The sequence below is a fragment of the Pedococcus sp. P2_F6 genome, assembly GCF_056403675.1.
This window is the reverse complement of sequence record NZ_JBFUEZ010000003.1, coordinates 110080-165550: the sequence shown is the minus strand read 5'-3', so window position 1 is coordinate 165550 and position 55471 is coordinate 110080. Positions and strand designations below refer to the sequence as shown.

Below are 55471 nucleotides of genomic sequence, written 5' to 3'. Positions count from 1 at the left end.
TCACCTCGGTCGTGACGCTGGCCCGCGCGACCGAGCTGGCGCTGGACCGCGGCGACCTCGCCGCCGTCCGCGAGCGACTGCGGCTGATCGAGCAGACCGCCGCCGACAACCTCTCCGAGGCCCGGCTGATCGTCGCTGAGATGACGCCCGGCCACCTCCAGTCGCGGACGCTTTCCGAGGCCTTGCAGCGGCTCGTCGACGCTGTCTCGGCGGAGAGCGGCATGGCCGGGTCGCTCCGCGTGGACGGGGAGCCGGTCGTCCTCTCGGCCAACTCCGAGGTGGTGCTGCTGCGCACCGCCCAGGAGGGGCTGGCCAACGTGCGGCGTCACTCGGGTGCCTCCACCTTCGAGGTGTTCCTGTCGTATGCCGCGGACGGCCCCATCGCGCTCGTGGTCACCGACGACGGCGTCGGGTTCGACCCGGTCGCCGGGGCCCGGGGCTACGGGCTCGACGGGGCGACTGCCCGTGCCAGTGAGGTCGGTGGCCGGTTCGACGTCGACAGCACGCCGGGCGCGGGCTCGCGACTGAGGGTGGAGGTGCCCCGATGACCGAGGGTGGAGGTGCCCCGATGGCGTTGCGGCTCCTGGTGGTCGACGACCATCCGGTCGTCCGCATGGGCCTGGTGGCGATGCTGTCCGAGCACCCGGACTTCGAGGTGGTCGGTGAGGCCGCCGACGGAGCCGAGGCGGTGGTGCTGGCGGCGCGGCTGAGGCCCGACGTGGTGCTCATGGACCTGCGCATGCCGGTCATGGACGGTGCCGACGCCACGGCCAGGATGCGGGCCGGCGAGCCGGCGCCTGCGGTCCTGGTGCTCACCACCTATGACACGGATGCCGACATCGTCCGGGCGGTGGAGGCGGGTGCCAACGGCTACCTGCTCAAGGACGCACCCCGCGAGACCCTGGCCGACGCCATCCGCCGGGCGGCGCGGGGCGAGACCGTGCTGGCCCCTCCCGTCGTCGCACGACTGGCCAGTCGGATGCGCGCGCCCGCGCCGCCGACGCTGACCGATCGCGAGACCGAGGTGTTGCGGTGCGTCGCCAAGGGCCTGTCCAACGCCGAGGTCGGTCGCGAGCTGCACATCGGGGAGGCCACCGTGAAGACGCACCTCCTGCGGGCCTTCGAGAAGCTCGGGGTGACGGACCGCACGGCAGCCGTCACCGCGGCATACCGGGCCGGGCTGATCGAGCTCTGACGACCGAGCCCGAAGGATTGAGCGCTGAGGATCCAGCCCTGAGGCACGCCGCGGGTGTCTGGCGGGCCTCTTGATCCGGTAAGACCCGGTTCGTCCGATGCACCTGGGGTAGTACCAGTGTCCCTGTCGGCGTGCGCTCGGGCCCGCGACCATGGGTGATAGACCGCGGCGCATCCGCACGCGCCCCGCGGCGAATGGAGAGGGGTCAACAATGCGCAATGTCTACCGGGTACTGGCGTTCCTCGTGGCGATCGAGGTGGCCATCCAGGCGATGTTCGTCGTCTATGGCGACGCAGGGTTGGGGCTGTGGATCGAGAACGATGGTGGTGTGGTGGACAAGGCGACCTTTGATGCGGCGATCGAAGGGGGCGAGGCGCCCTTCCCGGAGTTCCAGGCCCTCCTTCTGCACGGGATGAACGGGATGATGGTCATCCCCGCGTTGGCGCTGTTGCTGGTCATCTCGTCGTTCTTCGCGAAGGTGCCGCGCGGCATCCTGTTCGCGTTCGCGGTGCTGGTGCTCGTCCTGCTGCAGGTCACCCTGGGCCTGATGGGTCACAGCATCGCGGCACTGGGTGCCCTGCACGGTCTCAACGCGCTGGCGCTGTTCTCGACGGCGGCCTGGACGGGAATCAGGGTGAAGCGGGCTGCTCCGGCGAGGACTGGAGCGCGCGAGTCCGCTGATCGCGTTGCCGTCTGAAGGGCAGGCTCGCCGGCATGGCCGGGTCCGACTGGTGGTCGCGCTTGCGGCGACCCTCGCGGTCCTGGTCCCGCTGGCCTGGATGTGGGCCGCCAGCCTGGTTCCGTCGTCCTACTCGGTGATGCGGATGGGGCCGGTCGACCTCGGTGGCGTGGCCGAGCTGCATGCGCACCTGCCGGGCGCCACCGGAGGCCGCGACGTCACCACCCTCGCCGAACCCGACGACGGGACTCCCGACGTCGAGGTCACCCTGACCGCGCGCCGGCAGAAGGTGACCATCGCCGGCGGACCCACGCTCACGGCATACACCCTCAACGGCACGACGCCGGGGCCGACGATCCGTGCGCAGGCGGGTGACCTCGTGCAGGTGACCCTCGTCAACGAGTCGGTTCCGGGCGGCACGACCCTGCACTGGCACGGGATCGATGTGCCCAACGCCGAGGACGGTGTCGCCGGGGTCACCCAGGACGCCGTGCCGATCGGCGGTCGGCACGTCTACCGGTTCCGCGCCGACCAGGTGGGCACCTTCTGGTACCACTCGCACCAGGTCTCGCACGCGCAGGTGGTCAAGGGCCTGCTGGGAGCTGTCGTCGTCACCCCTCGCGGTGGCATCGGCGGCGACGTCGACGTCGTGGGGCTGTCGCACCTGTACGCCGGCAAGCGGGCGGTGCAGGGCAGGGCCGGAGATGTGCCGGTCGAGGTCGCGCCCGGGGCGAGTGCCAGGGTGCGGATCATCAACACCGACAACGGAATCATGCCGGTGTGGGTGAGTGGGGCGGCGTTCGAGCTGGTAGCCGTCGACGGCACGGACGTGAACCAGCCGACGGCCGTCGAGGGCCGGAAGGTGCTGGTGCCGGCGGGAGGTCGGGCCGACCTGCGGGTGAGGGTGCCGACCTCGGGTGAGGCCGTACGGGTGGAGATGGGCGGAGCCGCGCTCGTGCTGGGTCCGGCCGGTCGCTCGGGGACCGCCACCCGCGCGCCCAGGCCCGTCGTCGACCTGCTGACCTACGGCTCGCCTGCCGCACTGCCCTTCGACCCGGCGAGTCCCGACCGGCGGTTCGACTACGAGATGGGTCGGCGCCCGGGCTTCCTCAACGGACGCCCCGGGGTGCAGTGGACGATCAACGGCCAGATGTTCCCGGCAGTCCCGATGTTCATGGTCTCCGAGGGCGACGTCGTCGTGATGCACATCGACAACCACTCGGGCGAGACGCACCCGATGCACCTGCACGGGCACCACGTCGTCGTGCTGGCGCGCGACGGGGTAAAGGCCACGGGCAGTCCGTGGTGGACCGACTCCCTGGAGGTCAACAGCGGTCAGACGATGGATGTGGCTTTCGTCGCCGACAACCCCGGCATCTGGCTGGACCACTGCCACAACCTGCCGCACGCCCAGGAGGGTCTGGTCGCCCACCTGATGTACGAGGGGGTGACCACCCGGTTCCGACTGGGGCGGGACACCCCCAACAGCCCTGAGTAAGTGGGGTGCCTTGGGGTGGCGTCACCCAAGTCCCTGAACCCGAGAAAGGTAGGACTGGTGGGTCAGACGCGGTCGTCGCGCAGGTCCTCGATGGCCTCGCCGGTCTCATCGACGATCTCCTCCGCGTCGGTCCGGCCGCGGCGAGCCCGGATCACCTCGACGACCATGGGGACCAACGACACGGCCACGATCGCCAGGATGGCCAGCTCGAGGTGGTCCTTGAGCGCGGGGAACGAGTTGCCCAGGAAGTAGCCGAGCAGCGTCACGACCCAGACCCACAGGACTGCGCCGACCCCGCTCCACAGGAAGAAGTGCCGGCGCTCCATCCGGCTCACCCCGGCGACGACGGTGATGAAGGTGCGCACGATGGGCACGAACCGGCCGATGACCAGTGCCTTGGCGCCGTGCTTCTCGAAGAAGGCGTGGCTGTCGTCGAAGTACTTCTTCTTCAGGATGCGGCCGTCGCGCTCATAGAGCGGTCGGCCCACGGCGCGGCCGATCTCGTACCCGACGACGTTGCCCGCGAACGCCGCGACGCTCAGCACCACGAGGGCGACGACCAGGTTCATCGAGAAGTCACCGGTGCTGATGAACAGCCCGATGGCGAAGAGCAGCGAGTCACCGGGCAGGATCGGGAAGAGCAGCCCGCACTCGATGAAGACGATCGCCACGCTCACCCAGAAGAACTGGGATCCGAAGTGGTCCAGGAGCCACTGGGGGTCCATCCAGTTGGTGCTGAGTGAGTGCATGGACTACAGGGTATGCCGCGTGCCCGCGACCGCCCGAATCCTCACCTGAGAGCAGCCTGAGCCCGACAGCAACCCCTCGGGCGCGAGTTTGAAGGATCTGCCGGACCAGGGTCCGGCAGATCCTGCAAAGACTCCAAGGTCAGTCGGGGTGGGCAACCGGCTTTCGGTCCGGCAGGGGCACGATGCCCAGCCCGAGGACCGCGGCGACGGGCAGCAGCGGCCACACCCAGTGGACACCTTCACGCGAGACGATCCCGGACGCCGCCATCACCCCGAGTCCACCGCACACTGCCGCGGTCGCGACCGCCGGGCGCCACACGGAGGGCGCGGGGCGACGGTCGCGGATGGGCTTCTCGAACCGGCCGAAGAGCAGGACCAGCCCGGAGGTCACAGCGCCGAGGACGGCGAACCACACCGGCCTGGTGGTCCACCAGTACCCGGTGAGTGGAGTCGCCCGGAGCCCGAAACCCCCTGCCAGCAAGGACATCCCGATGACCAGCACCATGGCCGTGAGGTGCCAGAGGTAGAGCGACATGATGCGCAGGTTGACCACGACGGCAACGGCCCACACCCTCGGGCGTTCCAGCAGGACAGCCAGCCGCCGCTCGGCCAGCAGCACCACGCCGGCCTGGACCATCCCCAGGAAGGCCAGCGTGACGCGGGTCGGGTAGGAGTTGTTGAGGACGGCACCCTCGACCCCGATCATCGAGACGGGGTAGGGGCCGGCCCAGACGAGGGCCACGAGCCCGACGAGGCCGACGGCGGCGAGCGAGGCCCGCCGCCCCGTGGTGGCCAACGAGCCGTCGAGCCAGGCGAAGCCCAGCTGGTGCACCGTGGCCCAGACGACGAGGTAGTTGGCGAACCCCACCCAGTGGTTGTCGCCGGCGATGCTCCACCAGTCGACCAGGCCCCCGAGGGTGAGCCCGGCCCCCACGCTCCACCAGCCCAGGCGCTCCCAGGCTGCGAGCAGGAGGGGCGCCACCGCGACCACGACGATGTAGGCCGCGAGGAACCAGGTGGGCACGAGGGCGACCTGCGACGCAGTGCGCAGCGTTGCCCCGGGGACGCCCGCGGCATACGCGATGGAGGCGATCGCCAGCCACACGAGGAGGAGGGGGACCACCGGAGCGGCGAGCCGTTGGAGCCGCGCCCGCAACCACGTGGCGTAGGTCTCGCCGCGGCGACGGGCAGAGCGCCAGGACAGGCCGTTCGCGTAGCCGCCGACGATGAAGAACAGCGGCATCACCTGGAAGACCCAGGTGAGCGGGTGGCTCCACGGTGCGATGTTGAGCACGGCGTTCGGCACGAGCTTTCCGTCCCGCACCATGACCGCGGCCATCAGCCAGTGGCCGAGGACGACGGTCAGGATCGCGGCGGCGCGCAGGAAGTCGACGACGCGGTTTCGGTCAGCGGGGGTGGCGGCAGCGAGGGCGCGGGGGTCCATGGGTCGAGCGTGGCGGGTCGGGGGGCGCGGCGCCTGAGTAGCAGCGCCCATCCGCCGGCAGCGGCGTGGCACACTCCGCCCCCTAGGGTGGCGGGCGTGAAGGACGAGGCGAGCCCGAGCGACGAGGTCGGCGTGGGCCCGTGGTCGGGCGACTGGCCGGCCGGCGACCACTGGGACGCCGAGCTACTACGCGACGGTGACCGCCGCAACGTCGTGGACGGCTACCGCTACTGGCGGCACGACGCCATCGTCGCTGACCTCGACACCCACCGCCACGACTTCCACGTGGCCGTCGAGAACTGGGGCCACGACTTCAACATCGGGTCGGTCATCAGGACGGCGAACGCCTTCAACGCCAAGGCTTTCCACATCGTCGGCAAACGACGGTGGAACCGCCGGGGAGCGATGGTCACCGACCGCTACCAGCACGAGCACCACCACCCGACCGTGGAGGACCTCGTCACCTGGGCCGCGACGGCGGGCACCGGCGCCGGCGGCCCGCCACGCGGCATACCCCTCATCGGGATCGACAACCTGCCGGGCTCGCTGCCCCTGGAGACCTATGACCTGCCGCGCGAGTGCGTGCTCGTCTTCGGACAGGAGGGGCCAGGGCTGTCGGCGCCGATGCGTGCGGCCTGTGAGGTGGTGCTGCACATCGAGCAGTTCGGGTCGACGCGCTCGATCAACGCCGGCGCTGCGGCAGCGATCGCCATGCATGCCTGGGTGCGGCGGAACATTTTCGGGCAGGCTGTCGATTAGCACTCCGCTCGCCCGTCATCAGGATGGAAGCACCCACCGATGAGAGGAACAGCCATGACCCAGTACATCGTCCTGCTGCCGGCCGACGAGACCCGCTACGCCTCGGCCTCCGCCGAGGAGCGCACCGACCTCACGGCCGCCCACGGGGAGTTCGTCCAGCTGCTCGCCGAGCGCGGGCACAAGATGACCGGCGGTGCGCAGCTGACCCCGGCCGGGGCGGCGCGGGTGGTCCGCGGGTCCGCCACCGACGAGGTCTCCGTGACCGACGGCCCCTACGCCGAGAGCGCCGAACAGGTCGGCGGCTACTACGTCGTCGAGACCTCGGACGTCGACGACCTGGCCAAGGTCTGCGGCCGGCTGCTCGCGACGCCGTTCCACGACGCGATCGAGATCCGGCAGCTCGTCGAGGGCATGTGAGGTCGTCATGACCGAGTACGTCGTCCTCATCGTCGGTGATGCCGACCGCTGGTGGACCACCATGAGCCCGGAGCGACGCCAGGCCGGGTATGCCGAGTACACCCGGTTCGGGGAAGAGCTGGGCCGGCGTGGTCACAAGATCGTTGGTGGAGCGGAGCTGCACGCGACCTCCGAGGGGCGTCGCATCCCGCGTGGCGGCGGCCCGGTCACCGACGGCCCCTTTGCCGAGGTGACGGAGCAGGTCGGCGGCTTCTACCAGATCGAGACCGACGACCTCGACGACCTGTTGGAGTGCTGTCAGATCATCGCCGCCGTCGGGGACGGCATCGAGGTGCGGCGGGTGGTCAAGCCCGAGGACCGCGGGTCGTGAGGTACGTCGTCCTCATCGCCTACGAGCCCGGCCGCTGGGCCGAGGCCGGCGAGGAGGTGCGGCAGGAGTACTTCGATGCCCACCACGCCTTCGAGCGGTTCGTCGACGAGCACGGACGGCGACTCGGCAGCGCGGCGTTGAGCGATGCCGACCTGGCGACGACGATCCGGCGTGACGGCGACGGCTCGGACGTCGTCACCGACGGACCCTTCGTCGAGCTCGCCGAGCAGATCGGCGGCTACTACGACGTCGAGCTGCCCGACCTCGACGCCGCCATCGCGGCCGCTCGGCTGCTGCCGCGGGACTACACCCTCGAGATCCGTTCCGTGGTCGGCGTGGAGGGCTACGAGAGCCGGTGAGCTCCGACGAGGTCGGCGGGTCGGCCGAGTACCCGGCCGAGGTGCTGGCCACCGTGGTGCGGGAGGAGTGGGGACGGCTCACGTCCCTGCTCCTCGCCCGCTTCCGCCGACTCGACCTCGTCGAGGACGCGCTCGCCGACGCTGTCGAGACCGCGACGCGGCGCTGGACCCGCGACGGCGCACCCGACAACCCGGCGGCCTGGCTCCACACGGCGGCCCGGCGCCGCGTGCTGGACCGGCTGCGCGCCGAGTCGATGGCGCACCGCAAGGTGCCACTGCTGATCATCGAGGCCGAACGCGAGGAGGGATCGCCCGTGCGCGCAGACCCCGGCGACCTCGTCGAGGACGACCTCCTGCGGCTGGTCCTCATGTGCACCCACCCCGCGCTCGACCCCGCCACGGCGAGCGCCCTCGCGCTGCGCCTGGTGCTCGGCGTGAGCACCGCCGACATCGCCCGCCTGTTCCTCGTGCCGGAGCCGACCATGGCGGCCCGCATCACCCGCGCCAAGCGCAAGATCGTCACGGCAGGTATCCCCTTCGCCTTCCCTTCCGCGGAGGCGCTGCCCGACCGGCTCGACACCGTGGCCCAGACTGCCTACCTGGCGTTCACGGCCGGCTACGCCCCCGGCTCCGGACCGGACGCCGTGCGCACCGGCCTCGCCGGTGAGGCGATTCGGCTGGTCCGCGTCGTGCTCGCCCTGCGCCCCGAGACGCCAGTACTGGTGGCCCTCCTCGCCCTGATGCTGCTGCAGCACTCGCGTCGCGACGCGCGCGTCGACGAGACGGGGAGGATCGTGCTGCTGCCCGACCAGGACCGGTCGCGCTGGCACCGTGACGAGGTCGACGAAGCCGTGCGGCTGCTCGGGTCGCCGAGCCTCACCGGCCCGATCACCCTCCAGGCGGCGGGGTATGCCGTGCAGGCCCGGATCGCGGTCGAGCACGCCACCGCACCCACTGCCTCCGCGACGCCGTGGGATCGGGTCGTCGCCCTCTACGACGAACTCCTGGCGCTGACGCCCACTCCCAGCGCGCGGCTGGCGCGCGCCGTCGCCGTCGCCGAGGCCCGCGGACCGCAGGAGGGACTGGCGGCCCTCGAGGGACTGGACGACCTGCTCGCGCACACCCACCGGCTGCCTGCCGTCCGCGCCGAGCTGCTCACCCGCGCCGGCGACCGCGAAGGTGCGGCCGCGGCATACGCCGTCGCCTTCGAGCGCTGCGGCAACGAGGCGGAACGCGCCCTGCTCAGTGAGCGGCAGACGGCCCTGGGCATCAGCGGGGACTGAGCCAGGGGCGGGGCACTGGACCGACCCACCAGCCTGAGACACGGGTGTCCGCCTTCGCGCGGGTCGTGCAAAGATCGGCGACGACGCAAGGCCGCCCCACGCACGAGTCGAAGGAGACTTCCATGCCCATCGCCACCCCCGAGGTGTATGCCGACATGCTGGACCGCGCGAAGGCCGGCTCCTTCGCGTACCCCGCGATCAACATCTCGTCCTCGCAGACGCTGAACGCGGCGATCCGCGGCTTTGCGGAGGCCGGCAGCGACGGCATCGTCCAGGTGTCGACAGGTGGCGCCGAGTACCTCTCCGGCCCGACCGTCAAGGACATGGTGACCGGATCCATCGCGCTCGCGGCCTACGCCCACGAGGTCGCCAAGAAGTACGACGTCAACATCGCGCTGCACACGGACCACTGCCCCAAGGACAAGCTCGACGGCTTCGTCCGCCCGCTGCTGGCGGCCTCCGCCGAGCGCGTGAATGCCGGTGGCACGCCGTGGTTCCAGTCGCACATGTGGGACGGCTCCGCCGTGCCGCTCGACGAGAACCTCGAGATCGCCCGCGAGCTGCTGGGCCTCGCCAAGGCGGCCCACATCATCCTCGAGATCGAGGTGGGCGTCGTCGGCGGCGAGGAGGACGGCGTCGAGGGCAAGATCGACGACAAGCTCTACTCGACCCCCGAGGACGCGCTCGCGACCGTCGAGGCGCTGGGCCTGGGCGAGCAGGGTCGCTACCTCACCGCGCTGACCTTCGGCAACGTCCACGGCGTCTACAAGCCGGGCAACGTCAAGCTCCGCCCCGAGATCCTCAAGGCAGCCCAGGACGCCGTCGTCTCGGCCAAGGGACTGGCTGCGGATGCCAAGCCGTTCGACCTCGTCTTCCACGGTGGGTCCGGCTCGACGCCTGAGGAGATCGCGGCTGCGGTGGACTACGGCGTCGTCAAGATGAACGTCGACACCGACACCCAGTACGCCTTCACGCGTCCCGTCGCCGGTTACATGCTCAGCAACTACTCGGGCGTCTTCAAGATCGACGGCGAGGTCGGCAACAAGAAGCAGTACGACCCGCGCGCCTGGGGCAAGGAGGCCGAGGCCGGCATGGCAGCCCGCGTCGTCGAGGCCTGCGAGAACCTGCGCTCGGCCGGCACCCACGCATGAGCGACAACCTCCTCGGCATCCCCGAGACCCGGCTGCCCGTCGACCCCGCTGCGGCCAAGCTCGAGGAGGGCGTCGCCGCGGACCAGGTGGCCGCGGCATACCCGACCTCGTCGCTGGCCTGGGCCACGCTGGCCGAGCACGCGCTGGCGGACGGTCGCACCGTCGAGGGCTACGCCTACGCACGCACCGGCTACCACCGCGCCCTGGACTCGCTGCGCAAGAACGGCTGGCGCGGTCAGGGTCCTGTGCCGTGGGAGCACGAGCCCAACCGCGGTTTCCTTCGCGCGCTGGCCGCCCTGTCCAGGGCCGCCGGAGCGATCGGCGAGACCGAGGAGGAGCTGCGGTGTGCGCAGTTCCTGCGCGACTCCTCCATGACGGGGGCGCGCGAGCTCGGTCTCTGAGGGGGTCGGGCCGTCCTCTCGCCGGCGCGAGGACGGCGGGCTCGCGCACCCACGAGAAGCAGTGACGCCGGGGGACCGGACCCGATTTCCCAGATCCCGTCCCCCGGCGTCGCCCCCTGCCGCGGACCGGGGCCCGCGGGTGGCAACTCGTCAATGTCGTCCCCTGCCGCCTGACGAGCAGCGCTCGGTCATTGTGCACATACGAGGGGCACCCGAGGTGGCACTATGCTGCCAAAGGACAGAGGATGTCACTACCGTGTGGGAGGCGTCTTGACCAGCGGCGATGCCTTGTCTCGCGACGTGGAACGGATGCTCACCGAACCCATGGAGCGCCTGTTCGGCGTCCTCGAACGTGGCGAGCGAGAGCTGGAGGCACGCCGGGCCGAGCTCGCCGAGGTCCGCTACGCCCTCTTCCAGCTCTCGGCGGGCGGCGCGGCCGCCCAGCACGCGCGGCACAGCGTCGTCGAACCGCTCGCCGCCGACATGGCGGCTCCGATGCTGCGCTACCTGCTGCAGAACACCACCGGCTTGTCCCGGGTCAGCACGATGAGCGTCGACGTGGGGGCCGGGGTCGTGCAGGAGAACTACCGGCTCAACCAGGACCTGCTGACGCAAGGCCGGTTCCGCCAGCGGACGATCTACCCGATGGACATCGTGGCCGGCGAGGACGGCCGCGCCTGGGTGCAGTCCTTCGCAGCGGCAGGCGAGGAGCAGCGGCTGTCACTGTCACCGCCGAGCGAGTTCTCCATCTTCGACCAGCACTCGCTCGTGGCCGTGTCCGAGTGGGGCAACCCCGACAGCGACTACGTCATGGTCCGTGACCCGATGCTCATCGCGGCCTTCACACAGCTGTTCGACCGCGCGTTCGACCTGGCCCTGCCGGTCGTGCCCCACGATGACCAGGACGACGAGGACCTGCGCCTCGTGAAGCTGCTGGGACTCGGTCTGAAGGACGAGTCGATCGCCCGCTACCTCGGGTGCAGCCTGCGGACCGTTCGCCGACGGGTGGCCTCGCTGATGGCTCGACACGGCGTGCAGACCAGGTTCCAGCTCGGGCAGGCGGCGGCCAGCGGTGAACTCGGCTCCCCTCGCGAGACCGTGGAACGGTAGCCTTTCCCGGTACGGGCCCCGTGCGAACACCACGGGGCCTGCTGCATGACCACGGTGACCGACTCCGTCACCGACGCAGACATGGAGAGGTGCGGTATGCCGGCAATCGTGCTCGTGGGCGCTCAGTGGGGCGACGAGGGCAAGGGCAAGGCCACCGACCTGATGGGCAGCGACGTCGACTACGTCGTGAAGTTCAACGGTGGCAACAACGCAGGCCACACCATCGTGATCGAGAAGGACGGCAAGCGAGAGAAGTACGCCCTCCACCTGCTCCCGTCGGGCATCCTCACCCCGACCTGCACCCCGATCATCGGCAACGGCGTCGTCGTGGACCTCGCGGTGCTCTTCGAGGAGATCGACGGCCTCGAAGCGCGAGGAGTCGACACCTCACGACTGCTGGTCAGCGCGAACGCGCACATCATCGCCCCCTACAACCGGGTGCTCGACAAGGTCACCGAGCGCTTCCTCGGGTCGCGCAAGATCGGCACGACCGGCCGCGGCATCGGCCCGACCTATGCCGACAAGATGGCGCGCAACGGCATCCGTGTGCAGGACCTGTTCGACGAGAAGATCCTGCGCCAGAAGGTCGAGGCGGCGCTGGCCCTCAAGAACCAGATCCTCGCCAAGATCTACAACCGCCGTGCGGTCGAGGTCGACGAGGTGATGGAGGAGCTCCTCGGGTATGCCGAGCGGTTGCGTCCCATGGTCGCCGACACCTCCCTGGTGCTCGAGCAGGCACTCAACGAGGGCAAGACCGTGCTGCTGGAGGCCGGGCAGGCGACCCTGCTCGACGTCGACCACGGGACCTACCCCTTCGTCACGTCGTCCAGCGCGACGGCTGGTGGCGCCTGCACCGGCTCCGGCATCCCGCCGACTCGGGTCAACACCGTGATCGCGATCCTCAAGGCCTACTCGACGCGAGTGGGTGAGGGCCCCTTCCCGACCGAGCTGTTCGACGCCAACGGCGAGTTCCTGCGCAAGACCGGCGCCGAGTTCGGCACGACCACCGGCCGCCCGCGCCGCTGCGGATGGGTGGACACCGTGGTCGGTCGCTACGCCACGCGGATCAACGGGGTCACCGACTTCGTCATCACCAAGCTGGACGTGCTGACGGGTCTGGACACCATCCCGGTGTGCGTGGCCTACGACGTCGACGGGGTCAGGCACGACGACATGCCGGTCAACCAGACCGACTTCCACCACGCCAAGCCGATCTACGAGGACCTCCCCGGCTGGTGGGAGGACCTGACAAAGTGCCGGACGTTCGAGGACCTGCCGGCGAACGCCCAGGCCTACGTCCTGCGGCTCGAGGAGCTCATCGGCGCTCGGGTCTCCGCCATCGGCGTGGGCCCGGGTCGCGACGAGATCATCAGTCGCCACTCCCTGCTCGGCGCCTGAGCTCACTGGTTCGTCCCGCCAAACCCTCCGGGCACGTTGTGCGGGACCCGCGCCGAGGTCAGGTGTGGGTCAGGCGGGGCGCAACACCGTCATCCGGTGCGCGGCGCGGGTGAGGGCGACGTAGAGGACGCGCACTCCCCCCGGGGACTCGGCCGCGATCTCCTCGGGGTCGACGATGACCGTCGCGTCGTACTCCAGACCCTTGGTCGACATGGGGTCGATGACGCCGACCCGGTCGCTGAGGGCGCCCAGCCCGGCCAGCGACGCGGCATACCTGGTCGGGGTGATGACCGCGATCGAGCCCTCCACCTCGTCGAGCAGCGCCTCGACCGCGGAGGTCGCGGCGGCCTCCCAGCCGCCGTCGGCGACGGTGGTGTCGACTGGGTCGACGCCGGTCTCACGGACAGCGCGGGGGATGTCGGCATCCGGCACGTGGGCCTGGACCACCTTCGCCGCGTAGTCGAAGATCTCGCGGGCGTTGCGGTAGTTGGTGTCCATGTGGAAGAGGCGACGCTCCTGTGACCCGAAGGCTTCCTCGCGGGCACGGCCTGCCTCCACGGCGTCGGGCCACGACGCCTGCGCAGCGTCGCCGACGACGGTCCACGACGAGTAGCGGCCGCGGCGACCGAGCATCCGCCACTGCATCGGGGACAGGTCCTGAGCCTCGTCGACGAGGACGTGGGCGTACTCGCCGGGGCCCTCGATGCGGCCCTGGAGGAGCAGCTCACGCGGGTCGGTCGGGGAGGTGCGTGACGACTTGGTGCCGACGGCGCGGGAGTCCAGACCTGCCCGCACCTCGGCGACACCGAACTGCGAGACGTCCTCGAACTCCTCGATCTCGTAGAACCCGCGCTCCTCGGCCGGGCCGTCCTGGACAGGACCCAGCCGGGCGGAGAGGTCGTCGACGAGGGCGGCGTCGGCGGCCGACCAGGTGCCGACCTCCAGCGCGTGGCGCATCGAGGCGGCGAACAGGTCGCACTCGTGCGGCGACAGGACACCGGCACCGTGCTGGCGGGCGCGCTCGGGATCGGCGAGCCACAGCAGCACGTCACGGGGGTCCACCTGCGGCCACCAGGCGGCGAGGAACGCGTCCACCTCCAGGTGGTCCTCGAACCGGTCCATGAACTCGGCCCGGTCGCCCTCGCGGACGCTCGCCCAGGCAGCCTCGGCGAGCGCGCTCTGGACCGCCTTGGCCGACAGGTTGCGCTGGTGGTTGCGCAGCACCTGCGCCCGGATCCGGTCGAGCGCGGGTGCGTCGACCCGGACCGCCTTGCCGTTGACGAAGGCGCGGAACGCCTGCGGCGCGTCCGGGGGTGCGTCCGACGAGGCGCGCGCCAGCAGCCGCCGGATGCGCAGGGAACCCTTGATGGCGGCCACCTCTGGCGTGTCCAGCCGGGTCGCCGTGATGCCGTCGACGACGTCGCCGAGCGAACGCAGCGTCACCGACTCCTCACCGAGCGAGGGCAGCACGCGCTCGATGTATGCCGTGTAGGCGGACGAGGGGCCCACCACCAGGATGCCGCCCGCCTCGAACCGGCGGCGGTCGGAGTAGAGCAGGTAGGCGGCGCGGTGCAGGGCGACGACCGTCTTGCCGGTGCCCGGGCCGCCGGTGATCTCGGTGATGCCGCGCGCCGAGGCCCTGATCGCCTCGTCCTGGTGGCGCTGGATCGTGGCCACGATGTCGCGCATCTGGGCACCACGGCTGCGGGTGAGGGCTGCGAGGAGCGCGCCGTCGCCGACGACCACGAGGTCGTCGGGGGCATCGGTCACCATGAGGTCGTCCTCGACGCCGACCACGTCCGGGCCCTTGCACCGCAGGACCCGACGGCGCAGGACATCCATGGGTTCGACGGGAGTGGCCCGGTAGAAGGCGGCTGCTGCGGGCGCGCGCCAGTCGATCACGAGGGGCTCGTAGTCGTCGTCGCGGACTCCGAGCCGGCCGATGTAGCGGATCTCGCGGTCCGGCTCCTTGGCCTCGTGGGCCAGGGCGTGGTCGAGGTCGAGCCGCCCGAAGACGAGGCCTTCGTACTGGGTGTCGAGCGTGGACCGGCGACGGGCGGCATTGAAGACCAAGGCATCCCGCTCGAACAGCCCGGTCAGCTCCTCGTCGCGGACGTCGCCGGTGCGGTCGGTCCGGCCGCGGGCCAAGCCATCGGCCTCGACCAGGCCGGCCCGGGCCTGGGCCTTGAGGAGCTCGGCATAGACGAGGTCGACATGGGCCTGCTCGATGGCGATCTCACGGGCGACCTCGGCGCTGGACGCCTTCGCGCTCGAGTGGTCCGATCCCGTCACGGTGCAACGCTTTCTGGTTGTGCGGCTTGGTGTGGTGCGACGTGCTTCCTCCCGGGGGAGAACGCACGAGTCTAGCGAGCACGAGGAGCCCCGCCGTGCACCAGTTCACAGGGTGGCGAGGGCTAGATCATCCCGCGGCGGGCGGCCTGGACGCCGGCCTGGAACCGGGTGCCGGCGCCGAGCTGGTCCATCAGCGCCCGGACTCGGCGCTCGACGGTGCGCTGGGACACCCCGGCCTGACGCGCGATCGTCGCGTCGGGAGCCCCGGCCGCGAGGAGGGCAAGGATCATCTGGTCGCGCCGTTCGTTGGCCATCCCGCCGAGGCCGAGTGGCGAGCCGAGGTCCCAGAGGTGGTCGGACAAGGCGATCAGGGCCAGCACCATCGACCGGGCGCGGATGAGGGCCGACCCGAAGCCCGAGGGGTCGAAGGCACTCACGTCGACGATCGCCGCGGCCTCGTCGACGATCACGGCGGAGAACGGCACCGAGGACGTCAGGCGGAACCGTTCGCCACCGCGCTCGCGGGCCTCGAGGATCTCCAGCGCCCCGTCGATCTCCAGGACCTCCGTGTCGTAGACCGTCGTGTAGTCGAGCTGGTTGCCGCTCACGCCCCGTGTCGGCTCCTCGTGGCTGTGCAGCGGGCTGGCGAAGATCGCCCGCGTGCGCGGTGACAGCGACCGGAAGCTGCGGATCTGCCGGGTGCCGGCGGCCACGGCTTCCGCGGTGACCGCCGCGATCTCGTCCATGGAGTTCAGGATCCGCACTGTGCCCACGTCGGGTGTGCGGGACGCCGACCTCGCCTGGAAGAACACCTGCGCGAGCTCGTGTGCGGCAGAACGGGTTTCGCGCGCCCGACGCTCGTAGTCGAGGGCAAGGGCAGGCAGGGAGATGTCCGGCGGGATGACCTCGATCCGGTCGCCCGGGTGGACGCGGATCAGCCCGCGGCTCGCCAGGACCTCGAGCGAGTGGTCGATCAACGGAGCCTTCATGCCCTGGGCGACCAGCAGCGCCTTGGTCGGGTCCGGATGCTGCAGTGCGGCCAGGAAGACCCGGGTGATCACGCCTTCGGCCTCGTCGTCGTCGGCGGCGAGCTCCAGGCTGCTCGCCAGCGCGCGCTCGTCGATCGCCGGGTCCTTCGGCCGGTTGGTCGCCTGGCCCCTCCCGTCCACGGTCCCCGCTGACTGGCTCTCGACGACCATGGGGCACATGCTCGTCTCCTGGCGAGATTCCGTCAATGACGCAAGTCCGCCACCTCTGGGCTTTACCTCCGGGCCGACCATGGTCCACTCTGGAGTCAGTCGACAGCGTCGACCCACGTGCATGGTTGCAGGTTCCCCCGCCAGGCGACCGCACGTCGGCTGCGCGGCGTCCCCGGGAGATGTCCCCCCTGCCTCCCCGGGACGCCGCGCACTCATCTCCGGCGGACCGCTGACGACGACTTTCGCGGCGACTCTCTACGCTGGGGGCCGTGAAGGTACTCGTCATCGGCTCCGGTGCTCGCGAGCACGCCCTCGTCAAGTCCCTGGGCGCCGACCCGGAGGTGGAAGCGGTGATCGTCGCCCCCGGAAACCCGGGGATGGACGCGATCGCCCTGTGTGAGGCCCTCCCGGGCGGCGTGCTGGACGGGCCGGGCATCGCGGCGCTCGCCCGCAGGCACGGCGTCGACCTCGTGGTGATCGGCCCGGAAGCGCCCCTGGTGGCCGGGGTCGCCGATGCGGTGCGCGACGAGGGTTTCGCAGTGTTCGGACCCTCCGCTGAGGCCGCACGCCTAGAGGGCAGCAAGTCCTTCGCCAAGGAGGTCATGGCGGCAGCGGACGTGCCCACGGCCCTGGCCCGGGTCTGCGGCACCCTCGACGAGGTCGCCGACGCCCTCGACGCACTGGGCGCACCGCACGTGGTCAAGGACGACGGGCTGGCCGCCGGCAAGGGCGTCGTCGTCACCGACGACCGCGACCAGGCGTTGGCCCATGCGCAGCTCTGCCTGGCCAAGGAGGGCGGCACCGTGGTCATCGAGGAGTTCCTCGACGGTCCCGAGGTCTCGTTGTTCTGCCTCTGCGACGGCAGCACCGTCGTCCCACTGGCCCCCGCCCAGGACTTCAAGCGGGTCGGTGACGACGACCAGGGCCCCAACACAGGTGGGATGGGCGCCTACTCGCCGCTCGACTGGGCGCCGGCCACGATGGTCGACGAGCTGGTCAGCCGCGTCGCCCAGCCGACCGTCGACGAGATGGCTCGCCGGGGCACTCCCTTCGTGGGGGTCCTCTACATCGGGGTGGCGATCACCTCCCGTGGCCCACGGGTCATCGAGTTCAACGCCAGGTTCGGTGACCCCGAGACCCAGGTCGTGCTGGCTCGGCTGCAGACCCCGTTGGGTGGACTGCTGAAGGCTGCGGCCACCGGTCAGCTCGACGACATCGCCCCGCTCACGTGGTCGCGGCAGCATGCCGTCACGGTCGTCGTCGCCTCCCAGAACTACCCGGACACCCCGCGGACCGGCGACCCCGTGAGCGGCGTCGAGGACGCGGCTGACGTGCCCGCGGCATACGTGCTCCATGCGGGCACGGCCCGCGACGAGGACGGGGTGCTCGTGTCAGCGGGGGGACGGGTGCTGTCCGTGGTCGCCCTGGGCGAGAGCCTCACCCAGGCGCGCGAACGCGTCTACGAAGCCGTGGACCACATCGAGCTCGAGGGTTCGCACCACCGCACCGACATCGCGCTCGCGGCCCAGCGCAACGAGCTGCACGTCGGCTGAACCTCACGCATCACCCGGCCCGGCGCGCCGCCACGAAGCCGACGACGCCGACCATCGCGCAGCTCACCATCGTCGACGCGAAGAGCCAGCCGGGCAGGTGGGGCGCCTGCCACGCGATGAGGGCGCCGGCGACGGCAAGTCCGACCGCCTGGGCCACGGATGCGGTGAGGCTCGACGCCGCCGTGATCCGGCCCTGGTCCTGCATCGGGGCGAAGCGCAGCAGCTGCGTGGACAGCGTCGGTGAGACCACGCCCATGCCCAGCCCGGCCACCCCCCAGAGCGCCAGGCCTGCGACGACGGGCAGCGCGTCGAGGCTCGTGAGGGCCGGGCCCAGGACACCGACGGCGATGAGCCCGAAACCGATCTGGAGGCGTCTGACCGGGCTGACCGCACGCTGGACCGCGCCGAGCCCGTGGACCTGCGAGCCCGCAGCCCAGCACAGCCCGGTCACGGTGAGGCTGACGCCCGCCGCCGCGGGGCCGAGGCCGTGGATCGTCGTGAGCATGAGGGGCAGGAGGCTGCCGGCCGTGCCGAACGCGGCCGCCACGAGCCCGCGGAGGGCGACGAGCGCCGGTATGCCGTGGGCGAACCTGAGCGTCCCGGCCGGCAGGACGGCGCGCACGGCCGGGGCAGCGGAGGCGACCCCGATGAGGACGAGGCCGGCTCCGAGCAGCTCGACGGGTCCGGATCTGCCGAGCAGCGACCCGCCTGCGGTGAGGGCTGCCAGACCTGCCGCCGCCAACGCCGCGGCCCGGACGGCGCGGTGTTCGCGAGCGGTCCAGGCGGTGGGGTGCTCGTGGGGGGTGGCGGCCGTCATGGACGGTCGTAGGAGGAACCACGCCGGCGGGAGGAGCGCCACCCCCACGGCAAAGACCGCGCGCCACGACACGGCCTCCGTCAGCAGTCCGGCGACCGGTGGACCCAGCAGCGAAGGCAGCACCCAGGCTGCGGCGAACGCCGCGAAGACCTTGGCACGCAGCTCCTCCGGCAGCGCTCGCGCCATCAGGACCGTCAGCGAGACGTCCATCAGCGCCTCGGCGATCCCGGAACCGAACCGGCCCGCAGCGAAGACCACCATTCCCGGCGCGAGCGCCATCGCCACCTGCGACGCGGCGAACACCACCATGCCTGCCTGCAGCGGCCGCACCGGCCCACGGTGGTCGGCCCACGCGCCGGCCACCACCGTGGCGACGACGAACGACACCAGGGGTGCCGCACTCGCCGCGCCGAACAGCCACAGCCCGTCGAGCTCGCGAGCGACCGTGGGCAGCACGGTCATCGTGGCGCGGTTCTCGAAGGCGCCCAGCGTCACCAGCGCCACCGCCCCGATGGCGAACGGGAGGTGTGCGCGGTCCCGCAGCGTGGCGGTCCTGGTGGCGGCGTCGTGGGTCGCAGTGGGCATGGCGAAGAGTCTGGAAGTTGAAGTGGACTTCAAGTCAAGCGAGGAATCCGGCACGTCTTGCGCTGCCGTTGTCACGTGACGTCGAACTGGGGTCCACGTGCCGACCTGACGGCAGCACGTCGGGGCTACGGCTGGGAGGATGTCGGCCATGACGTCCTCCCAGCCCGACTCGACGCCCGCGCCCCTCGCCCTCCCCGGCTACGCCCACGTCTACTCCGGCAAGGTCCGCGACCTCTACGCCCCGCTGGACGACTCGGGCGAGCCGCGTGACGACCAGCTCCTGCTCGTGGCGAGCGACCGGCTCTCGGCGTTCGACTTCATCCTCGACACCCCCATCCCCGACAAGGGCGCGGTGCTGACCCAGCTGTCCCTGTGGTGGTTCGAGCAGCTCGCCGACGTGGTGCCCAACCACGTCGTCTCGACCGACGTCCCGGCCGAGGTGGCCGGTCGCGCGGTCCTGGTCAGGCGGCTGAACATGCTCCCGGTCGAGTGCGTCGCCCGCGCCTACCTCACCGGCGGTGGCCTGCGCGAGTACGTCACCGACGGCCACGTGAGCGGCGTGGCGCTCCCGGACGGTCTGGTCGACGGGTCACGGCTCCCCGAACCGGTGTTCACCCCGTCCACCAAGGCGCCCGTCGGCGAGCACGACCAACCCATGCCGTATGCCGCCGTGGAACGCGAGCTGGGCGCCGATCTGGCCGCACGCGCCAAGGACCTCACCGTGGCGATCCTCAAGCGGGGCAACGAGATCGCGGCCGATCGCGGCATCCTCATCGCCGACACCAAGGTCGAGTTCGGCCTCGAGGATGACGCCCTGGTGCTGGCCGACGAGGTGCTGACGCCGGACTCCTCGAGGTTCTGGCCGGCCGACCAGTGGGAGCCCGGCCACACGCAGCCGTCGTTCGACAAGGAGTTCGTCCGCGAGTGGCTGATCTCCCCGGCCAGCGGCTGGGACAAGGCCTCCGGCGAGGCCCCGCCCCGGCTGCCCGACGACGTCGTGGAGCGCACGCGTGCCAAGTACGTCGAGGCCTACGAACGCCTCACTGGACGCACCTTCACGGCTGGCTGAGCGGCCTACCGGCCGCCCTCAGGCCAGCGCCGCGTCCTCAGGAGCCTTCCTGCACCGCGTAGATCTCGTCGGCCACCAGGCCGTGCGCTTCGCGGTGGACGGTGTTGGCAGCCTCGGCGTCGGGCGCGTCGACGAGGCAGAAGATCTTGCCCTGCGACTCGTCGACCCAGTAGCGCAGGTACTGCACGTCGTGGCTCGACTGCTCCTGCAGGTCGGCCATGTGGGCCTGGGCGACGTCGCCGATGGCCACCCCGCCGTCGATCGTGTGCACGTCCATGAACAGTGGCATCGTTCTCGCCTTTCGTCCGGGACCCCGGTGGTCCCTCTCCCCGAAAGGTAGGAGTCGGCGGGGCCGCTCCTCATCGGTGACCGGTGCCTAGATTGCGGGGGCGACGGTGCCCATTTCCGTCGTGGGTGATGCGGCAGTGCCGGCCCCGTTCGCACGTGCCCTGGCCACGGCCTCGGTGCGCGACGCCGCGCCGAGCTTGGCGAGGACGGACGCCACGTGGTGGTCGACCGTGCGTTCGGAGATGAACAGGCGGGCGCTCACCTCGCGGTTCGAGAGCCCCTCACCGACGAGGGCGAGCACCTGCTGCTCGCGACCCGTGAGCCCGTGCGGGTGAGCCGTCGCCGCGGCCCGCGGCCCTCGGGGTATGCCGCGCGCCCCGGCCTCCTTCAGCCGTCGCCGTGCCAGGGTGGCGCCCGGCGTCGACCCGATCGAGGTGAACAGGTCGAGCCCCCGGCGCAGGTCGTCCTCGTCATCGGAGGCCATCAGCGCTGCCGCCGCCTCGTAGGGGCACCCGAGCTCCTGCCAGGTTGCGGCCGCGCGTCGGGGGTCTCCCGCGAACTCGGCCGCATAGGGGTCGGGCGCGTCGGCGGGCGCTGCCTCGAGCAACCCGGTGCGCCCCAGCCAGAGGGCGAGCTCTGCCCGGGGCCAGGGCCCCTCGTGCTCGCTTCCCTTCCACACGTCGAGCACCCAGGCCTCGTCGCCGACCGGGCCTCCGGACAGCCACGCTTGCTGGAGCACGGCGACGGCGGCGAAGGCCCGCCAGTAGGGCTCGCCGTTCGCGTCGGCCAGCTCTCTGCACTCGGCGAGTCGGGTCGTGGCCCGGGGGTCACCGAGCCGGGCGAGGGCGGGCCCCATGCCGATCAGGACGTGCAACCGGTTCACCGGGGAGATCTGCTCGGCCAGCATGCTCGTGCACAGGGCGACGGCCTCCGTCAGGCGGCCCATCCGCACCAGGGCCGTGACCCTCGACCCGAGCAGGCACCACCAGAACGTCGGCATCTCGCAGTCCTGGTTGTAGGCCGCCCCCTCCTCGTAGACCCACTCGTACTCGGCGACACGGAGGTGGTCGACGGCCGCCTGGTAGAGGTTGGCGTAACCCCGGGCCGCGTCCCGCTGGAAGCCACCGTCACGGGCGAGGACCAGCGCCTTCTCCATCTGGCCCCACCCGTCGAGGCCGTGGTTGATCCGGTCCCACCCGAGGTTCTGGAGGGTCGAGGCATACATCTCGTCCGACCCGAGCTCCTGTGCCATGGCAAGGCACTGCTCGGCCATGGCCATCCCTTCGTCGGCGCGACCCGTGTCCGACAGCAGGCCGGCCTTGTAGCCGTAGGCCATCACCTTCTCCGTCGACAGTGGGGCGTCGCGCATCATCGAGAAGATCTGCTCGACGAGCTCGGCATGGCCGTTGCCGTCGCAGAGCCGCCACCGCGTGATGGCGAGGGCGCGCAGGTTGCGGCACAGCTGCTCCAGGTCGCCGCTGGCGCGGGCGAACGCGACGGCCAGCTCGCGTGGCGGCAGCGACTCCTCCCACCGGTCCATGAGCGAGAGGGCGTGAGCCAGGCCTTCGTGCAGCTCCGCACGTTCGGTGTCAGTGGCCGACCCGGCATACCGAAGGGCCCGAGTGAACTGCGCGACAGCCTCGGTGGTGGACGACAGGGCGGCTGCCTCCCGAGCAGCCGCGGTCGACTCGGCGAAGGCCTCGTCGACCAGGCCGGCGGCATCCGCGTGGTGGGCGAGGCGCGCGTGGTCAGGGTCCCGGTTCTTCGTGGGGTCCGCAAACCATCGGTATGCCGCGGCGTGCAGCTGGGTGGCGCGGTAGGCGGGGACGTTGGTCTCGACGGCGAGCCGAGCCAGCTCGTGCCTGAAGGCGAACAACCGAACGGGGTCGCCCGGCCCGCCCGCCGGTACCAGTCCACCGGAGGCCAGGCACTCGTCGAGGTGGGCGGGCTCGCGTCCGGACACTCCGGCGATGGTCGCGGCCGAGGCCGGCTGCCCGATGATGGCGGCCGCCCACACGAGCTGCCGCGCGTCGTCGGTGAGCTGTGCCGTGCGGGCAGCGACCACGTCGCTCACGGAGGACGGGACGTGGTCGCTGGGGTTGCTGAGGAGCTCCTCGACGTAGAACGGGTTGCCACTGCTCAGCCGGTAGATGGCAGCCGCGTCCGCACGGCCCTGCGACCGCGCGAGCTCGGCAACCGCTGCGGGTGTCAGCGGCGGGAGGGTCATCCGCCTTGTCGGCCGCTGCGTGGCCAGGGATGCCAGCGCACTGCGCAGCGGACTGTCGGCGCCGACCTCCTCGTCGCGATAGGTCAGCAGCACCATCGTCGGCATGCTCGTGAGCCGTCGCGCCAGGTAGGTCAGCCAGTCGAGGGTCGCTTCGTCGGCCCAGTGCACGTCCTCGACAACCACCGCGGTCGGTCGGCCTGCCGCTCCGAGCCGCTCCAGCGACGTGGCGAAGAGGGTGTTCCGGTCGGCTCCCGTGCGGAACTGGTCGAGCAGGCCGTCGCCGTCCGCCGTCGCGATCTCGAACAAGGGGCCCAGCGGACGAGGGGTGAAACCACCGTCGCACGCCCCACGCAGCCATCTCAGGTCGGGCCGCTGCGCCGCGAAGGTGTCGAGCAGCGCGGTCTTGCCGATGCCGGCCTCGCCGGCGACCAGGACGAGGCGGCCGTGCCCGCGAGCCGCCTCATCGGCATACTCGCCCAAGGTCTCCAGGAAAGTGGCTCGTTCGAGCAGCTCCACGCCTCGAAGTGTGTCGGAGAAGCCGTCGGGACGACATCCTCCATTGTGCGGAGTTCAGCCCGCGGGCGTGAGCACGGCCACGGGGATGGTCCGCCCCGCCTTCCGGGCGTACTTCGCGACTCCTGGGAGCCTGGCCAGGATGACGTCGTTCCAGGCCTGGTCGCGCTCTTCGCCGTGCAGCTCGCGAGCCGATGCGCGCATGCGTTCGGCAAGCACCTGCAGGTCCGTCTCGCCCGCCACCCGCAGGTTCCTGAACCAGTCGGGGTCCCTTGGGCTGCCGGAAGCGCTGCCCCACACCAAGTAGCCCTCGGGCCTCGGAATCGCCCTCACGCAGGTCGAATGCGGCTCTCCGGTGCGGCGGCCCGGCGTGGTCAGCATGACCACCGGGGCATCCTTGGTCCCGCCCATGGCGCGACCGTTCAGCCGGCGGTACATCCACGCGCCGATGAGGGTCGACCAACGGGCCATCGACATGATCCGAGTGTCCCGCTCGCCCGGGCGCGTGAAAAGGGTCCCGGGCGGACCGCCGACCTGTCGTCCGGGAGGTGACCGTGCGGCATACCCACTGCCGTGGCGCGGATAGACTGCGGTCGCTTCCTTCCCCGCGCCACCGTGCTCAACCCAGGAGACCCCCGAATGGGCCACGTCGTCATTGACGTCATGCTGAAGCCAGAGATCCTCGACCCCCAGGGTCAAGCCGTGAACGGGGCTCTTCCCCGGCTCGGCTTCGAACAGTTCACGGACGTGAGGCAGGGCAAGCGGTTCGTCCTCACCGTGGACGGCGAGGTCACCGACGAGCACCTCGCGGCCGCCGCGGAGGCAGCTGAGAAGCTGCTGTCCAACCCCGTGATCGAGGACGTCGTCAGCGTCCGTGCCGAGGACCCCGACCAGTGAAGGTCGGGGTCGTCACGTTCCCGGGGTCGCTCGACGACCGCGACGCAGCCCGCGCCGTGCGCGCCGTCGGTGCCGAGGCGATCACCCTCTGGCACGGCGACGCCGACCTCAAGGGTGTCGACGCGGTCGTGCTGCCCGGCGGGTTCTCCTACGGCGACTATCTGCGGTGCGGGGCGATCGCCCGCTTCGCGCCCGTCATGGACGCGCTCATCCCGGCCGCGCAGGGCGGGCTGCCGGTGATCGGGATCTGCAACGGGTTCCAGGTCCTGTGCGAGTCGCACCTGCTGCCGGGCGCGCTGATCCGCAACGACCACCGCAAGTTCAACTGCGTCGACCAGCGCCTCGTCGTCGAGAACAACCAGACAGCCTGGACCTCGGACTTCGAGGCCGGCCAGGAGATCACGATCGTCCTCAAGAACGGCGAGGGCGGTTTCGTCGCCGACGAGGCCACCCTCGACCGGCTCGAGGGCGAGGGCCGCGTCGTCTTCCGGTATGCCGGTGACAACCCCAACGGCTCGTACCGCAAGATCGCGGGCATCACCAACGACCGCGGCAACATCGTGGGCCTCATGCCCCACCCCGAGCACGCCGTCGAGGAGGGCTACGGCCCCTCGACCGACGGGCTCCCGTTCTTCACCTCCGTCCTGAAGGCAATGGCCAGCGCATGACCGTCCAGACCCACAAGCCCACGCTCGACACCGTCTCGCACGCAGCCGACACCCCCGAGGTCGAGCAGCCGTGGGCAGAGCTCGGCCTCAAGGAGGACGAGTACGCCAGCATCCGCGAGATCGTCGGCCGTCGTCCCACCAGCGCTGAGCTCGCGATGTACTCGGTGATGTGGAGCGAGCACTGCTCCTACAAGTCGTCCAAGGTGCACTTCTCCCTCTGGGGTGAGAACACCACCGACGAGATGCGCGAGAAGCTCCTCGTCGGCATCGGCGAGAACGCCGGCGTCGTCGACATCGGCGACGGCTGGGCGGTGACCTTCAAGGTCGAGTCGCACAACCACCCGTCCTACGTCGAGCCCTACCAGGGTGCGGCCACCGGGGTCGGTGGCATCATCCGCGACATCATGTCGATGGGTGCCCGCCCGATCGCGATCATGGACCCGCTGCGGTTCGGCAACCTCAACCATCCCGACACCCAGCGGGTGCTCCCCGGCGTCGTCGCGGGGGTCGGCGGCTACGGCAACTGCATCGGCCTGCCCAACATCGGTGGCGAGGTCGTGTTCGACGACTGCTACCAGGGCAACCCGCTCGTCAACGCGTTGTGCGTCGGCGCCATGCGCATCGAGGACATCCACCTCGCCAAGGCCTCCGGCGTCGGCAACAAGGTGATCCTGTTCGGTGCCAAGACCGGTGGCGACGGCATCGGCGGGGTCTCGGTCCTCGCCTCCGAGACGTTCGACGAGGGCGGCCCGACCAAGCGCCCCGCGGTGCAGGTCGGCGACCCGTTCGCCGAGAAGGTGCTCATCGAGTGCTGCCTCGACCTCTATGCCGCGCACGTCGTCGACGGCATCCAGGACCTGGGTGGCGCAGGACTGTCCTGTGCCACCAGTGAGCTCGCGTCCAACGGTGACGGTGGCATGCAGATCGAGCTCGACCGCGTGCCGCTGCGCGACGCGTCGCTGCGACCTGAGGAGATCCTCATGTCGGAGAGCCAGGAACGCATGATGGCGGTCGTGGCACCCGAGCACCTCGACGAGTTCATGGCGATCACGGACCGCTGGGACGTCGAGGCCACGGTCCTCGGCGAGGTCACCGACGGCGAGCACCTCGTCATCACCTGGCACGGCGAGGTCATCGTCGACGTGCCGCCGCGGTCGGTCGCCCACGAAGGGCCGACCTACCACCGCCCGCTGGAGCGGCCGGCATACCTGGATGACCTCCAGGCCAACGGCACCGACACCCTGGGTCGCCCCGTCGACGGCCTCGGGCTCAAGTCCGACCTGCTCACGCTGCTTGCCTCCCCGAACCTCTGCGACAAGTCGTGGGTCACCGACCAGTACGACCGCTACGTGCTCGGCAACACGGCGCTCGCGATGCCCGACGACGCGGGTGTCGTCCGTGTCGACGAGGAGACCGGTCGCGGTGTCGCCGTCTCGACCGACTGCAACGGCAGGTTCGCCAAGCTCGACCCCTACGTCGGAGCCCAGCTGGCGCTGGCTGAGTCCTACCGCAACGTCGCGACGGCGGGCGCCACCCCGCTGGCGGTGACCGACTGCCTCAACTTCGGCTCGCCCGAGGACCCGGGCGTGATGTGGCAGTTCCGCGAAGCCGTCAAGGGCATCGCCGAGGGCTGCAAGACCCTGGGCATCCCGGTCACCGGCGGCAACGTCTCCTTCTACAACCAGACCGGTGACGTGGCGATCCACCCGACGCCGGTGATCGGCGTGCTCGGTGTCATGGACGACGTGTCGCGGCGGACCCCGTCGGGCTGGAAGACGCCCGGCCAGGTCATCTACCTGCTCGGCAGCACCCGCAACGAGCTGGCCGGCGGCGAGTGGGCCCACGTCGTGCACGGCCACCTGGGTGGCCTCCCGCCCGCGGTGGACCTCGGGGCCGAGCAGCTCCTGGGCGAGATCCTGGTCAACGCCAGCCGCGACGGCCTGGTCGACGCCGCCCACGACCTGTCCGACGGTGGCCTGGCGATCGCGCTCGCCGAGGCGACCATGCGCTACGGCGTCGGGGCCAGGATCTGGCTCGACGCGGTGTGCGAGAGCGACGGAATCGACCCCTTCACCGCGCTCTTCAGCGAGTCCACCGCCCGGGTGATCGTCTCGGTGCCGCGCTCGGAAGAGGTGCGCTTCACCGACATGTGCACCGCCCGTGGGCAGGTGCACGCCCGGATCGGGGTCGTCGACGACGAGACCGACGGCCTCGACGTGCAGGGCAATTTCGAGGTGAGCCTCGCCGACCTGCGGGAGGCCCACACCGGAACGTTGCGAGCGGTCTTCGGCGGCTGACCCTTCGGGGCGCGCGAGCGGCCCGGTCGCGTCCCCCAACGCGTCCGGGCCGTTCGTTCCCCTGGGTGTCCCCGCAAGGAACAGTACGTCCGTGGTCTGACAGCGTCGATGGGTAGAAGTACTCATCTTCGCCCGCCGAACGGCCATTTCCACGCAACCGCGGACGCCCGGGCGCCTCGTGCGACGATGCCGGTATGCCGCCGCGCCGCCGAGTTCCCGTCATCGACGGCCGCGCCGCCGTGGCCGCGTGGCAGGCGGGGGCGGAGTCGACGTCCCGGGCGGACCTGGCGACGGCGGTGCGCTACACGCTGGAGGAGCTGTCGGTCGTGGCGCCCGGTCGAAGCGTCGAGGTGCGGGTGCCACCCTTCGGGGCGGTGCAGTGCATTGCCGGGACCACCCACACCCGCGGCACCCCGCCCAACGTCGTCGAGACGGATGCGCAGACCTGGCTGGCGGTCGCGACCGGCGCGCTCAGCTGGGACGGCGCCTGGGAGGCGGGCACCCTCCGGGTGAGCGGCCACCGCGCCGACCTCGCGGCATACCTGCCCCTGGTGGAATGGTCTGGCGCACCCGAACAGCCGAAGGAGATCTGATCCCATGCAGATGAAGCTGGAGCTCGTCCCCGTGCCAGTGGCGGACGTGGAGCGGGCCATCGAGTTCTACGTCGGCAAGCTCGGCTTCATCAAGGACGTCGACGTGCAGCCCGCCGAGGGTGTCCGGATCGTGCAGGTGACCGCAGCGGGCTCTGGTTGCTCGATCGGCTTCGGGACGGGGCTGGACGTCTATCGCGGAGAGCCGGGCAGCATCAGGGGACTGCACCTGGTCGTCCAGGACATCGATGAGGCGCGGGCCGACCTCGTCCGCCGCGGTGTCGAGGTCAGCGAGGTCCACGACTTCGGCGGTGGGGTGAAGGGGGCGGAGTTCGCCGACCCCGACGGCAACTCCTTCGAGCTGCAGGAGATGCAGTGGCGCCGGGGCGAGACCTTCTAGCGAGTTGGTCTCCCTGGCAGAGTCCGTCCTGCCAGAGCTATCGGATCGTCCAGGTGTCGCCTAGGCACGCGCGCCCCAGGGTGGCGATGGCAGGACTCCGGGTGATTTCGTCCGGGCCCTTGGCTGGATAGGCCGAGAACCCGGCATCAGGAGTGCAGCCGGCGTCCCCGTGCTCGATGCGGACGTTGCGCCTGTCGTGGGGCAGGAGATCCGCGACCAGCACATTGCTGTCGGCCGTCAGCAGGATCTGAAGACGCTGATCGGTGTCGTTCTCGATCGTCATTCCCTCCGGAGTGCACCCTGACGCGAGAGTCGTGGCCATGACGACGCCCACGACCTGGGCGCACCCGCCCCAACCCGTCTTTCGGCCCATTCTCGCCCCTGGTCCAGTCCCCACTGATGCATGGTGTCAGGGCGACCCACCGCACCGCCGCCGAACGCAGTTTCCCGCCGGAGCTCCGCGACTTGTTGCGCGCGGATCGTCACCGAACCCCGAATTGGGGGTCCAGTGACCACGAGGCGGCAACAAGTCCGATGGTGTGGCGACCTGTTGCGCGCAGATCGTCACCGGACCCCGAATCGCAGCTCCGGTGACCACGAGGCGGCAACACGTCGCCTTCGTGGACGCGGGCTTCACTCGCCCGGGTAGCGCACCCCGACCTGGGCCCGTATGTCGTCCAGGGCGTCCATGATCCGCAGGGTCTCGGCGTGCGGCATGAGAGGTGACTCCACCTCGCCCCCCGTGACCCGGCGCGCCACCTCGACAGCCTCGAAGTGCAGCCCGTGCTCGGTGTCCTCGTTGACGTAGCGGTCGAGCTCGGTGCCGTCGTTGGCCACGAGCCGAACGACGGCGCTGGGCGCGTAGAACGGGCCGCTGATCTCGAGGCGCGCCTCAGTGCCGCAGACGGCTGCCACCGTCGGGGTCCTGGTCGCCATCGTCGTGCCGAGGACACCCATCGCCCCGCTGCCGCTCGTGACGCCGATGGCGGCCTGCGCGTCGACGCCGGTGTCCGTGAGCACCCCGGTCGCAGTCACGTCGACGAAGTCGCCGAGGACGAAGTGGGCGAACGACACCGGATAGATCCCCAGGTCGAGCAGGGCTCCGCCGGCGAGGGCAGGGTCGGCCAGTCGTTGCGGACCGTCGGGATACAGCGCCTGTCCGTGGTCTGCGTGCACGGTGTGGATCTCACCGAGCAGCCCGTCCTCGAGACAGCGACGCACGACGTCGACGTGGGGGAGGAACCGGGTCCACATCGCCTCCATGGCGAAAACGCCTGCGGCGCCGGCGGACTCGACGATGTCACGGGCCTCGGTGGCATTGCGGGCGAAGGCCTTCTCGACGAGCACGGGCTTGCCGGCACCGGTGGCGAGCAAGGCCTGGGTGCGGTGCTCCGAGTGCGGTGAGGCGACGTAGACGACGTCCACGTCCGGGTCGGAGACCAGGTCCGCATAGGACCCGTGCGCCGTGTCGATGCCGAAGTCGGCCGCGAAGTCCTGCGCGCGCGGCAGGCTCCGTGACGCGACAGCCTGGAGGTGTTGTCCCGTGCGGGCCTGCAGCGCGCTGGCGAACGAACGCGCGATGCCGCCAGGCGCGAGGATCCCCCAGCGGAGCGTCGGCGCGTCACGCGGATCCGGGGTGCGGGGAGGAGGCAGCGTCAGGGAGGGCACCGACCCATCATCGGTCCTGTCCGGTGACCGCGCACTCGGCATCCATCAGGTGTCACGGGGGGTCGCGACGAACGCGACGGCTCAGCGGATCCGCCAGGCATCGGGAGGGGTCGGTGGTGAAGGAGTCGGCGCCGCATCGGCGTCGGTGAACGGTCGACCCGAACCCAGGGCCCGGCTGAGCGCGGCTCCGTCGCGCACGGTGCTGGGGAACGCGCCCTTGGCGACGCTGCGGACGATCGAGCCCATCGCCAGTGGCTGACGGGAGCCGACCAGCACGAGGTTGCCGAAGCGGCGCCGTTTCCAGATGTCGACCTGAGCGATGGCGGCCGTGTGCGGGAGGTGGCGCGCGAGGCCGGCGTGGACGCGCGCCACGTGCCGATGGTCCGGCTCGTCGGCGGTGTTCATCACCAGCACACCACCGGGCCGCAGCACCCTCGCCACGTCGGCGAACCACTCCACGCTGGTGAGGTCGGCCGGCACCTGGCTGTCGGCATACGCGTCGACGACGATCGCGTCGGCACTCGAGTCCTTCAGGGCGGCCACTCCCTCTCGACCGCGCTGCGGACGCACGCGGATGCGGTGCCCGCGCGGCAGCGGCAGCTCGCGACGCACCTCCTCGGTGAGCGCCGCATCGGGTTCGAGGACGACCTGCGGCGACCCCGGCCGAGTGTGGTGGACGTAGCGCGGCAAGGTCATCGCAGCGCCCCCGACGTGCGTCACCGCCACCGGACCGTCGGGCAGGGAGTCGATCACCGCGGCCAGGTGCTGGACGTAGCCGAAGACGAGGAGCTCCGGATCGGTAAGGCTGACGTAGGACTGCGGGTAGCCGTCGACGAGGACGGTGCTCCCGCCGTGTTCGTCGACCTCGAAGCGGAACTCCTGCATCAGGTCGGGTCGGGTCAGGGACGGATCAGCGACTTGACGGCACGACGCTCGTCCATGGCGGCATAGGCCTCGCCGACCTCGGAGAGCGGGACCTCGAGGTCGAAGACCAGCCCGGGGTTGATCGCCCCGGAGAGCACGTCGTCCCGCAACTGCGGGAGGTACTGGCGAGCCGGCGCGATCCCGCCGGCGATCCCGACGTTGCGCGCGAACATGTCCCGCACGGGGTACTCGATCCCGTGCGGCACGCCCACGTAGCCCACCGTCGCCCCGGGCCGCGCGGCAGCGATCGCCGTCGACATCGACTCGTTGGTGCCGACGCACTCCAGCACGGCGTCCGCGCCCACCCCGTCGGTCAGCTCCTTGACCGCAGCGACGGCCTCGTCGCCGCGGACCTCGACCACGTCGGTGGCGCCGAACTCGCGTGCCATCCGCTGGCGGGACTCGTGGCGGGACATCGCGATGATGCGCTCGGCGCCCATCCGTCCGGCGGCGAGGACACCGCTCAGGCCGACCGCGCCGTCACCGACGACCACGACGGTGTCACCCTCCTGCACCTGGGCCGCGACGGCGGCGTGCCAGCCAGTGCCCATCACGTCCGACAGGGCGAGCAGGCTCGGCACGAGGTCGTCGCCGGGTACCTCTCGCGTGGCGACGAGGGTGCCGTCGGCGAGCGGGACGCGGACGTACTCGCCCTGGCCGCCGTCGGCCATGATTCCGTCGCGGTCGGGACCGCCCCAGAAGCCGCCGTGGTCGCAGCGCGACTGGATTCCGACCCGGCAGTGCGGACACGTGTTGTCGGAGTACATGAAGGGCGCGATGACGAAGTCACCCGCCCGCACGCTGCGGACGTCGCTGCCGACCTCCTCGACGATGCCGACGAACTCGTGGCCGATGCGGGTCGGCTCGGTGACCGCGTTGATCCCGCGGTACGGCCACAGGTCGCTGCCGCACACGCACGCCGCGGTGACCCGCACCAGCGCATCGGTGGGCTTGGCGATGCCGGGGTCGGGGACGTCTTCGACACGGATGTCGCGGGGCGCGTTCAGGATGGTGGCCTTCATGGTTGCCAGCCTGCCACGGTCCAAGGCGTCGGTATGCCGCGTGGTGACCACGCGGCATACCCTCGCTGCATGCGCTTTGGCATCACCATCCTCCCGGAGCACCGCTGGTCCGAGGCCGAGCCCCTGTGGCGGCGCGCCGAGGAGTACGGCTTCGACCACGCGTGGACCTACGACCACCTGGTCTGGGCGGGGCTCCAGGACTCGCCGTGGTTCGGCGCCCTGCCGACGTTGACGGCCGCTGCGATGGCGACGTCGACGATCCGGCTGGGAACCTTCGTGAGCTCTCCGAACTACCGTCACCCCTATGTCTTCCTCCGGGATCTGCTTGCGCTGGAAGACATCTCGAACGGTCGGCTGATCTGTGGCCTGGGAACGGGTGGTGACCTCGATGCGGCGATCCTCGGCGAGGAGCGGCCCCTGAGGGAGCGGGTCGACCGGTTCCACGAGTTCGTCGAGGTGCTGGACCGACTGTTCCGTGAGGACCACGTGTCGCACGACGGCACCAGCTACCGGACCGTCGACGCGCGCACGCTGCCCGGTTCGGTCCAGCAGCCTCGAGTGCCCTTCGTCATCGCCGCCAACGGCCCGCGGTCGCTGCGGCTCGCCGCCGCCCACGGCCAGGGGTGGGTGACCTACGGCAAGGGTGGCGAGACCCTGGACGAGTGGTGGGCCGGGATCGCCGAGCTCAGCGCGAAGCTCGACGACGTCGAAGGTGCTGCCGCACGCCAGGTCCCGCTCGACCGGTACCTCTCCCTCGACGGTGCACCGCGCTTCTCGCTCGAGAGCGTCGAGCTCTTCACCGACCAGGTGGGACGGGCAGGTGAGCTCGGGTTCAGCGACGTCGTGACGCACTGGCCACGGCCGAACGGCGTCTACGCCGGCACCGAGTCGGTGCTGGCGGAGGTCGCCGGCCTGCTGCCCGGTCTGAGGTAGGCCTGGTTACGAGAACGCGAACAGTGCGAGTGGTTCGGTCGTCGGCGCGGTCGAGCCGCCGGCCGGCTCCATCGTGATGCCGGCGCCGGTGGCCGTTGCGGCATCGCCGCTCAGGAGCACCGTGACGGTGTCGGCCGATCCGTGGGGCATGACGCCGGCACTGACCATGCCCCGGTTGGGCTGGTCCAGCCAGACCTGGAAGTCCTTGCCGTCGGGCGCAGCCGGCATGTGGTCGGCGATGATGACGGCCTTGCCGAGGGAGGCGCTGCGGACGATGGTCGCCTTCGCGCCACCGATGACCTTCTCGTAGCGCTGGGCGTCCTTGGCCTCGAGCACCTGCTCGGTGGCGCTGACGGTGCCGCGTCCGTTGGAGTTGTCGTCCCACGGGCTCCACGCGATTCCGCCGACGAGGAGCACGGCAGCTGCGGCCGCACTGGCGAGCCAGGCGGTCACCCGGCGCCGCGGGCGGAACTGGACCACGTTGGAGTCAGTCGGGGTCGGCGCGTCAGCGGGCGAGGATCCGCCAACGGGCCCAGAGGCGACTGGGCCACCGGACTGCGCCTCGAGAGGGGGGAGCGGGCGGACCATCTTGATGCCCGCCAGGACGGAGTCACGCATCGAGGAAGGAGGGGCGGTCTCTGTCATCAGGGAAAGCTGGGTCGCAGCCTCCTGCAGGGAGGCCACCTCCGCCTGGCACTCTGGGCACTCGGCGAGGTGCAGCTCGAAAGCGCTGCGCTCCTGCTCGTCGATGGCGTCGACTGCATAGGCGCCGACCAGTCCGTGGATGTCGGCACTCATGACTGCACCCCCATGGTGTCTCTCAGGCGGATAAGTCCGTCACGTATTCGGGTCTTGGCGGTGCCGAGGGGCACCCCCAGGAGGGAGGCCACCTCGGTGTGCGTGTAGCCACCGAGGTAGGCGAGCTCGACCGCGCTGCGCTGGGTCTCGGTGAGCGAGTCCAGGGCGTTGCGCACTCGTTGGGCGTCCAGGCGACGGTCGACCGTCTCGGCGGTCTCGTCGAAGCTGCGTTCCTGGTTCCGTGAGCCGTAGGTGTCCTCACGGTCGGTGGACGCCTGCGCGGACCGCACCCGGTCGACCGCCTTGCGGTGCGCGATGGTGAGCATCCAGCTCACCGCGCTGCCCCGCGCGGGGTCGAACCGGGCGCTGGTGCGCCAGATGTCCAGCAAGGCTTCCTGGGCGACTTCCTGCGACTGCGCCGGGTCCCGCACCACGCGGAGGACCAACCCGTAGATCCGGGCGGACACTGCGTCGTACAGGCGGGCGAAGGCTGCCTCGTCACCGAGGGCGCTGGCCCGCAACAGCCCGGCGAGGTCGGTGCCCACGGCAGCACCTCCCCAGGTCGGTTCGGGACCCGGGGTGGTTGCTGCCATGGACACCATCATCGCTGATTCAGCTCAGCCGGGGAGGAGAACGCCGTCGATGATGTAGACGGTGGCGTTCGCGGTCTGCACGTTGCCGCAGATTACGTTCGCCTCGCCGACCTTGAACGACTCACCGGAGCCGGTCACCTTGATGGTGCCGCCGCCGAGGGTCTTGTGCTCGCCGGCGAGCATCTCCGGGGTGAGCTTGCCGGGCACGACGTGGTTGGTGAGCACCTTGGTGAGCAGACCCTTCGGGTCCTTCATCGCGGCATCCATCGTGGCCTTCGGCACAGCAGCGAAGGCGTCGTTGCTCGGAGCGAAGACGGTGATGTCCTTGGCCGAGTTCAGGGTCTCGCCGAGGCCGGCCTCGGTCACCGCGGTGACGAGGGTCGACAGCACGGGGTTGTTGCTCGCGGCGGTCGCGACCGGGTCAGTGGCCATGCCGGAGAACGAGCCCTTGCCGTCCGCGGGAACCGCGGAGCAACCAGCACCGAACGGCTTGGCCGTCATGTCCTCGGACGTGCTCGAGGAGCTGGACGAGGAGCTGGAGCTCGGCATGGACGAGGTGCTGGAGGCCGCCGTGTCGGAACCGGAGTTCCCACAGGCAGCGAGGCTGAGCGGAAGGGCGAGGCTGAGGGCAGCAATGGTGCTGCGGCGTGCGAGTCGCATGATGGTGGCTCCTTGTTGTGGACTGTCTGACACCCGGTATTCGGACCTGCCCAACAGGTGGATTGGTCGCATTGAAACCTTTCTGGCACAAGGGTTTCCGTGGCCCGAGCGCAACGACATCTGGCCACTGGTTCCCGATGGTGGGCGCTCAGAGCGCGACCATCGGGCACCAGTGGCCAGACGTGCAGGAAGAGTCTGCAGGGTCAGGAGATGAGGACGACGATCGAGTGCCAGCCGGACGCGCCACCCGGGAACGGGTCGGCCCGCTTCTCGGTCTGCACCTGGCCGGTCCCGTCGGTCGCGCGCACCGTCAGGTCGTGCCGGCCCGTCGTGGCGTCCCACACCCAGAACCACTGACGCCAGTAGTCGGTGCCGCCGTCCGGGCCGAGGGTGGCCTTCTGCCACGGACCCTTGTCGACGCGTACCTCGACCTCCTTGATGCCACGGAGCTGCGCCCAGGCGACACCACCGATGGCGACCTTGCCGGGCTTGTAGGTGGCGAGCCCGGCGGGGGTGTCGATCCGCGCCTGGGTCTTCACGGTGCCGTCGATCGCCCAGTCGCGCTTGGTCCAGTAGGCCTTCTCCGCCGCATACGTCGTCGCAGTGAGCTTGGTGAGCCACTTGGTGGCGCCCACGAACCCGTAGAGGCCGGGGGTGACCATCCGCGCGGGGAACCCGTGGCGGGCAGGCAGCGGCTGACCGTTCATCGCGACGGCGATCAGGGCGTCGCGGTCGTCGGTCAGCGCCTCGATCGGCGTCGAGATCGTCATGCCGTCGGTGGACTCGCTGAGGATCTGGTCGACGCCGTCCTGCACGCCGGCCCGTTCGAGCAGGTCACGGACGCGCACACCCAGCCAGCGGGTGGAGGAGATGTAGGGGCCGCCCACCTCGTTGCTGACGCAGTTGAGGGTGATGTCCTTCTCGACCATCGGCATCTTGAGCAGTTCGGCGAACGTGATCGAGAGCTTGTTGTCGACCTTGCCGTCGATCTCCAGCACCCAGTTGTCGATGTCGATGCGCGGGATCACCAGCGCGGTGTCGACGCGGTAGAACTGGTCGATCGGCGTGCTGAATGCGCTGACGCCCTTGACCTTGCCCTCGATGCCGGTGGGCAGCGCCGGCAGCGAGTTCTGCGGCGTGGGGAGGGTGACCGAGGACGGCAGGCTCGCGGGGGCCGCCAACTTCTGGCCCAGGGCGCCGAGCGCCGCGGCGCCGACCGTGACCCCGGCGGCACCGATGAGGAAGTTGCGGCGGGCGGGCGCGCCCTCCGCCCCCTTTGCGTATGCCGTGTGGTCCAGCGGCGACTCGGGCGTCACCCTGTCGGCCGTCCCCTTGTCGGGCGTCCCCTTGGCGGTCGTGACCGCACCGGGGGTGGGCAGGTTGGGGATCAGCGCGCGCAGGCCGGTGAGGGTCGCCACTCCGACGGCGGCCGTCACGAGGGCGGGCACGATGTCGAACGGTGCGGAGGCCGGACGGAACCAGGCGGCCAGACCGGCGAGCATGGCGAGAGCGACCACGAGGACGTTGGCCAGGCTCGGCTTGGTGCGCGACACCAGGCCGATCAGCGCGGCGGCGATGACGACGACGAGGGTGACGCTGCCGAGCAGCACCGGCTTGTCGGCCGTGCCGAAGTTCCGGACCGCCCACTCCTTGACCGGTGTCGGGGTGGCGTCGATGACCGTCGAACCGACGGCAAGCACGGGTGAGGCCGAGGGGTTGACGAACGCCGCCACAAGGTGACCCACCGCCATCCCGGCGGCGGCCGCGAGGACGCCGCTCACGGCATACCTGAGGCTTTGGCTCCGGGTGCCGGGTGACCTTGCGATGTGTTCCATAAGTGCTATTCGTACTCGCCTCTCCTGCGGATGGGTCCCTGGGCGAGGCGTCCGGGTGCGTCGCGGGTAGCGTGAGCACGTGCCACCGACCCGCCGATACCCCAACTTCGTCGCGTTCATCTCGACGGGCGTCATCCTCGGCTTCGTCGCGGGCTCGGCCGTGGCCTACCTCAGCGACGACACCGCGACCTACGGCCACGACTACAGCGTGACGAGCGCGGTGCTGTTCCTCGGCATCGTGGGCGCGTGCGTCTTCGGGCTCCTGGCCGCAGTCATCGCTGTGCTGCTGGACCGGCGCGGATGACGGCTGGGGCAATGCCGCTCGTCCCTGTGGGAGACTGAGCCACGTGGCACGCGGCGACGGACAGCTCTCGCACGATCTGCTTCCCGGCGAGAAGGGCCCGCAGGACGCCTGCGGGGTCTTCGGCGTCTGGGCTCCCGGCGAGGACGTCGCCAAGCTGACCTACTACGGGCTCTACGCCCTGCAGCACCGTGGGCAGGAGTCGGCAGGCATCGCCACCTCCGACGGGCGCTCGATCCTGGTCTACAAGGACATGGGCCTGGTCTCCCAGGTCTTCGACGAACGGTCGCTCGCGTCGCTGCGCGGGCACCTGGCCGTGGGTCACTGCCGCTACTCCACGACCGGCGGCTCGACGTGGGAGAACGCCCAGCCGACCCTCGGCGGGCACGCCGAGTCCACGGTGGCCCTGGCCCACAACGGCAACCTCATCAACTCCGCCGAGCTGCGCGAGCTGGTGGCGGACCGCCGCGCCGAGGGCTACGGCACCGGTGGTGGCGAGCTGGTGCGCGGCAACACCACCGACACGGCGCTCGTCACGGCGCTGCTGGCTGACGACCCCGACCGCTCGCTCGAGGCCGCGGCGCTGGACCTGCTGCCCAAGCTGCGCGGCGCCTTCTGCTTCGTCTTCATGGACGAGCACACCTTGTATGCCGCGCGCGACCCCCAGGGGATCCGCCCGCTGGTACTCGGTCGCCTCGAGCGCGGCTGGGTGGTGGCGTCGGAGACCGCAGCGTTGGACATCGTCGGTGCCTCGCTGATCCGTGAGGTCGAGCCGGGCGAGCTCCTCATCATCGACGAGGACGGCCTGCGTTCCCAGCGGTTCGCCGAGACCGACCGCAAGGGCTGCGTCTTCGAGTACGTCTACCTCGCTCGCCCCGACACCACCATCAACGGCCGGGGGGTCCACGAGTCGCGGGTCGAGATGGGACGCACCCTGGCCCGCGAGCACCCGGTCGAGGCCGACCTCGTGATGCCGACGCCCGAGTCGGGCACGCCCGCCGCGATCGGCTATGCCCAGGAGTCCGGCATCCCCTACGGCCAGGGGTTGGTGAAGAACTCCTACGTCGGCCGCACCTTCATCGCCCCCTCGCAGACGATCCGTCAGCTCGGCATCCGGCTCAAGCTCAACCCGCTCCGCGAGGTCATCAAGGGCAAGCGACTCGTCGTGGTCGACGACTCGATCGTGCGCGGCAACACCCAGCGGGCGCTGGTGCGGATGCTCCGCGAGGCGGGGGCCGCCGAGGTGCACGTGCGCATCTCGTCGCCGCCGGTGCGCTGGCCCTGCTTCTACGGCATCGACTTCGCGACGCGGGCCGAGCTGATCGCCACCGGCATCGGGGTCGAGGAGGTCTGCACCTCCATCGGTGCCGACTCCCTGGGCTACATCTCGGAGGAAGGCATGATCGCCGCCACCGAGCAGCCCGGCAACCAGCTCTGCACCGCCTGCTTCACCGGGACCTACCCGCTGGAGCTCCCCGACGCGAGCCGGCTCGGCAAGAACCTCTTCGAGACGCTGCCGATCGACGTCGAGGGCGTGGGCGGGGTCGACGTCGACGGTGTCTCGCTCGGAGTGCCCGGCGGCGCAGCAGACGCCCTCACCCGACCCTGACCCGCCCTCTCCCCGGGTCGATCTGCCGCGACGTGTTGCGCGCAGATCGTCACGGGACCGCGAAAACGCGGCTGAGTGACCACCAGATCGCAACAAGTCGGCATGCGCCGCGACTTGTTGCGCGCAGGTCGTCACGGGACCCCGAAATCGCCGCTGGGTGACCACCAGGTCGCAACAAGTCGGCCAAGGGAAGAGGGTCAGGCGCCGGCGACGGGGGTGTCCTGGCGCCGGGGCTCGCGCCACAGGTCGATCGTCTGGGTCAACCAGAACGTCGCGAACTGGCCGATCAGGGCCGCCTCGAGCCAGAACACCCAGTGGTCCAGCCACCCCAGCCAGGGACCGGTCACGGCGATCACGACGATCGAGGCCACCATCAGCACGAAGCCCCAGAAGTAGCGGTTCCAGAAATGGTCGCGCACCGGACGGTGGTCCTCGCGAGCCTGCTCGCGGGCCAGCCCACGCGCATTCACGAAGACCACGGCGACGATGCCGAGGAAGAGCAGGATGGCCGCCGTGTCGTGGCCGTGGCACATGAACGCTCCCCGGTTGAACAGGTAGAAGGCGACCAGCCCGACGAAGGCCAGCACCGACAGGCCGATCGCCACCCCGACGCCCTTGGACAGCTCGCGCTCGTCCTCAGGCGTGGCGAAGAGCTGGATCCCCATGACGACGGCGAACGCCAGCACCGCGACGATGAACAGCGACCCGACGTTGTTGGAGATCGCCTCGCGCACGTCGGGAGCGATCGCCGAGGACACGCACTTCTCCTCCGGACGGGTGGGCACGAACGCCACGATGAAGGCGAAGAAGCCCGACCCGTTGAGCAGCACGTCCTCGAGCTCGCTGCTCCCCTGGTAGACGATGAGGCAGGTCCCGATGGCGCACAGCCCGGCGACGAAGACCGCCCGCACCGGCGTGTAGTAGGACGCGCTGATGGACTGGAGCATGGTGTCGGTGGACCAGATGTGGCCCACGACCGAGATGAAGATGACCAGGACCAGCAGCACCATGGCCAGCCGCAGGAACCGGTAGGTGCGCAACAGGTCGAACTGGTAGCTCGTGGACATGGCAGATTCCCCTCCCTGACGAAACGGTCCCTGCCTGAGCAGGATCCCGCCGCCCGGACCGCCTCGGCTCAGTCATTCGTACCGGTCTAGGGTGGGCACGTGAGCGAGCCGATCACCTATGCCTCCGCCGGTGTCGACGTCGAGGCCGGTGACAAGGCCGTAGAGCTCATGAAGGCTTCGGTCCGCCGGGCGACGCGTCCCGAGGTCCTGGGGGGTCTGGGCGGTTTCGCCGGCCTGTTCGACGCCACGGCGATCGCGCGGATGAGCCACCCGGTCCTGGCGACCAGCACCGACGGGGTCGGCACGAAGGTCGCGATCGCCCAGGCGCTCGACAAGCACGACACCATCGGGTTCGACCTCGTGGGCATGGTCGTCGACGACATCGTCGTGTGCGGCGCAGAGCCGTTGTTCATGACCGACTACATCGCCACGGGCAAGGTGGTCCCCGAGCGGATCGCGGCCATCGTGTCCGGCATCGCCGCTGCGTGCGAGCAGGCCAGGGTCGCGCTCGTGGGCGGCGAGACCGCCGAGCACCCCGGGCTGCTGCGGCCCGACGAGTACGACGTGGCAGGTGCCGCGACAGGCGTCGTGGAGTACGCCGAGGTGCTGGGTCCCGACCGCGTCGTACCTGGCGATGTGGTCCTGGCGCTCGGGTCGAGTGGTCTGCACTCGAACGGATACTCGTTGGTGCGCAAGGTGATTGGCGCCGCGGGCTGGCAGCTCGACCGCCAGGTCGAGGAGTTCGGCCAGACCCTGGGCGAGGAGCTGCTCACCCCGACCCGCGTGTACTCCGCCGACCTGCTGGACCTGATCCGCACGGACGGCGTCGACCTGCATGCGCTGTCGCACGTGACCGGTGGTGGGCTGGTGGCCAACCTCGCCCGCGTCCTGCCGCCCACCGTCTTCGCCCGACTCGACCGCTCCACCTGGACCCCGCCGGCGGTGTTCTCGACGGTCGGCGGCCTCGGCCAGGTTCCCCGAGCCGACCTCGAGCGCACCCTCAACATGGGCGTCGGCTTCGTGGCGATGCTCCCGGCCGACCAGGTCGACGCCGCAACCCGGTTCCTCGAGGTACGCGGCATACGGGCCTGGGCGATCGGTGAGGTGACGGGTGCCGAGGACGCACCCACGGACGACGGCCATGAGGTGGTGCGCGGCGCCAAGGGCGTCGAGGGCGGCGCAGTCCAGCTCGTCGGGGACCATCCCGCGGGCTGAGTACCCGACCCCATGCGGTGGGCGCCCTTCGCCGACAACACTGAGCGGCATGAGCACCCGCTCGAGAAGCACCTTGGCCTGGTCCCTCGCGGTCGGGTGGGTCGGCGCGCTCGCCATCGGGGCGGCCGGACTGGTGCTGACGGTCATGTTGGGCGCCGTGTCCACAGCACTCGACGTCCTCGGCCACGCTCCGTCGGATCCGACGTCGGGCACCGACCTCTGGGTGGTGACCGGCGCGTCGATGGCGTTGTGCCTGGCCGTGGCCGGCGGTGGGGGCTGGACCCTTGCGGGGGCGCCTGACGGCCTGACCCCCCGCTGGCTGGCCGGACTGGCGGCGGGACTGGTGGGCGTGGCGGCGGGTGCGGCCCTCTTCGCGATCGTGGTCGGGTTCGCACCGGTCTGAGCACGCACGGGCCCACCGAAGCCGTCACTCAGCGGCTTCCGCCCGTGACGGCGGCGGGGTTACCGTCGGGCTGTGTGGGCGCCACAGCACGAGGACCAGGCGGTACGCCAGTACCGCTTCCTCCTGCGCACCGCCCCGCTCGACGCGCTCGAAGAGGCCCACGTGGAGGTGCTGGCGGCCATGGCCCGGGCTCGCCGGGCGATGGTCCTGTGGGCCGTGCAGGACGGGCTGGTGGCCGGGCTGCGCCTGCGGCCGGATGACGTCCGCCCCATCGCCCACCTGGTGACCCTGGGCGAGCGCCGGCGCCCGGGTGAGTTCCTGCGTTCCTGTCTTCCCAGCGTGCTGCTGGAGGTGGCCGAGGGCGTCATCGTGGCCGAGGCCATGTTCGGCCGCTTCGGCGGGTATGCCGCGTGGGACGGGGCCGAGCCCGAGCTCACCGAAGAGGGTGAGTGGGTCGACGGCGGCTTCGGCGAGCAGTGGCACGACGCGTTGATGGGACATGTGCTCTACCGCGACTTCGCGGGCGGGCCCAGCTCTCCGGACACCGCGTTCGGCGGCCACTGAGATCCAACGGAGGTCATGGGATCCCCCATCTGGTGGAGTCCGAAAACGCATTCTGGGTGAGCCCCTTTGTATGGCGGCTGCCTACCGTCGGTGGAGTGAGCATGACCCTGTTCAAGCGGCGGCAGGTCGAGCCTCCGGCCCCCGTCGAGCGTCCGGAGGTCCGTCAGTACCGCTACGTGCTCCGCACGGCCCACCTCGAGGAGCTGGAAGCCCTCCATCGCGAGTCGATCGCTGCCCTCGACGTCCTGAACCGTGCCCACGTCCTGCGCACCGCGCAGGATCGCCTGCTCAGCGGGCGGGAGCTCACGGTGGACGACATCGCCGGGATCGCCCACCTCGTCACGGTCGGCGAGCTGCGGACACCCGGGATCATCCTGTCCGCCCTGAACGAGGCGGCGCTCGCACGGCTCGCCCACCTGGTCATCACCAGGTCGGCGGCAGTCCCGCTGCTCGAGGGCCACGAGGACTGGGACGGCCAGGACGGCGACGTCCGCGAGGCGCTCACCCGGTCGTCGCTGAAGGCAGCGTCGCGAGCAGCGCGGAGAACGGCGCCCGGGCTGGCTCCCGAAGGTGCCCACCAAGGCGCCTGACTGCGGCCTAGCATGAGGCATGGGGACCATCGCTGACCGTGCGCCGGAGGACCAGATCGTCCGGCAGTACCGCTTCCTGCTCCGCACCGGGCCGCTGGACGCACTCCAAGCCGCTCACCACGAAGCGCTCGACGACCTCGGCCAGGACGTTCGGGGCCGCGTCCTGACGGCAGTCCAGGACGGGTTGGTGGCCGGCCAACGGCTCGGTCCCGGCGACACGGCTGCGATCGCCCGGCTGATCAGCATCGGCGAGCGCCGCAACCCGCGGGGCTTCCTCGACGCCTGCGACCCGTCGGTGCTGCGGGTGCTCGCCCAGGCGGTCATCCACGCCGAGGCCGCCTTCGGCCTCTTCGCCGGGTATGCCGCGTGGGACGGCGTCGATCCCGCGCCCACCGATGTGGGCGTGGACCACGGTGGCGACTCGCAGTCGACCAGCACCGATGCGGCGGTGGCCGAGGCCCAGGCGCTGGCCTACGGGCACGCCATGGTCGTGTCGCCCTGGGTTGGCGGGGGAGGCTTCTAGGCCTGGGCCAACACCTCGGCCGTCGTCGCGAGTGACACCAACGGCGCGTAGAGCGACATCACGTCGAGGGCCTTCTGGTGGTTGTCATCGGTCGACCCCGCGCAGGCGTCGGTCACCACGGTGACGGTCGCCCCGGCATCGGCTGCGGCCAGCACCGTCGACACCACGCAGCAGTCCGTCGCCACGCCGGCCACGAACAGGGACGGCTGTTCGCCCACCACGGCTCGCAGGTCGGGGGTCCACTTGCCGAACGTCGTGGCGACGACGGTCGTGGTCGCGTGGGCGGCCACGTCGTCGGTCAGCTCGTACAACGGGTCGTCCGCGGGCTGAAGTGCCCACGCGAACTCCTCGTAGTAGCGCGCCCAGGCACCGGCGGGCTCGGCCGGCGCGACGAACCGGGTGAAGACCGTGCGGTCACCGAAGGCCGTGGCGAGGCGTACGACGTTGGCCGCGGCCGCGGCATACCGGGGAGCACGCCAGGCGCTGGCCGGGTCACCGAAGACACGTTGCAGGTCGATCGCCACGAACCAGGGGCGACGACTCACGTGCCGGCCTCCTGGCGGCGGACGGTGCCGCGACGCAGGACCAGCGTGACCACGAAGGAGAGCACCAGCGCCAGCAGGACCCCGAGGTTGGCGTAGGGCCAGTTGCCCTCCCAGTAGGGACCGGCCGGGTCGTCGACGAACTTCCCCAGCCCGAGGGGCTCGAGCAGGTAGCCCTGCCAGTTGTTCCACGACGCGTCGCCAGCGAAGCTGTTGACGACCAGGCCCCAGCCGAGCACGGTCGCGACGACCATGGTGCCGCTCGAGGTCCAGTCCCAGGTGCCGTAGCGGCCGCGCGGGTCGAAGAGGGCGTCGTCGTCGTAGTCGCGCTTGCGCAGGACGAGGTCGGAGATCATGATCCCGGCCCACGCCGCCAGCGGGACACCGAGCGTGATGAGGAACGACTGGAAGGGGTTGATGAAGCTTTCGGCGAAGAAGACCACCCAGATGGTGCCGATCGTGAGGATGACGCCGTCGATGAACGCTGCGCGGGGCCGGGGGATCCGGACGCCGAGCGAGAGCAGGGTCAGGCCGGACGAGTAGATGCCCAGCACCGCCCCGCTCACCAGGGCGAGGATCGCGGCCACGAGGAAGGGCAGCAGGAACCAGGTCGGAAGGATCGTGGCGAGGGTGCCGATCGGGTCTGCCTGGATGCCGTCTCGCAGCTTCTCGTCGGAGCCCGCCAGCAGCAGCCCGTAGATGACCAGCACGGTCGGTGCCAGCGCGCCGCCGAAGGTGTTCCAGGCCACGATCGAGGCGCCCGAGGCGTCCCGCCGCTGGTAGCGCGACCAGTCGGCGGCGATGTTGATCCAGCCGAGCCCGAAGCCGGTCATGACCAGGACCAGGGCCCCGACCACGGCGCCGGTGGAGCCGCTCGGCAGCGCGTTGACCGCTGACATGTCCACGTCGTCGACCGTGAGGGCGATGTAGACGACCGTCGCGATGCCAGTGATCCACGTGAGGTACGACTGCATCTTCATGATGATGTGGTAGCCGGCCACCGACGCCGCCACGATGAGGGCGGCGACGACGACGCACGCCACGATCTTGGTGCCGGTGCCGCCGCCCCAGCCGAGCTGCTTGAAGATCGTCGCCGTGGCCAGTGTCGCCAGGATCGCCAGGAAGGTCTCCCACCCGATTGAGGTCAGCCAGGAGATGACCCCGGGCACCTTCTGGCCGGTCACGCCGAAGGCCGAGCGCGACAGGATCATGGTCGGCGCCGAGCCACGCTTGCCGGCGATCGCGATCAGTCCGCACAGCAGGAACGACACGACGACGCCGACGACGGTGACCAGCACGGCCTGCCAGAACGAGATCTTGAAGCCCAGCACGAAGCCGGCGTAGCTGATCCCGAAGACCGAGACGTTGGCCGCGAACCACGGCCAGAAGAGGTCCTTCGGACGGGCCGTGCGAGCGGCCTCGTCGATGATCTCGATCCCGGTGGTCTCCACCCCAAGGCGCTGGGTCTCAGCGCGCGTGTCAGTGCTCATGACGCGAGCGTAGTGCTCACCCGAGCACAAACCGCTGCGCCACGGCACACGGACATGGCCGCACGCCGCGGCGCGGCGGAGGTGACACACGAGCCCGAGGGCCCGCGCATGAGGTGGAGGTCAGTCAGGACGTCGGGTCATTGCTGACCCGAGGCCCACTTTCCGTATTCGTCGTACTCGTCCTCGCCCACAGAGCTGTCGGAAACAGGTTCCGGCTCCGCGTAGGAAGACCCGTGCAGTTCTCGCTCAAGCGCCGTCAGGTCGGTGTTGGGAGAGAAGTACTTCAGCTCCCGAGCGACCTTGGTCTGCTTGGCTTTGGCCCGGCCGCGCCCCATGGCGTGACCCCCTCATGCGTCTGCCGGGACGGCATCGCCTTGTCGAGTCACCATGTCGGCGCCTCGGCTCGACGGAGCGGTCCCGGGAATCGTGTATTTGTCGTGAGGACAACGCTACATGAGCGATGCAAGTTCTGTGGCGAGACCCGCGTCTCACCGGGCGATCGCGTGCTCAGCGGGCAGGGAGCCAGATCCCGGCGGCCTGCCTGGCCGCCATCCGCTCCTCGGCGATGTGGTCGGCGGCCGCGGCAGGGGTGATGTTGCGCGCATCCGCCGTCTCGAGCACCTCGAGGGTGTGGTCGAAGATCGCCGTGGCGCCCTTCTTGGCGCGCTCGAAGTCGAAACCGTGCAGCTCGTCGCTGACCTGGATGACGCCGCCCGCGTTGACGAGGAAGTCCGGGGCGTAGGTGATGCCGCGTTCGCGGAGCCGGTCGGCCGTGCCGCCCTCACCCTCCACCACGAGCTGGTTGTTCGCGCCGCCACAGACGACGGTGGCCTTCAGGTTCTCGACCGTGGTGTCGTCGAGCGCGCCGCCGAGGGCGCACGGCGCGTAGACGTCGATGTCGGAGGTCACGAGGGTCGCGGTGTCGGGGACGACCTCGATCTCGGGGTGCAGGGCCGTCAGGGCCGCCAGCGCCTGCTCGTTGACATCGGTCACCACCACCGTGGCGCCGTCCTCCAGGAGGTGTCCGGCGAGGATGCGGCCGACCTTGCCGACCCCCGCGATGCCGACGGTCCGGCCCTTGAGCGTCGGCTGGCCCCACAGGTGCTGGGCGGCAGCGCGCTGGCCCTGGAAGACGCCGAAGGCCGTGAGCACGGAGGAGTCGCCGGCGCCGCCGTTGGCCTCGGAACGACCGGTCGCGAAGCGGGTGGTCTCGCTGACGATGTCCATGTCGGCGACGTAGGTGCCCACGTCGCACGCCGTGACGTAGCGGCCGCCGAGGGACTCCACGAAGCGGCCGTAGGCGCGCAGCAGGTCAGGCGTCTTGTCCGTCGCCGGGTCGCCGATGATGACCGCCTTGCCGCCGCCGAGGTCCAGGCCGGCGACCGCGTTCTTGTAGGCCATGCCCTTGGACAGGCGCAGCACGTCGGCCAGTGCCGCGTCCTCGCTGGCGTAGGGGTAGAACCGCGTGCCGCCCAGGGCTGGTCCGAGAGCCGTGCTGTAGATCCCGATGATGGCCCGCAGGCCGGTCGCCCTGTCGTGGCAGAAGACCACTTGTTCGTGCTGGGACGTGGAGGTGGCAGGCGTCGAGATGCTGGGCGACGAGGACGCGGTCACGGTGGTGACTCCTTGAGCTCGGTGAGGCGCAGGGCGGGGAGGTCGGCGCGGATCGCGCGCCTGGACCCAGCGTAATCCCGCTCACGGGTTGGTCCGGTGACTAGTCCCAACGGGCCATATCGGATGACCCGTTGGGAATGTTCCCAAAGGGTCCCGCTTGTCCGATTATGGAACCACGTCCCCTGCACAAGGAGTTAGACATGGTTACTCGCACCACCGAGGTCGAGAAGTTGCTCACGCCTGCGGAGGTGGCCTCACTGTTCCGGGTCGACCCCAAGACAGTGACGCGTTGGGCCAAGGCGGGGAAGCTCAACTCCATCCGCACGCTCGGTGGCCATCGCCGCTACCGCGAAGTCGAAGTTCGCGCGCTTCTCACTGACGTCCTCTGACAGTTCACTCACGTCCGCTGACGGACTCGCGCGTCGAGGGGCAGGGCCTGGCGCGCACCTGACAGCGGTGCTGGCGGTACGTTCGGTCCCATGGACTCGGCGCGCCGTTCTGGCCCTCTCGCGGGCGTCCGGGTCGTCGAGGTCGGCGGGATCGGTCCCGGCCCTTTCGCCGCGATGATGCTGTCCGACCTCGGTGCGGACGTCGTGCGCGTCGACCGGCCAGGTGAGGACCTGAGGGCCACCCATGGAGTGCTGCTGCGGGGGCGGCGGTCCGTGGTCGTGGACCTCAAGTCCCACGAGGGTCTGGCTGTCGTGCTCGGGCTGATCGCTGCGTCCGACATCCTCATCGAGGGATTTCGTCCGGGTGTCGCCGAGCGGCTCGGCTTCGGTCCAGAAGTTGCGCTGCAACGCAATCCGCGCATCGTCTACGGCCGCATGACGGGATGGGGGCAGGACGGACCGTATGCCGCCCTGGCCGGTCACGACATCACCTACCTGGCGGTGGCGGGCGTTCTCGACGCCTTCGCCGGCCCCGACGGGCGGCCGGTGCCGCCACTGAACCTGCTCGGGGACTTCGGCGGCGGGGGGATGCTGCTGGCACTCGGGGTCGTCTCGGCGCTGTGGCACGCGCGCGAGTCCGGGCAGGGCCAGGTCGTCGATGCGGCGATCGTCGACGGCGTCGGGGCGATGACCGCGATGCACCAGTCGATGCTCGGCTCGGGGATGTGGCCGGCGGACAGGGGGTCGAACCTGTTCGACGGGGGAGCGCCGTTCTACCGCTGCTACCGCACGAGCGACGACCGCTGGGTCGCGGTGGGCGCGATCGAGCCGATCTTCTACGAGCGGCTCCTGGCCGGGCTCGGGCTGGACCGCGCCGCGGTGGGTGCCGACCAGATGGAGCTCGCCTCCTGGCCGATGGTCTCGGAGATGGTTGCCGACCGCTTCGCCGCACGGTCCCTTGCGGAATGGGTGGCGGTCTTCGGTGACCTCGACGCCTGTGTGGCGCCGGTCCTGACCGCCCAGGAGGCGCGCTCCGATGCCCACCTCGACGCCAGGCAGGCGTATGCCGCCGTCCCCGGTGCCCCCGGGACGGTCCAGCCGGCCCCGGCCCCGCGGTTCTCGGTGACCCCCACGACCGCGGGGCAGCCCGCGGGGGCGCCGGGACGGCATACCGACGAGGTCGTGCGTGGGCTAGCCGAACGTTAGGCGGATTGACGGTCCACCGAACAGCCGACCCAATGGTCAAGGCTTGGCAAAGTTCGTTCTCCGGAGCCGGAATCCGCGCTTCCATCAGGGGGCACACCTCTTCACACCCTTGGAGCCCCCGTGACCAACAGCCTCGGCACCTTCCTGCAGGAGCAGCTTCGCGTGCTCGGCTGGAGCCGCGCGACCCTCGCGACGCGCAGTGGTCTGGACGAGTGGACGCTCGAAGGGATCCTCGACACCCCGGTCCTGCCGGAATGGCCCCAGCCCGACGAGATGCTGGCGCTGTCCCGTGCACTGTGCCTCTCCGTCCGCGAGATCGTGCTGCGATCCGCCGAGGGGTGCGGCCTGTCCGTGCTCGGCGGCATCGAGCACCCCGAAGCTGTACTGCTGGCCACCAACGACGAGCTGATGCGCGAAGTGCGCCGTCGGCTGGCCCTCGGTGCCCGCACAGGGCAGTACATCACCAGCGCACCCCAGCACTGGGGTGTCGACACCGGCATCCAGTCGGCGTAAGGGCGGCCGGCACCTCCCCCTGCGGTGCCGCGCCGTCCGACTCACCCAGCCCCCGTCCCTCAGCCAGACGGGCGCTGGAACGGCAAGAGAGCAAGTCCCTTCAACGGAAGCCACCGGTCATCCCACAGATGACCGGTGGCTTTCGTGATGGAGGCGTGGGGGTCAGGACAGCCGGCGCAGCGTGACAGCGAAGGACTCGAGCGCCCGGACGGCCGCGTCGAGCTCACGTTCCACGGCCACCAGGGCAGGCTGGTCGACGACCACGCCGTCCTCGCCGAGGTGCTCGACGTCCGCGCAGAGCAGTGCGAGCCGTTCGGCCCCGAGGTTGGCCGCGCTGCCCTTGAGACCGTGTGCCGCGCGACTCAGCTCGTGGGCCGCGCCCGCCTCGCGGTGCTCGCGCATGGTGGCCAGCGCGGCCCGGGAATTGGGCCCGAACCTGTCGATGAACCGCAGCAGCATCGTCGGGTCGCCCGGGTCGAGGTCGAGCAGCTCCTCGAGGCGCGAGGGGTCCAGCACGGTGGTGTCCGCCCGAGACGCGAGCCGTCGGCTGTCCGTGGCGTCGGTCTCTGCGCTGTGGTCGCCGTTGACCGGGACCCAGCGCTCCAGGGTGTCGCGCAAGAGCGCCACGTCGACGGGTTTGGTGAGGAAGTCGTCCATGCCCGACTCGAGGCAGCGCTCGCGCTCGCCGGCGATGGCCGCCGCCGTCATCGCGATGATGGGCGTCCGGTACTGGTCGTCCTCGAAGGAGCGAATCATGCGCGTGGCGTCGTAGCCGTCCATCTGGGGCATCTGGCAGTCCATCAGCACCGCGTCGTACGCCCCGTCGGCCGACTGGAACGAGTAGTAGCCGGCCAGCCCGTTCTCGGCGACGTCCACGGCATACCCGAGGCTCTCGAGGATGCCGACGGCCACCAGCTGGTTGACCTCGTTGTCCTCCACGACGAGGACGCGGCCCCGGGAACCCATCGGGAGGCGCCGGTCGGCGCGGCCGGGAGTCGAGGAGGCGGTTCCAGGGGCGTTCGGCGCACCGTTCGGCGCACCGCTCGGCGGGGCGGTCTCGGCGCGGGCGCCGGCCAGGTCGGCGAGGGTGTCCAGCAGGCTGGAGGGCAGCACGGGCTTGGTCAGCGACACGTCGATGCCGGCCGCCGTCAGGACCTCTGGATCGAGGTCCATGGCCGAGGTGAGCAGGACGATCCGGGTGTCGCCGAACCGGCCGTCACCACGCATCATCCGGGCGAACTGCTCGCCGTTGACGCCGGGCATGAGGTAGTCCAGCAGCACCACGTCGAAGGGCTGGCCCCGCCGGTGGGCGTCGTCGAGGAGCCCGAGACCTTCGACGCCCGACGAGGCGATCGCCGCCTCGATCGACCAGCCGGCCAGCTGCTCCTCGAGGATGAACCGGTTGGTCTCGTTGTCGTCGACGACCAGCACGCGCAGCCCGGCCACCGAGGGCACGGGTGCGGCGACGGCGGCGCCGACGCTGGCCGGCGCGAAGCGCACGGTGAACCAGAACGTGCTGCCGTACCCGGACTCGCTGTTGACGCCGATCTCACCGCCCATGGCCTCGACGATCTGGCGACTGATGGCCAGGCCGAGCCCCGTGCCGCCGTACTCGCGCGTGGTGGAGCTGTCGCCCTGGGAGAACGCGGTGAACAGCCGCTCCTTGACCTCGGGCGTCATGCCCGACCCGGTGTCACTGACCTCGACCCGCAGCACGATGCCTGCGTCGGTGGCCTCCGCGCTCGTCACGTCGCTGGTCTCGACGCGCGGCACGTCGCTCGTCGCGTCGCTGGTCGCGTCGCTGGTCTCGTCCGTCGTCTCGACCGTGGCCCGGACGACGACCTCGCCACTGTTGGTGAACTTCACGGCGTTTGCGGTCAGGTTGGAGATGACCTGCCCGAATCGCACGGGGTCGCCGCTCACCACTGCAGGGATGTCCGGGTGGCAGGTCACCGCAAGCTCGAGGTCCTTGGCGCGGGCGCGCTCTGCCATCATGGTGGTGCTCTGCTCGACGATGGCTCGCGGGTCGAAGTCGACCGCCTCGAGGTCGAGCCGCCCGGCCTCGATCTTGGACAGGTCGAGGATGTCGTTGACGAGGGAGAGCAGGCTCCGGCCGGCGCCGTCGATGCCGTCGGCGAGCCGTCGCTGGTGCGGCGTGAGCTCGGTGCGTCCGAGCAGCTCGGACAGCCCGATCACGCCGTTGAGCGGGGTGCGGATCTCGTGGCTCATCGTCGCGAGGAACTCGGACTTGGCCATCGACGCGCTCATCGCGTTGTCGCGCGCCTGCTCGAGTCGCTCGGCGGCCAGCTGACGCTCCGCGACGCGGGAGAAGATCGCCGCCGCCCTGCCCACCGTCAGCCCGTCGCTGTCGGTGGGCGGGGTGGTCGCACGCGTGTCCATGACGACGACGCACGCGGCGCGGTCCTCGGCCACCACGGGCGCGGCCACGAGGGCGGTGCCCTCCGTCGTGAGGGAGGCTTGGGGGCTGCGCGACTCGACGGCGGCCATCGCGATCCGGGTGGCCTCGGCGACGTCCTGTTCCGGCACGTCGCGGGTCTCGCCCGGGACGGGTTCGAGCTCGCCGTCCCTGGTCACCACCCACGCTGCCACCGGCTGCCATCCCGTGTGCCGTGCCACGTCCTTGAGGATCGTGGGGATGACCTCGGCCAACGTCGTCGCGTCGTTGGCCGCCGTTGCCATGGACGTGAGCAGGGCCAGGGCCTGTTCCGCGTCTTTGCTCTCGGTGATGTCCTGGGAGGTGCCGCCCATGCGCAGGGGGGCACCGGTGACCTCGTCGCGGGTGAGGCGGCCACGGCCACGGATCCAGCGCAGGGAGCCGTCGCTGTGGAAGATGCGCGCGTCGAACTCGAACTCGCCCGTCTCCTCCAGGGCGCGCCGGACCACCTCGGCCACGGCGTCCCGGTCGTCGGGGTGCATCCGGTCGAGGAAGCCCTGGTAGTTGGGGACGAAACTTGAGTCGGGCTCCACGCCGTAGATGCGGTAGAGCTCGTCGGACCACGCCACGACGTCGCTGCCGACGTCCCATTCCCAGCTGCCGATCTTGGCGATGTGCTGCGCCTCGGCGAGCTGCGCCTCGCGCCGTTGCAGTGTCTCGATCAGCCGTCGCTGATCGCTGTACTCGGTCACCCGGTGCAACCATCCGACGTGGTTGCCGTCGTCGTCCCTGATCGGGGTGTGGCTGACCAGTGCCCAGAACCGCTCGCCGTTCTTGCGCAGCAGGCTGCACTCGAGATTGCTGCCGGGGGCGCTGCTGCCCTGCAGTCCGCTCAGGTGTTCGGCGAACTGGGCCTGGCCGGTCGCGTCCAGGGTCTCGAAGACGGACAGCCCGTCCATCTCGTCGACCGTCCTGCCCAGCATCTCCGCAAGTCGTGGGTTCGCGAGCACGGTCCTGCCCTCGGCGTCGAAGACCCACAGGCCGTCGGGCGACGCTTCGACCAGCCAGCGGCTCAGGTCGCCGAGGTCGGCCTTGCCGCCCAGGGTCCCGAGGTCGCTCGCACCTGCGGTACGTCCACGGGCGCCTGGGTCGAGGGGCTGCGGATGCTGCACGCAGTGATCTTCCTTCATCAGCCCGACGGAAGCCCACTGAAACACTCAATTCGCCCCAGATCCCTCGACGGCTCAGCCCTGATCTGGAGCGTTCTCCGGGCGCCTGCGCTGCCACGACTCGAGGATGTGTTCGTCCATTGCCCGCTGTGCCGCCACCGCGTCACCAGCCACGACGGCGTCGTGCACCCGTTGGTGGGCCTCGTTGGTCAACCGGATGTGCTGCGCGGAAGGGTCACCGACGTAGCGCAGGCTGCGGTAGGCCTCGTCGGTCAACGTGTGGATGATGGCGCGGCCGAGGCGATTGCGTGAGGCGGCCATGATCTCGTCGTGAAAGGCCACGTCGGCCGCGAGGTATGCCGTGGCGTCGCCGATGCTCGCGTCGAGGGTGGCCATCCGCTCGGAGATGGCCGCTCGCTCGGCCGGTGTCGAGTTCGTGGCCGCCTGCCCGGCCATCTGGCCCTCCAGTGCCCGCCGGACATCGACCAGATCGCCCAGGATCACGTTTCCCGCGTCGTGGCGTACCACCGCCGAGAGGACGGTCGGGTTGAGCAGGTCCCAGTCCGCCAGTGGCCGGACCCGTGTGCCCTGGCCTTGCTGCACCGTGACCATGCGCATGGCCTCCAGGGCCTTCACCGCCTCACGGACGACCGTGCGGCTGACGCCGAACGTCTCGCACAGCGCAGGTTCGGTGGGCAGGCTGTCGCCGGTACTCAGTCCGTCGCTCACCAGCCAGTCGACCAGCTCCTCGACCACCGCGGTGGCAAGGCGGCGGGGTCGTCGAGGCCACGGCGAGGACAGGCTTGCGCTCATGACGCCAGCATAGCGAGAAGATTCGCTTGACAGAATACGTATGACGAATAATCATTGCCTGACGAGAACTGTTGACGACGAGAGGCAGCACCCGCAATGAAGCTGGCACGCATCGGAGCCGTCGGCGCAGAGCGCCCTGCCGTGCAGGACGAGCTGGGCACCTGGCGCGACCTCAGCCGGGTCGTCGGCGATCTGGACGGCGGAATCCTGTCCGGCGACTTCGCCGGGACCGTGGAGCGCGCGTTGGCTGCCGGTGACCTCCCCGTGGTCGAGAACCTTTCGAGGTTCGGTCCACCGCTGGCCAGGATCGGCAAGATCGTCTGCGTCGGCCTCAACTACCGCGACCACGCCGCGGAGACGGGTGCCACGGTGCCGAGCGAGCCCGTGCTCTTCATGAAGGCTCCCGACACCGTGGTGGGACCCGACGACGAGGTCCTGGTGCCACGCGCCTCGGCGAAGACCGACTGGGAGGTGGAGCTCGCCGTCGTGATCGGCCGCGAGGCCGCCTACCTCGAGAGCCCCTCCGCCGCGGCCGCGCACATCGCCGGCTACGCCATCAGCAACGACGTCTCCGAGCGAGAGTTCCAGATCGAACGCGGTGGCCAGTGGGACAAGGGCAAGAACTGCGCGACGTTCAACCCGTTCGGCCCCTGGCTGGTGACACCCGACGAGGTGACCGACCCGCAGGCGCTCAGCCTCCGGCTCTGGGTCAATGGCGAGCTGAAGCAGGACGGCAAGACCTCTGACATGGTCTACGGGGTCCACTTCCTCGTCCACTACATCAGCCAGTTCATGAGGCTGTACCCCGGTGACGTGATCAACACCGGCACCCCTGCCGGGGTCGCCCTCGGGGTGCCCGGCACGCCCTATCTCAAGGCTGGGGACGTCGTCGAGCTGGAGATCGATGGCCTCGGTCGCCAGCGCCAGACCTTCGGAGCCGCGTGATGACCGCCGTTACCGCAGTGGGAGAGCTCGCCGGACTCAAGGCCCTCGTCACCGGTGGCGCCTCGGGGATCGGGCTGGCCATCGCCGACCTGCTGGCCGACCGCGGCGCGGCGGTCGCCGTGCTGGACCGTGACGTCAGCCCGGTGGCCGGGGGCCGACACCTCGCCGTGGCGGCAGACGTCAGTGACGACTCCGCGGTCAGGGCTGCCGTGGCGGAGGCGGTCGCCACCCTCGGAGGCCTCGACATCGTCGCCAACAACGCCGGCATCGGCGCCCAGGGCGGCGTCGACGCCAACGACGACGCGGAGTGGCTCAGGGTGCTGGACATCAACGTCCTCGGCATCGTGCGGGTGACTCGCGCTGCCCTGCCGAGTCTGCGCGCGTCGGACCAGGCCGCGATCGTCAACATCTGCTCCATCGCCGCGACCGCAGGCATCCCCAACCGCGCGGCATACTCGGCCAGCAAGGGCGCCGTCCTGTCGCTGACCCTCGCCATGGCGGCGGACCTGCTGCCCGAGGGCATCCGGGTCAATGCGGTGAACCCCGGCACGGCCGACACCCCTTGGGTGGAGCGCCTGCTCAGCGCCGCCGACGACCCCGCGGCCGAGCGGGCAGCGCTCGAGGCCAGGCAGCCGCACGGCCGCCTGGTCACGCCGATGGAGATCGCCCACGCCGTCGCCTACTTCGTCTCTCCCCTCGCCGGTTCGACGACTGGCACCACCTTGGCTGTCGACGGCGGGATGGACCGGCTTCGACTGCGACCCAGGTCGTGACCTCTCCGCACGGGTCCGTGGTTGACGACCGCATCGACGCGCACGTGCACCTCTGGGACCTGGCGGTCAGGCCCCAGGCATGGACGACGGCCCTTCCTGCGATCGACCGGACGTTCACGATCGCTGACCTCGAGCCCCAGCTGGCTGCTGCCGGCGTCAGCGCGGCCGTCCTCGTCGAGACGATCAACGTCGCGGCGGAGACTCCCGAGCTGCTGGCCCGGGCGGTCGGAAGCCCAGCCGTCCGCGGGGTGGTGGGGTGGGTCGACCTGACGTCGCCCGATGTGTCCGACCGGATCGCCGAGCTGCGGTCCCTGCCGGGTGGTGACCGGCTGGTGGGCCTGCGACACCAGCTCCAGGGGGAGCCCGACCCGCAGTGGTTGGACCGCATCGACGTCCGGCGTGGGCTCGCGGCCGTGGGCCGAGCGGGGCTCGCCTTCGACCTCCTCGTCAGGGAACGCCAGCTCCCCTCGGCGATCGGGGCTGCCCGCCGGTCGCCGGACGTCAGGTTCGTCCTGAGCCACCTCGGCAAGCCTTCGATCGCAGCGGGTGACCTCGAGCCGTGGGCCACCCACCTCGCCGACCTCGCAGCCTCGGAGAACGTCGCCTGCAAGCTCTCCGGGATGGTCACGGAGGCGTCCCCGACCTGGTCGGTCGGAGACCTCAGCCCGTATGCCGCCCACGCCCTCTCCGTCTTCGGGCCGGACCGCAT

At 70.6% G+C, this 55471-nt stretch carries 57 protein-coding genes (2 of these 57 running past the window's edge); 34 read left to right on the top strand and 23 right to left on the bottom strand.

Annotated features, from left to right (window positions below; translation table 11 throughout):
• The 4 genes from AC1DWP_RS08750 to AC1DWP_RS08735 all read left to right on the top strand — a co-directional run.
• A protein-coding gene (locus AC1DWP_RS08750) for a sensor histidine kinase (protein WP_477614076.1) crosses the window boundary here: on the top strand, positions 1-548 show its end. Its footprint begins 679 nt before the window's first position; 548 of the gene's 1227 nt are visible here — the last part of the coding sequence; the start codon falls outside the window, past its left edge; its stop codon occupies positions 546-548.
• Positions 545-1195, top strand: coding sequence for a response regulator (locus tag AC1DWP_RS08745; RefSeq protein WP_477614075.1), 651 nt, complete (start codon positions 545-547; stop codon positions 1193-1195). The genes AC1DWP_RS08750 and AC1DWP_RS08745 overlap by 4 nt, the downstream gene beginning before the upstream one ends.
• Positions 1196-1406: 211 nt before the next feature.
• Positions 1407-1892, top strand: a complete 486-nt coding sequence (locus tag AC1DWP_RS08740; RefSeq protein ID WP_477614074.1) for a hypothetical protein — start codon at positions 1407-1409, stop codon at positions 1890-1892.
• A gap of 34 nt (positions 1893-1926) precedes the next feature.
• Positions 1927-3372 carry a multicopper oxidase family protein gene (locus tag AC1DWP_RS08735; RefSeq protein ID WP_477614073.1) on the top strand — a complete coding sequence of 482 codons (1446 nt, stop codon included), beginning with the start codon at positions 1927-1929 and terminating at the stop codon, positions 3370-3372.
• A 62-nt stretch (positions 3373-3434) separates the two neighbouring features.
• Here AC1DWP_RS08735 and AC1DWP_RS08730 read toward each other — a convergent pair whose 3' ends face one another.
• On the bottom strand, positions 3435-4121 hold the full coding sequence (locus AC1DWP_RS08730) for a DedA family protein (RefSeq protein ID WP_477614072.1): 687 nt from the start codon (positions 4119-4121) through the stop codon (positions 3435-3437).
• Between the two features lie 139 nt (positions 4122-4260).
• The gene (locus tag AC1DWP_RS08725) at positions 4261-5565 is read right to left on the bottom strand and encodes an acyltransferase family protein (protein WP_477614071.1); all 1305 of its coding nucleotides are present in this window, start codon (positions 5563-5565) and stop codon (positions 4261-4263) included.
• 87 nt (positions 5566-5652) lie between these two features.
• Between AC1DWP_RS08725 and AC1DWP_RS08720 the strand changes: the two genes are divergently transcribed.
• From AC1DWP_RS08720 to AC1DWP_RS08680, 9 genes are all read left to right on the top strand, one after another.
• A complete protein-coding gene (locus AC1DWP_RS08720; RefSeq protein WP_477614070.1) occupies positions 5653-6324 on the top strand; it encodes a TrmH family RNA methyltransferase in 672 nt (223 codons plus the stop codon).
• Positions 6325-6378: 54 nt separating this feature from the next.
• Positions 6379-6741, top strand: a complete 363-nt coding sequence (locus AC1DWP_RS08715) for a YciI family protein (protein WP_477614069.1) — start codon at positions 6379-6381, stop codon at positions 6739-6741.
• Positions 6742-6748: 7 nt separating this feature from the next.
• A complete protein-coding gene (locus tag AC1DWP_RS08710) occupies positions 6749-7111 on the top strand; it encodes a YciI family protein (protein ID WP_477614068.1) in 363 nt (120 codons plus the stop codon).
• On the top strand, positions 7108-7470 hold the full coding sequence (locus AC1DWP_RS08705; RefSeq protein ID WP_477614067.1) for a YciI family protein: 363 nt from the start codon (positions 7108-7110) through the stop codon (positions 7468-7470). The genes AC1DWP_RS08710 and AC1DWP_RS08705 overlap by 4 nt, the downstream gene beginning before the upstream one ends.
• Positions 7467-8753, top strand: a complete 1287-nt coding sequence (locus AC1DWP_RS08700) for an RNA polymerase sigma factor (protein ID WP_477614066.1) — start codon at positions 7467-7469, stop codon at positions 8751-8753. The genes AC1DWP_RS08705 and AC1DWP_RS08700 overlap by 4 nt, the downstream gene beginning before the upstream one ends.
• Before the next feature lie 122 nt (positions 8754-8875).
• Positions 8876-9904, top strand: coding sequence for a class II fructose-bisphosphate aldolase (fbaA, locus tag AC1DWP_RS08695; protein ID WP_477614065.1), 1029 nt, complete (start codon positions 8876-8878; stop codon positions 9902-9904).
• Positions 9901-10305: a DUF3151 domain-containing protein gene (locus tag AC1DWP_RS08690; protein WP_477614064.1), complete on the top strand. Its 405-nt coding sequence runs from the start codon at positions 9901-9903 to the stop codon at positions 10303-10305. The genes fbaA and AC1DWP_RS08690 overlap by 4 nt, the downstream gene beginning before the upstream one ends.
• 258 nt (positions 10306-10563) lie before the next feature.
• Positions 10564-11415 carry a hypothetical protein gene (locus AC1DWP_RS08685; RefSeq protein ID WP_477614063.1) on the top strand — a complete coding sequence of 284 codons (852 nt, stop codon included), beginning with the start codon at positions 10564-10566 and terminating at the stop codon, positions 11413-11415.
• Positions 11416-11511: 96 nt separating this feature from the next.
• The gene (locus AC1DWP_RS08680) at positions 11512-12813 is read left to right on the top strand and encodes an adenylosuccinate synthase (RefSeq protein ID WP_477614607.1); all 1302 of its coding nucleotides are present in this window, start codon (positions 11512-11514) and stop codon (positions 12811-12813) included.
• A 69-nt stretch (positions 12814-12882) separates the two neighbouring features.
• On the opposite strand, the gene AC1DWP_RS08675 is transcribed toward AC1DWP_RS08680, so the two are convergent.
• Positions 12883-15105 carry a HelD family protein gene (locus tag AC1DWP_RS08675; protein ID WP_477614062.1) on the bottom strand — a complete coding sequence of 741 codons (2223 nt, stop codon included), beginning with the start codon at positions 15103-15105 and terminating at the stop codon, positions 12883-12885.
• A gap of 122 nt (positions 15106-15227) precedes the next feature.
• Positions 15228-16313, bottom strand: a complete 1086-nt coding sequence (locus tag AC1DWP_RS08670) for a helix-turn-helix transcriptional regulator (protein ID WP_477614061.1) — start codon at positions 16311-16313, stop codon at positions 15228-15230.
• A 260-nt stretch (positions 16314-16573) separates the two neighbouring features.
• Here AC1DWP_RS08670 and purD point away from each other — a divergent pair, with 260 nt between their 5' ends.
• Positions 16574-17857, top strand: a complete 1284-nt coding sequence (purD, locus tag AC1DWP_RS08665; protein ID WP_477614060.1) for a phosphoribosylamine--glycine ligase — start codon at positions 16574-16576, stop codon at positions 17855-17857.
• Positions 17858-17867: 10 nt separating this feature from the next.
• On the opposite strand, the gene AC1DWP_RS08660 is transcribed toward purD, so the two are convergent.
• On the bottom strand, positions 17868-19259 hold the full coding sequence (locus AC1DWP_RS08660; protein ID WP_477614059.1) for an MFS transporter: 1392 nt from the start codon (positions 19257-19259) through the stop codon (positions 17868-17870).
• A 148-nt stretch (positions 19260-19407) separates the two neighbouring features.
• Here AC1DWP_RS08660 and AC1DWP_RS08655 point away from each other — a divergent pair, with 148 nt between their 5' ends.
• Complete coding sequence (locus tag AC1DWP_RS08655) at positions 19408-20328, top strand: phosphoribosylaminoimidazolesuccinocarboxamide synthase (protein ID WP_477614058.1); 921 nt, start codon at positions 19408-19410, stop codon at positions 20326-20328.
• A 37-nt stretch (positions 20329-20365) separates the two neighbouring features.
• On the opposite strand, the gene AC1DWP_RS08650 is transcribed toward AC1DWP_RS08655, so the two are convergent.
• The 3 genes from AC1DWP_RS08650 to AC1DWP_RS08640 all read right to left on the bottom strand — a co-directional run bounded on the left by AC1DWP_RS08650 (position 20366) and on the right by AC1DWP_RS08640 (position 23833).
• A complete protein-coding gene (locus AC1DWP_RS08650) occupies positions 20366-20617 on the bottom strand; it encodes a DUF4242 domain-containing protein (protein ID WP_477614057.1) in 252 nt (83 codons plus the stop codon).
• Positions 20618-20704: 87 nt separating this feature from the next.
• Positions 20705-23359: an ATP-binding protein gene (locus AC1DWP_RS08645; protein ID WP_477614056.1), complete on the bottom strand. Its 2655-nt coding sequence runs from the start codon at positions 23357-23359 to the stop codon at positions 20705-20707.
• Between the two features lie 54 nt (positions 23360-23413).
• Positions 23414-23833 carry a nitroreductase/quinone reductase family protein gene (locus tag AC1DWP_RS08640; RefSeq protein ID WP_477614055.1) on the bottom strand — a complete coding sequence of 140 codons (420 nt, stop codon included), beginning with the start codon at positions 23831-23833 and terminating at the stop codon, positions 23414-23416.
• A gap of 162 nt (positions 23834-23995) precedes the next feature.
• Here AC1DWP_RS08640 and purS point away from each other — a divergent pair, with 162 nt between their 5' ends.
• From purS to AC1DWP_RS08615, 5 genes are all read left to right on the top strand, one after another.
• Complete coding sequence (gene purS / locus AC1DWP_RS08635) at positions 23996-24253, top strand: phosphoribosylformylglycinamidine synthase subunit PurS (RefSeq protein WP_477614054.1); 258 nt, start codon at positions 23996-23998, stop codon at positions 24251-24253.
• Positions 24250-24921 (top strand): phosphoribosylformylglycinamidine synthase subunit PurQ, encoded by a 672-nt coding sequence (gene purQ / locus AC1DWP_RS08630; protein WP_477614053.1) that lies wholly within the window; start codon positions 24250-24252, stop codon positions 24919-24921. The genes purS and purQ overlap by 4 nt, the downstream gene beginning before the upstream one ends.
• Positions 24918-27218: a phosphoribosylformylglycinamidine synthase subunit PurL gene (gene purL / locus AC1DWP_RS08625; RefSeq protein WP_477614052.1), complete on the top strand. Its 2301-nt coding sequence runs from the start codon at positions 24918-24920 to the stop codon at positions 27216-27218. The genes purQ and purL overlap by 4 nt, the downstream gene beginning before the upstream one ends.
• Positions 27219-27412: 194 nt before the next feature.
• Positions 27413-27811: a sterol carrier family protein gene (locus tag AC1DWP_RS08620; RefSeq protein ID WP_477614051.1), complete on the top strand. Its 399-nt coding sequence runs from the start codon at positions 27413-27415 to the stop codon at positions 27809-27811.
• A 4-nt stretch (positions 27812-27815) separates the two neighbouring features.
• Entirely contained in the window at positions 27816-28208 is a 393-nt protein-coding gene (locus AC1DWP_RS08615) for a VOC family protein (RefSeq protein ID WP_477614050.1), read from the top strand.
• Between the two features lie 37 nt (positions 28209-28245).
• Here AC1DWP_RS08615 and AC1DWP_RS08610 read toward each other — a convergent pair whose 3' ends face one another.
• From AC1DWP_RS08610 to AC1DWP_RS08595, 4 genes are all read right to left on the bottom strand, one after another.
• Positions 28246-28491, bottom strand: a complete 246-nt coding sequence (locus AC1DWP_RS08610; RefSeq protein WP_477614049.1) for a hypothetical protein — start codon at positions 28489-28491, stop codon at positions 28246-28248.
• Between the two features lie 350 nt (positions 28492-28841).
• Complete coding sequence (locus tag AC1DWP_RS08605) at positions 28842-29876, bottom strand: Gfo/Idh/MocA family protein (protein ID WP_477614048.1); 1035 nt, start codon at positions 29874-29876, stop codon at positions 28842-28844.
• Positions 29877-29957: 81 nt separating this feature from the next.
• A complete protein-coding gene (locus tag AC1DWP_RS08600; protein WP_477614047.1) occupies positions 29958-30761 on the bottom strand; it encodes a spermidine synthase in 804 nt (267 codons plus the stop codon).
• 14 nt (positions 30762-30775) lie between these two features.
• Positions 30776-31822 carry a zinc-dependent alcohol dehydrogenase family protein gene (locus AC1DWP_RS08595; protein ID WP_477614046.1) on the bottom strand — a complete coding sequence of 349 codons (1047 nt, stop codon included), beginning with the start codon at positions 31820-31822 and terminating at the stop codon, positions 30776-30778.
• A 69-nt stretch (positions 31823-31891) separates the two neighbouring features.
• Between AC1DWP_RS08595 and AC1DWP_RS08590 the strand changes: the two genes are divergently transcribed.
• Positions 31892-32755, top strand: coding sequence for an LLM class flavin-dependent oxidoreductase (locus AC1DWP_RS08590; protein ID WP_477614045.1), 864 nt, complete (start codon positions 31892-31894; stop codon positions 32753-32755).
• Positions 32756-32761: 6 nt separating this feature from the next.
• Here the strand turns inward: AC1DWP_RS08590 and AC1DWP_RS08585 are convergent, their stop codons facing one another.
• The 4 genes from AC1DWP_RS08585 to AC1DWP_RS08570 all read right to left on the bottom strand — a co-directional run bounded on the left by AC1DWP_RS08585 (position 32762) and on the right by AC1DWP_RS08570 (position 36587).
• On the bottom strand, positions 32762-33553 hold the full coding sequence (locus AC1DWP_RS08585; RefSeq protein ID WP_477614044.1) for an anti-sigma factor: 792 nt from the start codon (positions 33551-33553) through the stop codon (positions 32762-32764).
• Positions 33550-34146, bottom strand: coding sequence for an ECF RNA polymerase sigma factor SigK (gene sigK, locus AC1DWP_RS08580; protein ID WP_477614043.1), 597 nt, complete (start codon positions 34144-34146; stop codon positions 33550-33552). The genes AC1DWP_RS08585 and sigK overlap by 4 nt, the downstream gene beginning before the upstream one ends.
• Positions 34147-34170: 24 nt before the next feature.
• Positions 34171-34806: a fasciclin domain-containing protein gene (locus tag AC1DWP_RS08575; RefSeq protein WP_477614042.1), complete on the bottom strand. Its 636-nt coding sequence runs from the start codon at positions 34804-34806 to the stop codon at positions 34171-34173.
• Positions 34807-35009: 203 nt separating this feature from the next.
• On the bottom strand, positions 35010-36587 hold the full coding sequence (locus AC1DWP_RS08570; protein WP_477614041.1) for a molybdopterin-dependent oxidoreductase: 1578 nt from the start codon (positions 36585-36587) through the stop codon (positions 35010-35012).
• A 133-nt stretch (positions 36588-36720) separates the two neighbouring features.
• Between AC1DWP_RS08570 and AC1DWP_RS08565 the strand changes: the two genes are divergently transcribed.
• Both AC1DWP_RS08565 and purF read left to right on the top strand, forming a co-directional pair.
• Positions 36721-36945 carry a hypothetical protein gene (locus AC1DWP_RS08565; protein WP_477614040.1) on the top strand — a complete coding sequence of 75 codons (225 nt, stop codon included), beginning with the start codon at positions 36721-36723 and terminating at the stop codon, positions 36943-36945.
• Between the two features lie 43 nt (positions 36946-36988).
• Positions 36989-38551: an amidophosphoribosyltransferase gene (purF, locus tag AC1DWP_RS08560; RefSeq protein ID WP_477614039.1), complete on the top strand. Its 1563-nt coding sequence runs from the start codon at positions 36989-36991 to the stop codon at positions 38549-38551.
• Positions 38552-38748: 197 nt separating this feature from the next.
• Here the strand turns inward: purF and AC1DWP_RS08555 are convergent, their stop codons facing one another.
• Positions 38749-39618 carry a hypothetical protein gene (locus AC1DWP_RS08555; RefSeq protein WP_477614038.1) on the bottom strand — a complete coding sequence of 290 codons (870 nt, stop codon included), beginning with the start codon at positions 39616-39618 and terminating at the stop codon, positions 38749-38751.
• A 99-nt stretch (positions 39619-39717) separates the two neighbouring features.
• Between AC1DWP_RS08555 and purM the strand changes: the two genes are divergently transcribed.
• From purM to AC1DWP_RS08530, 5 genes are all read left to right on the top strand, one after another.
• Positions 39718-40833 carry a phosphoribosylformylglycinamidine cyclo-ligase gene (gene purM / locus AC1DWP_RS08550; protein ID WP_477614037.1) on the top strand — a complete coding sequence of 372 codons (1116 nt, stop codon included), beginning with the start codon at positions 39718-39720 and terminating at the stop codon, positions 40831-40833.
• 49 nt (positions 40834-40882) lie between these two features.
• Positions 40883-41236 carry a hypothetical protein gene (locus tag AC1DWP_RS08545; RefSeq protein ID WP_477614036.1) on the top strand — a complete coding sequence of 118 codons (354 nt, stop codon included), beginning with the start codon at positions 40883-40885 and terminating at the stop codon, positions 41234-41236.
• Between the two features lie 72 nt (positions 41237-41308).
• Positions 41309-41800, top strand: a complete 492-nt coding sequence (locus AC1DWP_RS08540; protein WP_477614035.1) for a hypothetical protein — start codon at positions 41309-41311, stop codon at positions 41798-41800.
• A 95-nt stretch (positions 41801-41895) separates the two neighbouring features.
• A complete protein-coding gene (locus AC1DWP_RS08535; protein WP_477614034.1) occupies positions 41896-42390 on the top strand; it encodes a hypothetical protein in 495 nt (164 codons plus the stop codon).
• Positions 42391-42409: 19 nt separating this feature from the next.
• Positions 42410-42913 (top strand): hypothetical protein, encoded by a 504-nt coding sequence (locus AC1DWP_RS08530; RefSeq protein ID WP_477614033.1) that lies wholly within the window; start codon positions 42410-42412, stop codon positions 42911-42913.
• On the opposite strand, the gene AC1DWP_RS08525 is transcribed toward AC1DWP_RS08530, so the two are convergent.
• The 4 genes from AC1DWP_RS08525 to AC1DWP_RS08510 all read right to left on the bottom strand — a co-directional run bounded on the left by AC1DWP_RS08525 (position 42910) and on the right by AC1DWP_RS08510 (position 46559).
• Positions 42910-43458 carry a cysteine hydrolase family protein gene (locus AC1DWP_RS08525; RefSeq protein ID WP_477614032.1) on the bottom strand — a complete coding sequence of 183 codons (549 nt, stop codon included), beginning with the start codon at positions 43456-43458 and terminating at the stop codon, positions 42910-42912. The genes AC1DWP_RS08530 and AC1DWP_RS08525 overlap by 4 nt on opposite strands.
• On the bottom strand, positions 43455-44945 hold the full coding sequence (locus tag AC1DWP_RS08520; protein WP_477614031.1) for a purine-cytosine permease family protein: 1491 nt from the start codon (positions 44943-44945) through the stop codon (positions 43455-43457). The genes AC1DWP_RS08525 and AC1DWP_RS08520 overlap by 4 nt, the downstream gene beginning before the upstream one ends.
• 137 nt (positions 44946-45082) lie before the next feature.
• A complete protein-coding gene (locus AC1DWP_RS08515) occupies positions 45083-45280 on the bottom strand; it encodes a DUF3073 domain-containing protein (RefSeq protein ID WP_140739237.1) in 198 nt (65 codons plus the stop codon).
• 172 nt (positions 45281-45452) lie between these two features.
• Positions 45453-46559: a Glu/Leu/Phe/Val dehydrogenase dimerization domain-containing protein gene (locus AC1DWP_RS08510; protein ID WP_477614030.1), complete on the bottom strand. Its 1107-nt coding sequence runs from the start codon at positions 46557-46559 to the stop codon at positions 45453-45455.
• 200 nt (positions 46560-46759) lie between these two features.
• Here AC1DWP_RS08510 and AC1DWP_RS08505 point away from each other — a divergent pair, with 200 nt between their 5' ends.
• From AC1DWP_RS08505 to AC1DWP_RS08495, 3 genes are all read left to right on the top strand, one after another.
• Positions 46760-46948 (top strand): BldC family transcriptional regulator, encoded by a 189-nt coding sequence (locus AC1DWP_RS08505; protein ID WP_179421480.1) that lies wholly within the window; start codon positions 46760-46762, stop codon positions 46946-46948.
• Positions 46949-47038: 90 nt separating this feature from the next.
• Positions 47039-48154: a CaiB/BaiF CoA transferase family protein gene (locus AC1DWP_RS08500; protein ID WP_477614029.1), complete on the top strand. Its 1116-nt coding sequence runs from the start codon at positions 47039-47041 to the stop codon at positions 48152-48154.
• Positions 48155-48274: 120 nt separating this feature from the next.
• On the top strand, positions 48275-48667 hold the full coding sequence (locus AC1DWP_RS08495; RefSeq protein WP_477614028.1) for a hypothetical protein: 393 nt from the start codon (positions 48275-48277) through the stop codon (positions 48665-48667).
• A gap of 162 nt (positions 48668-48829) precedes the next feature.
• Here AC1DWP_RS08495 and AC1DWP_RS08490 read toward each other — a convergent pair whose 3' ends face one another.
• Both AC1DWP_RS08490 and AC1DWP_RS08485 read right to left on the bottom strand, forming a co-directional pair.
• Positions 48830-52252: a response regulator gene (locus tag AC1DWP_RS08490; RefSeq protein ID WP_477614027.1), complete on the bottom strand. Its 3423-nt coding sequence runs from the start codon at positions 52250-52252 to the stop codon at positions 48830-48832.
• 54 nt (positions 52253-52306) lie between these two features.
• Positions 52307-53044 (bottom strand): FadR/GntR family transcriptional regulator, encoded by a 738-nt coding sequence (locus tag AC1DWP_RS08485; RefSeq protein ID WP_477614026.1) that lies wholly within the window; start codon positions 53042-53044, stop codon positions 52307-52309.
• A 96-nt stretch (positions 53045-53140) separates the two neighbouring features.
• On the opposite strand from AC1DWP_RS08485, the gene AC1DWP_RS08480 reads away from it, so the two are divergent.
• The 3 genes in view from AC1DWP_RS08480 to AC1DWP_RS08470 are tightly spaced (each overlapping or abutting the next) and all read left to right on the top strand, a layout consistent with a single transcriptional unit that may run on beyond the window.
• The gene (locus tag AC1DWP_RS08480) at positions 53141-53989 is read left to right on the top strand and encodes a fumarylacetoacetate hydrolase family protein (RefSeq protein ID WP_477614025.1); all 849 of its coding nucleotides are present in this window, start codon (positions 53141-53143) and stop codon (positions 53987-53989) included.
• A complete protein-coding gene (locus AC1DWP_RS08475) occupies positions 53989-54762 on the top strand; it encodes an SDR family NAD(P)-dependent oxidoreductase (RefSeq protein WP_477614024.1) in 774 nt (257 codons plus the stop codon). The genes AC1DWP_RS08480 and AC1DWP_RS08475 overlap by 1 nt, the downstream gene beginning before the upstream one ends.
• Positions 54759-55471: the 5' portion of an amidohydrolase family protein gene (locus AC1DWP_RS08470; RefSeq protein ID WP_477614023.1), read on the top strand. It continues 151 nt past the right edge of the window; 713 of the gene's 864 nt are visible here — the first part of the coding sequence; its start codon is at positions 54759-54761; the stop codon falls past the right edge of the window. Before AC1DWP_RS08475 ends, AC1DWP_RS08470 begins: the two co-directional genes overlap by 4 nt.

Excerpts from the sequence above, each read along its gene's own strand:
- AC1DWP_RS08745 (WP_477614075.1), top strand. The coding sequence starts at position 545 with ATGACCGAGGGTGGAGGTGCCCCGATGGCGTTGCGGCTCCTGGTGGTC.
- AC1DWP_RS08740 (WP_477614074.1), top strand. The coding sequence starts at position 1,407 with ATGCGCAATGTCTACCGGGTACTGGCGTTCCTCGTGGCGATCGAGGTG.
- AC1DWP_RS08730 (WP_477614072.1), bottom strand. The coding sequence starts at position 4,121 with ATGCACTCACTCAGCACCAACTGGATGGACCCCCAGTGGCTCCTGGAC.
- AC1DWP_RS08725 (WP_477614071.1), bottom strand. The coding sequence starts at position 5,565 with ATGGACCCCCGCGCCCTCGCTGCCGCCACCCCCGCTGACCGAAACCGC.
- AC1DWP_RS08715 (WP_477614069.1), top strand. The coding sequence starts at position 6,379 with ATGACCCAGTACATCGTCCTGCTGCCGGCCGACGAGACCCGCTACGCC.
- AC1DWP_RS08710 (WP_477614068.1), top strand. The coding sequence starts at position 6,749 with ATGACCGAGTACGTCGTCCTCATCGTCGGTGATGCCGACCGCTGGTGG.
- fbaA (WP_477614065.1), top strand. The coding sequence starts at position 8,876 with ATGCCCATCGCCACCCCCGAGGTGTATGCCGACATGCTGGACCGCGCG.
- AC1DWP_RS08690 (WP_477614064.1), top strand. The coding sequence starts at position 9,901 with ATGAGCGACAACCTCCTCGGCATCCCCGAGACCCGGCTGCCCGTCGAC.
- AC1DWP_RS08680 (WP_477614607.1), top strand. The coding sequence starts at position 11,512 with ATGCCGGCAATCGTGCTCGTGGGCGCTCAGTGGGGCGACGAGGGCAAG.
- AC1DWP_RS08670 (WP_477614061.1), bottom strand. The coding sequence starts at position 16,313 with ATGTGCCCCATGGTCGTCGAGAGCCAGTCAGCGGGGACCGTGGACGGG.
- AC1DWP_RS08660 (WP_477614059.1), bottom strand. The coding sequence starts at position 19,259 with ATGCCCACTGCGACCCACGACGCCGCCACCAGGACCGCCACGCTGCGG.
- AC1DWP_RS08655 (WP_477614058.1), top strand. The coding sequence starts at position 19,408 with ATGACGTCCTCCCAGCCCGACTCGACGCCCGCGCCCCTCGCCCTCCCC.
- AC1DWP_RS08650 (WP_477614057.1), bottom strand. The coding sequence starts at position 20,617 with ATGCCACTGTTCATGGACGTGCACACGATCGACGGCGGGGTGGCCATC.
- AC1DWP_RS08640 (WP_477614055.1), bottom strand. The coding sequence starts at position 23,833 with ATGTCGATGGCCCGTTGGTCGACCCTCATCGGCGCGTGGATGTACCGC.
- purS (WP_477614054.1), top strand. The coding sequence starts at position 23,996 with ATGGGCCACGTCGTCATTGACGTCATGCTGAAGCCAGAGATCCTCGAC.
- purL (WP_477614052.1), top strand. The coding sequence starts at position 24,918 with ATGACCGTCCAGACCCACAAGCCCACGCTCGACACCGTCTCGCACGCA.
- AC1DWP_RS08620 (WP_477614051.1), top strand. The coding sequence starts at position 27,413 with ATGCCGCCGCGCCGCCGAGTTCCCGTCATCGACGGCCGCGCCGCCGTG.
- AC1DWP_RS08615 (WP_477614050.1), top strand. The coding sequence starts at position 27,816 with ATGCAGATGAAGCTGGAGCTCGTCCCCGTGCCAGTGGCGGACGTGGAG.
- AC1DWP_RS08610 (WP_477614049.1), bottom strand. The coding sequence starts at position 28,491 with ATGACGATCGAGAACGACACCGATCAGCGTCTTCAGATCCTGCTGACG.
- AC1DWP_RS08600 (WP_477614047.1), bottom strand. The coding sequence starts at position 30,761 with ATGCAGGAGTTCCGCTTCGAGGTCGACGAACACGGCGGGAGCACCGTC.
- AC1DWP_RS08595 (WP_477614046.1), bottom strand. The coding sequence starts at position 31,822 with ATGAAGGCCACCATCCTGAACGCGCCCCGCGACATCCGTGTCGAAGAC.
- AC1DWP_RS08590 (WP_477614045.1), top strand. The coding sequence starts at position 31,892 with ATGCGCTTTGGCATCACCATCCTCCCGGAGCACCGCTGGTCCGAGGCC.
- AC1DWP_RS08585 (WP_477614044.1), bottom strand. The coding sequence starts at position 33,553 with ATGAGTGCCGACATCCACGGACTGGTCGGCGCCTATGCAGTCGACGCC.
- sigK (WP_477614043.1), bottom strand. The coding sequence starts at position 34,146 with ATGGCAGCAACCACCCCGGGTCCCGAACCGACCTGGGGAGGTGCTGCC.
- AC1DWP_RS08575 (WP_477614042.1), bottom strand. The coding sequence starts at position 34,806 with ATGCGACTCGCACGCCGCAGCACCATTGCTGCCCTCAGCCTCGCCCTT.
- AC1DWP_RS08555 (WP_477614038.1), bottom strand. The coding sequence starts at position 39,618 with ATGTCCACGAGCTACCAGTTCGACCTGTTGCGCACCTACCGGTTCCTG.
- AC1DWP_RS08545 (WP_477614036.1), top strand. The coding sequence starts at position 40,883 with ATGAGCACCCGCTCGAGAAGCACCTTGGCCTGGTCCCTCGCGGTCGGG.
- AC1DWP_RS08530 (WP_477614033.1), top strand. The coding sequence starts at position 42,410 with ATGGGGACCATCGCTGACCGTGCGCCGGAGGACCAGATCGTCCGGCAG.
- AC1DWP_RS08520 (WP_477614031.1), bottom strand. The coding sequence starts at position 44,945 with ATGAGCACTGACACGCGCGCTGAGACCCAGCGCCTTGGGGTGGAGACC.
- AC1DWP_RS08515 (WP_140739237.1), bottom strand. The coding sequence starts at position 45,280 with ATGGGGCGCGGCCGGGCCAAAGCCAAGCAGACCAAGGTCGCTCGGGAG.
- AC1DWP_RS08505 (WP_179421480.1), top strand. The coding sequence starts at position 46,760 with ATGGTTACTCGCACCACCGAGGTCGAGAAGTTGCTCACGCCTGCGGAG.
- AC1DWP_RS08500 (WP_477614029.1), top strand. The coding sequence starts at position 47,039 with ATGGACTCGGCGCGCCGTTCTGGCCCTCTCGCGGGCGTCCGGGTCGTC.
- AC1DWP_RS08490 (WP_477614027.1), bottom strand. The coding sequence starts at position 52,252 with ATGAAGGAAGATCACTGCGTGCAGCATCCGCAGCCCCTCGACCCAGGC.
- AC1DWP_RS08485 (WP_477614026.1), bottom strand. The coding sequence starts at position 53,044 with ATGAGCGCAAGCCTGTCCTCGCCGTGGCCTCGACGACCCCGCCGCCTT.
- AC1DWP_RS08480 (WP_477614025.1), top strand. The coding sequence starts at position 53,141 with ATGAAGCTGGCACGCATCGGAGCCGTCGGCGCAGAGCGCCCTGCCGTG.
- AC1DWP_RS08475 (WP_477614024.1), top strand. The coding sequence starts at position 53,989 with ATGACCGCCGTTACCGCAGTGGGAGAGCTCGCCGGACTCAAGGCCCTC.